Annotated in this window: 60 protein-coding genes (1 of these 60 cut by a window edge); 47 read left to right on the top strand and 13 right to left on the bottom strand. The window is 69.6% G+C overall.

Annotated features, from left to right (window positions below; genetic code table 11):
- Nucleotides 1–83: 83 nt before the first annotated feature.
- The 27 genes from rplP to truA all read left to right on the top strand — a co-directional run bounded on the left by rplP (nucleotide 84) and on the right by truA (nucleotide 14,999).
- Nucleotides 84–503 (top strand): 50S ribosomal protein L16, encoded by a 420-nt coding sequence (rplP, locus tag ABD120_RS14670; RefSeq protein WP_181615875.1) that lies wholly within the window; start codon nucleotides 84–86, stop codon nucleotides 501–503.
- Nucleotides 503–739, top strand: coding sequence for a 50S ribosomal protein L29 (gene rpmC / locus ABD120_RS14665; RefSeq protein WP_343950402.1), 237 nt, complete (start codon nucleotides 503–505; stop codon nucleotides 737–739). Before rplP ends, rpmC begins: the two co-directional genes overlap by 1 nt.
- Complete coding sequence (rpsQ, locus tag ABD120_RS14660; RefSeq protein WP_184958068.1) at nucleotides 732–1,013, top strand: 30S ribosomal protein S17; 282 nt, start codon at nucleotides 732–734, stop codon at nucleotides 1,011–1,013. The genes rpmC and rpsQ overlap by 8 nt, the downstream gene beginning before the upstream one ends.
- A gap of 202 nt (nucleotides 1,014–1,215) precedes the next feature.
- Entirely contained in the window at nucleotides 1,216–1,587 is a 372-nt protein-coding gene (gene rplN / locus ABD120_RS14655) for a 50S ribosomal protein L14 (protein ID WP_026214151.1), read from the top strand.
- A gap of 11 nt (nucleotides 1,588–1,598) precedes the next feature.
- Nucleotides 1,599–1,889 carry a 50S ribosomal protein L24 gene (gene rplX / locus ABD120_RS14650; RefSeq protein ID WP_343950421.1) on the top strand — a complete coding sequence of 97 codons (291 nt, stop codon included), beginning with the start codon at nucleotides 1,599–1,601 and terminating at the stop codon, nucleotides 1,887–1,889.
- Complete coding sequence (rplE, locus tag ABD120_RS14645) at nucleotides 1,889–2,464, top strand: 50S ribosomal protein L5 (RefSeq protein WP_343950401.1); 576 nt, start codon at nucleotides 1,889–1,891, stop codon at nucleotides 2,462–2,464. The genes rplX and rplE overlap by 1 nt, the downstream gene beginning before the upstream one ends.
- A 2-nt stretch (nucleotides 2,465–2,466) precedes the next feature.
- A complete protein-coding gene (locus tag ABD120_RS14640) occupies nucleotides 2,467–2,652 on the top strand; it encodes a type Z 30S ribosomal protein S14 (protein ID WP_343950400.1) in 186 nt (61 codons plus the stop codon).
- Between the two features lie 165 nt (nucleotides 2,653–2,817).
- Nucleotides 2,818–3,216, top strand: a complete 399-nt coding sequence (gene rpsH / locus ABD120_RS14635) for a 30S ribosomal protein S8 (protein ID WP_343950399.1) — start codon at nucleotides 2,818–2,820, stop codon at nucleotides 3,214–3,216.
- A 16-nt stretch (nucleotides 3,217–3,232) separates the two neighbouring features.
- Nucleotides 3,233–3,775: a 50S ribosomal protein L6 gene (gene rplF / locus ABD120_RS14630; protein WP_343950398.1), complete on the top strand. Its 543-nt coding sequence runs from the start codon at nucleotides 3,233–3,235 to the stop codon at nucleotides 3,773–3,775.
- A 2-nt stretch (nucleotides 3,776–3,777) separates the two neighbouring features.
- Nucleotides 3,778–4,161, top strand: a complete 384-nt coding sequence (gene rplR / locus ABD120_RS14625) for a 50S ribosomal protein L18 (RefSeq protein ID WP_343950397.1) — start codon at nucleotides 3,778–3,780, stop codon at nucleotides 4,159–4,161.
- Between the two features lie 52 nt (nucleotides 4,162–4,213).
- On the top strand, nucleotides 4,214–4,846 hold the full coding sequence (rpsE, locus tag ABD120_RS14620) for a 30S ribosomal protein S5 (RefSeq protein WP_343950396.1): 633 nt from the start codon (nucleotides 4,214–4,216) through the stop codon (nucleotides 4,844–4,846).
- Between the two features lie 2 nt (nucleotides 4,847–4,848).
- Complete coding sequence (rpmD, locus tag ABD120_RS14615; protein WP_080043226.1) at nucleotides 4,849–5,031, top strand: 50S ribosomal protein L30; 183 nt, start codon at nucleotides 4,849–4,851, stop codon at nucleotides 5,029–5,031.
- Nucleotides 5,032–5,033: 2 nt separating this feature from the next.
- The gene (gene rplO, locus ABD120_RS14610; RefSeq protein WP_343950395.1) at nucleotides 5,034–5,489 is read left to right on the top strand and encodes a 50S ribosomal protein L15; all 456 of its coding nucleotides are present in this window, start codon (nucleotides 5,034–5,036) and stop codon (nucleotides 5,487–5,489) included.
- A 171-nt stretch (nucleotides 5,490–5,660) separates the two neighbouring features.
- Nucleotides 5,661–6,971, top strand: coding sequence for a preprotein translocase subunit SecY (secY, locus tag ABD120_RS14605; RefSeq protein ID WP_343950394.1), 1,311 nt, complete (start codon nucleotides 5,661–5,663; stop codon nucleotides 6,969–6,971).
- Nucleotides 6,971–7,621, top strand: coding sequence for an adenylate kinase (locus tag ABD120_RS14600; protein ID WP_343950393.1), 651 nt, complete (start codon nucleotides 6,971–6,973; stop codon nucleotides 7,619–7,621). Before secY ends, ABD120_RS14600 begins: the two co-directional genes overlap by 1 nt.
- Before the next feature lie 107 nt (nucleotides 7,622–7,728).
- Complete coding sequence (map, locus tag ABD120_RS14595; protein ID WP_343950392.1) at nucleotides 7,729–8,535, top strand: type I methionyl aminopeptidase; 807 nt, start codon at nucleotides 7,729–7,731, stop codon at nucleotides 8,533–8,535.
- Between the two features lie 14 nt (nucleotides 8,536–8,549).
- Nucleotides 8,550–8,990, top strand: coding sequence for a DUF1707 SHOCT-like domain-containing protein (locus ABD120_RS14590; RefSeq protein WP_343950391.1), 441 nt, complete (start codon nucleotides 8,550–8,552; stop codon nucleotides 8,988–8,990).
- Nucleotides 8,991–9,106: 116 nt separating this feature from the next.
- Complete coding sequence (locus ABD120_RS14585; RefSeq protein WP_343950390.1) at nucleotides 9,107–9,517, top strand: hypothetical protein; 411 nt, start codon at nucleotides 9,107–9,109, stop codon at nucleotides 9,515–9,517.
- 304 nt (nucleotides 9,518–9,821) lie between these two features.
- Nucleotides 9,822–9,953 carry a hypothetical protein gene (locus ABD120_RS14580; RefSeq protein ID WP_343950389.1) on the top strand — a complete coding sequence of 44 codons (132 nt, stop codon included), beginning with the start codon at nucleotides 9,822–9,824 and terminating at the stop codon, nucleotides 9,951–9,953.
- A gap of 281 nt (nucleotides 9,954–10,234) precedes the next feature.
- Nucleotides 10,235–10,456, top strand: a complete 222-nt coding sequence (gene infA / locus ABD120_RS14575; protein WP_012887858.1) for a translation initiation factor IF-1 — start codon at nucleotides 10,235–10,237, stop codon at nucleotides 10,454–10,456.
- Nucleotides 10,457–10,480: 24 nt separating this feature from the next.
- Nucleotides 10,481–10,594, top strand: a complete 114-nt coding sequence (rpmJ, locus tag ABD120_RS14570; protein ID WP_003956441.1) for a 50S ribosomal protein L36 — start codon at nucleotides 10,481–10,483, stop codon at nucleotides 10,592–10,594.
- 196 nt (nucleotides 10,595–10,790) lie between these two features.
- Nucleotides 10,791–11,171, top strand: a complete 381-nt coding sequence (gene rpsM / locus ABD120_RS14565) for a 30S ribosomal protein S13 (RefSeq protein WP_343950388.1) — start codon at nucleotides 10,791–10,793, stop codon at nucleotides 11,169–11,171.
- Between the two features lie 45 nt (nucleotides 11,172–11,216).
- Nucleotides 11,217–11,621, top strand: coding sequence for a 30S ribosomal protein S11 (gene rpsK / locus ABD120_RS14560; protein WP_020542285.1), 405 nt, complete (start codon nucleotides 11,217–11,219; stop codon nucleotides 11,619–11,621).
- 20 nt (nucleotides 11,622–11,641) lie between these two features.
- A complete protein-coding gene (gene rpsD / locus ABD120_RS14555) occupies nucleotides 11,642–12,268 on the top strand; it encodes a 30S ribosomal protein S4 (RefSeq protein ID WP_343950387.1) in 627 nt (208 codons plus the stop codon).
- A gap of 104 nt (nucleotides 12,269–12,372) precedes the next feature.
- Nucleotides 12,373–13,389 (top strand): DNA-directed RNA polymerase subunit alpha, encoded by a 1,017-nt coding sequence (locus ABD120_RS14550; protein WP_343950386.1) that lies wholly within the window; start codon nucleotides 12,373–12,375, stop codon nucleotides 13,387–13,389.
- A gap of 131 nt (nucleotides 13,390–13,520) precedes the next feature.
- Nucleotides 13,521–14,066, top strand: coding sequence for a 50S ribosomal protein L17 (gene rplQ / locus ABD120_RS14545; RefSeq protein WP_343950385.1), 546 nt, complete (start codon nucleotides 13,521–13,523; stop codon nucleotides 14,064–14,066).
- A 72-nt stretch (nucleotides 14,067–14,138) separates the two neighbouring features.
- Complete coding sequence (gene truA, locus ABD120_RS14540; protein ID WP_343950384.1) at nucleotides 14,139–14,999, top strand: tRNA pseudouridine(38-40) synthase TruA; 861 nt, start codon at nucleotides 14,139–14,141, stop codon at nucleotides 14,997–14,999.
- Nucleotides 15,000–15,067: 68 nt separating this feature from the next.
- On the opposite strand, the gene ABD120_RS14535 is transcribed toward truA, so the two are convergent.
- The 3 genes from ABD120_RS14535 to ABD120_RS14525 form a co-directional block, all read right to left on the bottom strand.
- Nucleotides 15,068–17,467: a hypothetical protein gene (locus ABD120_RS14535; RefSeq protein WP_343950383.1), complete on the bottom strand. Its 2,400-nt coding sequence runs from the start codon at nucleotides 17,465–17,467 to the stop codon at nucleotides 15,068–15,070.
- A 69-nt stretch (nucleotides 17,468–17,536) separates the two neighbouring features.
- On the bottom strand, nucleotides 17,537–18,337 hold the full coding sequence (locus tag ABD120_RS14530) for a hypothetical protein (protein WP_343950382.1): 801 nt from the start codon (nucleotides 18,335–18,337) through the stop codon (nucleotides 17,537–17,539).
- Nucleotides 18,338–18,360: 23 nt separating this feature from the next.
- Nucleotides 18,361–19,128, bottom strand: coding sequence for a CAP domain-containing protein (locus ABD120_RS14525; protein ID WP_343950381.1), 768 nt, complete (start codon nucleotides 19,126–19,128; stop codon nucleotides 18,361–18,363).
- A 299-nt stretch (nucleotides 19,129–19,427) separates the two neighbouring features.
- On the opposite strand from ABD120_RS14525, the gene rplM reads away from it, so the two are divergent.
- From rplM to glmM, 3 genes are read left to right on the top strand one after another with little or no spacing between them, the layout of a single operon-like run.
- On the top strand, nucleotides 19,428–19,871 hold the full coding sequence (gene rplM / locus ABD120_RS14520; RefSeq protein ID WP_343950380.1) for a 50S ribosomal protein L13: 444 nt from the start codon (nucleotides 19,428–19,430) through the stop codon (nucleotides 19,869–19,871).
- 26 nt (nucleotides 19,872–19,897) lie between these two features.
- Nucleotides 19,898–20,419, top strand: a complete 522-nt coding sequence (gene rpsI / locus ABD120_RS14515) for a 30S ribosomal protein S9 (RefSeq protein WP_343950378.1) — start codon at nucleotides 19,898–19,900, stop codon at nucleotides 20,417–20,419.
- A gap of 1 nt (nucleotide 20,420) precedes the next feature.
- The gene (gene glmM, locus ABD120_RS14510; RefSeq protein ID WP_343950377.1) at nucleotides 20,421–21,770 is read left to right on the top strand and encodes a phosphoglucosamine mutase; all 1,350 of its coding nucleotides are present in this window, start codon (nucleotides 20,421–20,423) and stop codon (nucleotides 21,768–21,770) included.
- 34 nt (nucleotides 21,771–21,804) lie between these two features.
- Here the strand turns inward: glmM and ABD120_RS14505 are convergent, their stop codons facing one another.
- The 6 genes from ABD120_RS14505 to ABD120_RS14480 are packed head-to-tail and all read right to left on the bottom strand — an operon-like array spanning nucleotide 21,805 to nucleotide 29,257.
- Complete coding sequence (locus ABD120_RS14505; RefSeq protein ID WP_343950376.1) at nucleotides 21,805–24,894, bottom strand: NACHT domain-containing protein; 3,090 nt, start codon at nucleotides 24,892–24,894, stop codon at nucleotides 21,805–21,807.
- Nucleotides 24,895–24,907: 13 nt separating this feature from the next.
- Nucleotides 24,908–25,624: an ABC transporter permease gene (locus ABD120_RS14500; protein ID WP_343950375.1), complete on the bottom strand. Its 717-nt coding sequence runs from the start codon at nucleotides 25,622–25,624 to the stop codon at nucleotides 24,908–24,910.
- Nucleotides 25,624–26,538: an ABC transporter ATP-binding protein gene (locus ABD120_RS14495; RefSeq protein ID WP_343950374.1), complete on the bottom strand. Its 915-nt coding sequence runs from the start codon at nucleotides 26,536–26,538 to the stop codon at nucleotides 25,624–25,626. Before ABD120_RS14495 ends, ABD120_RS14500 begins: the two co-directional genes overlap by 1 nt.
- Nucleotides 26,535–27,389 carry an ABC transporter permease gene (locus ABD120_RS14490; protein ID WP_343950373.1) on the bottom strand — a complete coding sequence of 285 codons (855 nt, stop codon included), beginning with the start codon at nucleotides 27,387–27,389 and terminating at the stop codon, nucleotides 26,535–26,537. Before ABD120_RS14490 ends, ABD120_RS14495 begins: the two co-directional genes overlap by 4 nt.
- On the bottom strand, nucleotides 27,382–28,290 hold the full coding sequence (locus ABD120_RS14485) for an ABC transporter ATP-binding protein (RefSeq protein ID WP_343950372.1): 909 nt from the start codon (nucleotides 28,288–28,290) through the stop codon (nucleotides 27,382–27,384). The genes ABD120_RS14490 and ABD120_RS14485 overlap by 8 nt, the downstream gene beginning before the upstream one ends.
- Nucleotides 28,291–28,330: 40 nt before the next feature.
- Entirely contained in the window at nucleotides 28,331–29,257 is a 927-nt protein-coding gene (locus ABD120_RS14480; RefSeq protein WP_343950371.1) for a DUF389 domain-containing protein, read from the bottom strand.
- Nucleotides 29,258–29,320: 63 nt separating this feature from the next.
- Between ABD120_RS14480 and ABD120_RS14475 the strand changes: the two genes are divergently transcribed.
- Complete coding sequence (locus ABD120_RS14475; protein ID WP_343950370.1) at nucleotides 29,321–29,461, top strand: hypothetical protein; 141 nt, start codon at nucleotides 29,321–29,323, stop codon at nucleotides 29,459–29,461.
- Here ABD120_RS14475 and coaA read toward each other — a convergent pair.
- Nucleotides 29,433–30,335 carry a type I pantothenate kinase gene (coaA, locus tag ABD120_RS14470; protein WP_343950420.1) on the bottom strand — a complete coding sequence of 301 codons (903 nt, stop codon included), beginning with the start codon at nucleotides 30,333–30,335 and terminating at the stop codon, nucleotides 29,433–29,435. The two genes, ABD120_RS14475 and coaA, sit on opposite strands and share 29 nt — an antisense overlap.
- A gap of 571 nt (nucleotides 30,336–30,906) precedes the next feature.
- Here coaA and ABD120_RS14465 point away from each other — a divergent pair.
- The 14 genes from ABD120_RS14465 to ABD120_RS14400 all read left to right on the top strand — a co-directional run bounded on the left by ABD120_RS14465 (nucleotide 30,907) and on the right by ABD120_RS14400 (nucleotide 42,829).
- On the top strand, nucleotides 30,907–31,260 hold the full coding sequence (locus ABD120_RS14465) for a holo-ACP synthase (protein ID WP_343950369.1): 354 nt from the start codon (nucleotides 30,907–30,909) through the stop codon (nucleotides 31,258–31,260).
- Between the two features lie 103 nt (nucleotides 31,261–31,363).
- Nucleotides 31,364–32,803 (top strand): NAD(P)H-hydrate dehydratase, encoded by a 1,440-nt coding sequence (locus ABD120_RS14460; RefSeq protein ID WP_343950368.1) that lies wholly within the window; start codon nucleotides 31,364–31,366, stop codon nucleotides 32,801–32,803.
- 59 nt (nucleotides 32,804–32,862) lie between these two features.
- A complete protein-coding gene (gene alr / locus ABD120_RS14455; protein WP_343950367.1) occupies nucleotides 32,863–33,987 on the top strand; it encodes an alanine racemase in 1,125 nt (374 codons plus the stop codon).
- The gene (locus ABD120_RS14450) at nucleotides 33,984–35,033 is read left to right on the top strand and encodes an alpha/beta fold hydrolase (protein ID WP_343950366.1); all 1,050 of its coding nucleotides are present in this window, start codon (nucleotides 33,984–33,986) and stop codon (nucleotides 35,031–35,033) included. Before alr ends, ABD120_RS14450 begins: the two co-directional genes overlap by 4 nt.
- A complete protein-coding gene (gene tsaE, locus ABD120_RS14445; RefSeq protein WP_343950365.1) occupies nucleotides 35,033–35,494 on the top strand; it encodes a tRNA (adenosine(37)-N6)-threonylcarbamoyltransferase complex ATPase subunit type 1 TsaE in 462 nt (153 codons plus the stop codon). The genes ABD120_RS14450 and tsaE overlap by 1 nt, the downstream gene beginning before the upstream one ends.
- Before the next feature lie 208 nt (nucleotides 35,495–35,702).
- Nucleotides 35,703–36,305, top strand: coding sequence for a hypothetical protein (locus ABD120_RS14440; protein WP_343950364.1), 603 nt, complete (start codon nucleotides 35,703–35,705; stop codon nucleotides 36,303–36,305).
- 1 nt (nucleotide 36,306) lies between these two features.
- A complete protein-coding gene (locus ABD120_RS14435) occupies nucleotides 36,307–36,834 on the top strand; it encodes a class F sortase (RefSeq protein ID WP_343950363.1) in 528 nt (175 codons plus the stop codon).
- Nucleotides 36,818–37,744, top strand: a complete 927-nt coding sequence (locus ABD120_RS14430; protein WP_343950362.1) for an aminoglycoside phosphotransferase family protein — start codon at nucleotides 36,818–36,820, stop codon at nucleotides 37,742–37,744. The genes ABD120_RS14435 and ABD120_RS14430 overlap by 17 nt, the downstream gene beginning before the upstream one ends.
- Nucleotides 37,745–37,769: 25 nt before the next feature.
- Entirely contained in the window at nucleotides 37,770–38,411 is a 642-nt protein-coding gene (tsaB, locus tag ABD120_RS14425; protein WP_343950361.1) for a tRNA (adenosine(37)-N6)-threonylcarbamoyltransferase complex dimerization subunit type 1 TsaB, read from the top strand.
- An 11-nt stretch (nucleotides 38,412–38,422) separates the two neighbouring features.
- The gene (gene rimI, locus ABD120_RS14420) at nucleotides 38,423–38,854 is read left to right on the top strand and encodes a ribosomal protein S18-alanine N-acetyltransferase (RefSeq protein WP_343950419.1); all 432 of its coding nucleotides are present in this window, start codon (nucleotides 38,423–38,425) and stop codon (nucleotides 38,852–38,854) included.
- Nucleotides 38,847–39,884, top strand: a complete 1,038-nt coding sequence (gene tsaD / locus ABD120_RS14415) for a tRNA (adenosine(37)-N6)-threonylcarbamoyltransferase complex transferase subunit TsaD (RefSeq protein ID WP_343950360.1) — start codon at nucleotides 38,847–38,849, stop codon at nucleotides 39,882–39,884. The genes rimI and tsaD overlap by 8 nt, the downstream gene beginning before the upstream one ends.
- Before the next feature lie 83 nt (nucleotides 39,885–39,967).
- The gene (locus ABD120_RS14410) at nucleotides 39,968–41,134 is read left to right on the top strand and encodes an erythromycin esterase family protein (protein WP_343950359.1); all 1,167 of its coding nucleotides are present in this window, start codon (nucleotides 39,968–39,970) and stop codon (nucleotides 41,132–41,134) included.
- 76 nt (nucleotides 41,135–41,210) lie between these two features.
- On the top strand, nucleotides 41,211–41,570 hold the full coding sequence (locus ABD120_RS14405) for a hypothetical protein (protein ID WP_343950358.1): 360 nt from the start codon (nucleotides 41,211–41,213) through the stop codon (nucleotides 41,568–41,570).
- Nucleotides 41,516–42,829: an SUKH-4 family immunity protein gene (locus ABD120_RS14400; RefSeq protein WP_343950357.1), complete on the top strand. Its 1,314-nt coding sequence runs from the start codon at nucleotides 41,516–41,518 to the stop codon at nucleotides 42,827–42,829. Before ABD120_RS14405 ends, ABD120_RS14400 begins: the two co-directional genes overlap by 55 nt.
- 4 nt (nucleotides 42,830–42,833) lie before the next feature.
- On the opposite strand, the gene ABD120_RS14395 is transcribed toward ABD120_RS14400, so the two are convergent.
- Nucleotides 42,834–44,483, bottom strand: a complete 1,650-nt coding sequence (locus ABD120_RS14395; protein ID WP_343950356.1) for a hypothetical protein — start codon at nucleotides 44,481–44,483, stop codon at nucleotides 42,834–42,836.
- 173 nt (nucleotides 44,484–44,656) lie between these two features.
- The gene (locus ABD120_RS14390) at nucleotides 44,657–45,841 is read right to left on the bottom strand and encodes a class I SAM-dependent methyltransferase (protein WP_343950355.1); all 1,185 of its coding nucleotides are present in this window, start codon (nucleotides 45,839–45,841) and stop codon (nucleotides 44,657–44,659) included.
- A gap of 412 nt (nucleotides 45,842–46,253) precedes the next feature.
- Here ABD120_RS14390 and groES point away from each other — a divergent pair, with 412 nt between their 5' ends.
- The gene (gene groES, locus ABD120_RS14385) at nucleotides 46,254–46,565 is read left to right on the top strand and encodes a co-chaperone GroES (protein WP_043623565.1); all 312 of its coding nucleotides are present in this window, start codon (nucleotides 46,254–46,256) and stop codon (nucleotides 46,563–46,565) included.
- A gap of 73 nt (nucleotides 46,566–46,638) precedes the next feature.
- Nucleotides 46,639–48,258: a chaperonin GroEL gene (groL, locus tag ABD120_RS14380; RefSeq protein WP_343950354.1), complete on the top strand. Its 1,620-nt coding sequence runs from the start codon at nucleotides 46,639–46,641 to the stop codon at nucleotides 48,256–48,258.
- Between the two features lie 480 nt (nucleotides 48,259–48,738).
- On the opposite strand, the gene ABD120_RS14375 is transcribed toward groL, so the two are convergent.
- On the bottom strand, nucleotides 48,739–50,391 hold the 3' portion of the coding sequence (locus tag ABD120_RS14375; RefSeq protein WP_343950353.1) for a hypothetical protein. Its footprint extends 117 nt past the window's final position; 1,653 of the gene's 1,770 nt are visible here — the last part of the coding sequence; its start codon lies beyond the right edge, outside the window; it ends in the stop codon at nucleotides 48,739–48,741.

Genomic DNA, 50,391 nt, shown 5'->3' with positions numbered 1-50,391 from the left:
CGCGCCCCCCGCACCGAGGCGGCCTCCCAGGCCGCCCCCGAGACCGGCCCGGCTGCGCAGCCGGGTGCTGAAGGGAGCTGACCATGCTGATCCCGCGCAGGGTCAAGCACCGCAAGCAGCACCGGCCTGACCGCAGCGGAGCCGCCAAGGGCGGCACCAGGGTCGTGTTCGGCGAGTTCGGCATTCAGGCTGTTGAGCACTCTTACGTGACCAACCGCCAGATCGAGTCCGCACGTATCGCCATGACCCGTCACATCCGCCGTGGCGGCAAGGTGTGGATCAACATCTACCCCGACCGTCCGCTCACGAAGAAGCCGGCCGAGACCCGCATGGGTTCCGGTAAGGGTTCGCCGGAGTGGTGGATCGCGAACGTCAAGCCTGGTCGCGTGATGTTCGAGCTGTCGGGTGTCGCGGAGCCGGTGGCTCGCGAGGCGCTCAAGCGTGCGATCCACAAGCTTCCTATGAAGTGCAAGATCGTTAAGCGTGAAGTGGGTGAGGCGTGATGGCGAAGAGCCTGACCGCCGGCGAGCTGCGGGTGGAGGACCAGGACACCCTGGTCCAGAAGCTCAAGGAAGCCAAGGAGGAGCTGTTCAACCTCCGCTTCCAGTCAGCGACCGGTCAGTTGGAGAGCCACGGGCGGCTGCGCGCCGTCCGCCGCGAGATCGCCCGCATCTACACCGTGATGCGCGAGCGCGAGCTCGGCATCATCACGGTTGAGAAGGAGTCGAGCGATGGCTGAGACCGAGACCACTGAGACGACGCAGCGGACCTTCCGCAAGGTCCGCGAGGGCCTGGTCGTCAGCGACAAGATGGACAAGACCGTCGTCGTCGCCGTCGAGGACCGCGTCAAGCACCGTCTGTACGGCAAGGTCATCCGCCGTACGACCAAGTACAAGGCGCACGACGAGGCCAACGCCTGCGGCGTCGGCGACCGCGTGCTGCTGATGGAGACCCGCCCGCTGTCCGCGACCAAGCGGTGGCGCGTGGTGGAGATCCTCGAGAAGGCCAAGTAAGCTCCGGCTTTCTCGCGCGCACCGCGCCCCGTGGGGGCCGTTTCGGCGGCCCCCATGACGGCGTCCAAGGACGGGGGAGCGACTCGCTCCCGCGTCGCCTGCGGTACGGCCCCCGCGAGGGGGCTGTGGCCCTGGGAACAAGACAACGACAGGTTCCGCCAGGCTCATTCGATGAGAACCGGCGCGACTATCAGGAGTAACTGTGATCCAGCAGGAGTCGCGACTCAAGGTCGCCGACAACACGGGTGCCAAGGAGATTCTCTGCATCCGTGTTCTCGGTGGCTCGGGTCGCCGCTACGCCGGTATCGGTGACGTCATCGTCGCCACGGTGAAGGACGCCCTTCCCGGCAGCACCGGCGTCAAGAAGGGCGATGTGGTCAAGGCCGTCATCGTCCGCACGGTCAAGGAGCGCCGTCGTCCGGACGGCTCCTACATCCGCTTCGACGAGAACGCCGCCGTCATCATCAAGGACAGCGGCGACCCTCGCGGCACCCGTATCTTCGGTCCGGTCGGCCGCGAGCTGCGTGACAAGAAGTTCATGCGGATCATCTCGCTCGCTCCGGAGGTGCTGTGATGCCGAAGTCGCTGCATGTGAAGAAGGGTGACCTGGTCAAGGTCATCGCCGGTAAGGACAAGGGTGCCCAGGGTCGCGTGATCGCCGCACTCCCGCGCGAGGACCGCGTGGTGGTCGAGGGCGTCAACATGATCACCAAGCACGCCAAGGAGACCCACCAGGGCCCGCGTGGCGCCAAGCAGGGCGGCGTGCGGACCATGGAGGCCCCCATCCACGTGAGCAACGTGAAGAAGCTCAAGGAAGACAAGCCCGCTGAGAAGGCCGACGAGAAGAAGGCCGCTTCGGAGGGTGAGGACAGCTGATGACTGCCACGACCACCGAGACCGAGCGTCCGACGCCGCGCCTCAAGACGAAGTACCGCGAGGAGATCATCGCGAAGCTTCGCGATGAGTTCGGCATCGAGAACATCATGCTGGTGCCCGGCCTGACCAAGATCAAGGTCAACATGGGTGTCGGCGAGGCGGCTCGCGACTCCAAGCTCATCGAGGGCGCTGTCCGTGACCTCACGGTGATCACCGGTCAGAAGCCGGCCGTCGTCCGCGCCCGCAAGTCCATCGCGCAGTTCAAGCTGCGTGAGGGCATGCCGATCGGCGCGCACGTCACGCTGCGGGGCGACCGCATGTGGGAGTTCCTCGACAGGCTGCTGTCGCTGGCGCTGCCGCGTATCCGTGACTTCCGCGGTCTGTCGCCGAAGCAGTTCGACGGCAACGGCAACTACACCTTCGGTCTGACCGAGCAGGTCATGTTCCACGAGGTGGACCAGGACAAGGTCGACCGGCCGCGGGGCATGGACATCACGATCGTGACCACCGCGACGAACGACGACCATGGCCGGGCGCTGCTCAAGCTTCTCGGCTTCCCCTTCAAGGAGGCGTGATCATGGCGAAGAAGTCGCTGATCGCCAAGGCTGGGCGCAAGCAGAAGTTCGATGTCCGGTCCTACACCCGGTGCTCGCGCTGTGGCCGTCCCCGCGCCGTCTACAGGAAGTTCGGCCTGTGCCGCGTCTGCTTCCGTGAGATGGCGCACCGGGGCGAGCTGCCCGGCATCACCAAGTCCAGCTGGTAGGTACCCTGGGGGCGGCTCTGAGTCGCCCCCTAGCGGCGTGCCAGCCGTACATATTCAGAATTATCCATCTGGGTGCTCCGCCGGAGTACCCGTGACCGCGCCGAAGGTCCACCGGCAAAGCCTGGCTTGGCTGACTGGAAACCGCGGCGAGGAAGGCCGTTGGCCATGACGATGACCGACCCGATCGCAGACATGCTCACTCGTCTGCGCAACGCGAATTCGGCATACCACGACACCGTGTCGATGCCGTATTCCAAGATCAAGGCGCACATCGCCGAGATCCTCCAGCAGGAGGGTTACATCCAGTCCTGGTCCGTAGAGGACGCCAAGGTCGGGAAGAACCTCGTGGTGGAGCTCAAGTTCGGGCCGAGCCGTGAGCGTTCGCTCGCGGGGCTGCGCCGGGTGTCCAAGCCCGGGCTGCGTGTATATGCGAAGAAGGACAACCTGCCGCGTGTTCTGGGCGGGCTCGGCGTCGCGATCATCTCGACGTCGGCCGGTCTCATGACCGACAAGCAGGCCGGCAAGCGTGGCGTGGGCGGCGAAGTCCTCGCCTACGTCTGGTAGAGGGGAGGAACACAGCATGTCGCGAATCGGACGGCTGCCCATCCCTGTGCCCAGTGGCGTAGACATCACGATCACCGGCCAGGATGTGCAGGTCAAGGGCCCGAAGGGCACGCTTTCTCACCGGGTCGTCGAGCCCATCACCGTGGCTCGCGCCGAGGACGGCACCATCGCCGTCGCCCGGCCCAACGACGAGAACAAGGTGCGTGCGCTGCACGGCCTTTCTCGGACGCTCATCGCCAACATGGTGCAGGGCGTCACCCAGGGTTACTCGAAGACCCTGGAGATCGTCGGTGTCGGTTACCGCGTCGCGGCCAAGGGCCCGACGCAGCTGGAGTTCTCGCTGGGCTTCAGTCACCCCGTGATCGTCGACGCGCCCGAGGGCGTGACCTTCCGGGTCGAGAAGCCGACGATCTTCCACGTCGACGGCATCGACAAGCAGAAGGTCGGCGAGGTCGCCGCGAACATTCGCAAGTTGCGCAAGCCCGACCCGTACAAGGGCAAGGGCGTGCGTTACCAGGGCGAGCAAATCCGCCGCAAGGTCGGAAAGGCTGGTAAGTAGGCATGGCTGGCAAGACTGCGTTCAGCAAGCACACGGCTGCCCGCACCGTCTCGCGGGCCCGCCGTCACGGCCGCGTCCGCAAGAAGATCTTCGGTACGTCCGAGCGTCCGCGCCTGGTCGTCAACCGATCGACCCGCCACATGTTCGTCCAGATCGTGGACGACACCAAGGGTCACACCCTGGTCAGCGCCTCGACCATGGACGCCTCGCTGCGTTCGGCCGACGGCGACAAGACCGCGAAGGCCAAGAAGGTCGGCGAGCTCCTCGCTCAGCGGGCCAAGGCAGCCGGTATCACCGCCGTCGTCTTCGACCGTGGTGGCAACCGCTATGCGGGCCGTATCGCCGCTCTGGCGGACAGCGCCCGCGAGGGCGGGCTCGAGTTCTGATGAGGACCCGAGGATCGCAACTGATGGCAACAGCTGAGAAGAGGAACCACTGATGGCTGCAGCTCCGCGTCGCGGTGGCGGCACCGGTGGCGAGCGGCGGGACCGTCGTGACGATCGCCGCGGTGGCGCCGCCGACAAGGGCGTCTCGTACATCGAGCGCGTAGTGAAGATCAACCGAGTGGCCAAGGTCGTGAAGGGCGGTCGTCGCTTCAGCTTCACCGCCCTCGTCGTCGTCGGTGACGGCAACGGCCTGGTCGGCGTCGGCTACGGCAAGGCCAAGGAAGTGCCCGCGGCCATCGCCAAGGGCGTCGAAGAGGCCAAGAAGCACTTCTTCAAGGTCCCGAGGATCCAGGGCACCATCCCGCACACCGTGCAGGGTGAGGAGGCGGCCGGTGTCGTCTTCCTGCGTCCGGCCTCCGCCGGTACCGGCGTCATCGCCGGTGGCCCGGTGCGCGCGGTCCTGGAGTGCGCGGGTATCCACGACGTGCTGTCCAAGTCGCTCGGCTCGGACAACCCGATCAACATCGTGCACGCCACCGTGGCGGCTCTGAAGGGCCTGTCGCGGCCTGAGGAGATCGCCGCCCGCCGTGGCCTGCCGATCGAGGACGTCGCTCCCAAGGCGATGCTCAGGGCGCGAGCCGAGGGTCTCGCCGAGGCCGCAGCGGCGGCTAAGGCGGTGAGCTAGTCATGGCACGCCTGAAGATCACTCAGGTTCGCTCGAAGATCGGTGGCAAGCAGAACCAGCGCGACTCGCTGCGTTCGCTTGGCCTGAAGCGAATCGGCGACGTCGTCGTCAAGGAGGACCGTCCCGAGATCCGTGGGATGGTCTCCGTGGTGACGCACCTCGTCGAGGTGGAAGAGGTCGACTAGTCATGACTGACAAGGCTCCGCTGAAGATTCACGACCTGCGGCCCGCCCCGGGCGCCAACAAGTCGAAGATCCGCAAGGGTCGCGGCGAGGCGTCCAAGGGCAAGACCGCCGGTCGCGGCACCAAGGGCTCGCGGGCCCGTACGACGGTTCCCCTCGGTTTCGAGGGTGGCCAGGTGCCGCTGCAGCGTCGGCTGCCGAAGCTCAAGGGCTTCTCCAACGCGCTGTTCAAGACGACCTACCAGGTCGTCAACCTGGACCGGCTCGGCGAGCTGTTCCCCGAGGGTGGCGAGGTCACCGTCGAGGAACTGGTCGCCAGGGGTGCGGTCCGCAAGAACCAGCCGGTCAAGGTCCTCGGCACCGGTGAGATCTCCGTCGCGGTGAACGTGCAGGTGCACGCCTTCTCGAACGCCGCCAAGGAGAAGATCACTGCCGCCGGAGGCTCTGTCACCGCGCTGTAAGAGCGATTCGCGAGGCGTGGGGGCTTCTGACAATGGGCCCCCACGCCCGTAGTGCGTTAGAGTTCGCGAGACGGCAGGTTTCTGTCCGGCTCGACTTGACTTGAGACTTCAAATGGCAGATCCCCGCACCACCGCTAACTCGTACCGCCTCAATGGCGTGCTGGAGGGACCGTGCTGACCGCGTTTACCCGGGCGTTCCGGACGCCGGACCTGCGCAAGAAGTTGCTCTTCACGCTGGGCATCATTGCGCTGTTCCGACTCGGCTCGGTTCTTCCGACTCCGGGAGTTCACGTCCAGAATCTCGCGACCTGTCTGGATCAGGCGAGAGACAGCTCCGCCGGCAACATCTACGGAATGGTGCAGCTGTTCAGCGGCGGCGCCCTCCTGAAGTTGTCGGTGTTCGCTCTGGGCATCATGCCGTACATCACCGCGAGCATCATTCTGCAACTGCTCGTCGTGGTGATCCCACGACTGGAGGCCCTCAAGAAGGAGGGGCAGTCCGGCCAGGCGAAGATCACGCAGTACACGCGTTATCTGACCATCGGCCTGGCGGTTCTCCAGTCGACCGCCTTCATCGCGCTGGCCCGCACCGGCCAGCTGTTCCCGCAGTGCCAGCAGCAGATCCTGCTCGACCCGAACGACATCTTCGGGATCGTCACGATGGTCGTCATCATGACGGCGGGCACCTCGGTGATCATGTGGCTCGGTGAGCTCATCACCGACCGAGGTGTCGGCAACGGTATGTCGATCCTCATCTTCACCCAGGTCGTGGCGGTCTTCCCGTCCGAGCTGGCCAACATCTTCCAGGCGAACAAGTTCACCTTCGCGATCGTCATGGTCGTGGGTATCTTCATGATCGCCGCAGTCGTCTTCGTCGAGCAGGCACAGCGCCGCATCCCCGTGCAGTACGCCAAGCGGATGGTCGGGCGCCGGATGTACGGCGGCACTTCCACCTACATCCCGCTGAAGGTGAACCAGGCGGGCATCATCCCGGTCATCTTCGCGTCGTCCCTGCTCTACCTGCCGCAGCTGCTCACCTCGCTGTTCGCCACGGCTGAGAACCCCAACCCGTTCATCCAGTGGGTCTCGCAGAACCTCGCCACCGGCGACACGCCGATCTACATGGCGACGTTCTTCCTGCTGATCGTCTTCTTCACGTACTTCTATGTGTCGATCACGTTCAACCCCCCTGAGGTTGCCGACAACATGAAGAAGTACGGTGGGTTCATTCCGGGCATCCGTCCGGGCCGGCCGACGGCCGAATACCTGAACTTCGTGCTCACCCGGCTGACCGCGCCCGGCGCGCTGTATCTGGGTCTGATCTCCATGGTCCCGATCGTCGCGCTGGCGGTGGCCGGTGCGAGCCAGAACTTCCCGTTCGGAGGGACGAGCATTCTGATCATGGTGGGTGTCGGCCTGGACACGGTCAAGCAGATCGAGAGCCAGCTTCAGCAGCGTAACTACGAAGGCTTCCTGCGCTAGTGAGGCTCGTTCTGGTGGGGCCCCCTGGAGCGGGTAAGGGGACACAGGCCCAGTTCATCGCATCAAACCTGTCCATCCCGAAGATCTCGACAGGTGACATCTTCCGTGCCAACGTCTCGGGTGGCACGGATCTCGGCAAACTCGCCAAGTCCTACATGGATCGCGGCGACCTCGTGCCCGACGAGGTCACGATCGCCATGGTCCGCGACCGGTTGTCGGAGGGCGACGCGCAGGACGGTTTCCTGCTCGACGGCTTCCCGCGCAACGTGTCGCAGGCCGAGGTGCTGCGCAAGATGCTCGAAGAGTGGGATCTCGCGCTGGACCTCGTCCTGGAACTCGTGGTCGAAGACGACGAGGTGGTGCGCAGGCTCGCGGGCCGGCGCACCTGCAGCCAGTGCGGCCGCATCTGGCACGTCGAGTTCGACGACAAGAAGGACGACCTGTGCGACGCCTGCGGCGGCGCGCTGTTCCAGCGCGACGACGACAAGGAGGAGACCGTCCGGCACCGCCTGGAGGTCTACCAGGAGCAGACGGCGCCGCTGGTCGACTTCTACGCCAATGAGGGCATCCTGGTAGGGGTCGACGCGACCGGCCCCGTCGAGGAGATCACGCAGCGGGCGATGGAGGCGATTCGCCCCTATCTGGGATAACTGGCCGAATATGCGAGGTGGCGCGGGAATCCGTGCCACCTCGCGGCTATTGTGGGGGGAATTGACCTCCCGCGTCCGCCCGTTGAATCACCCTGGGGGGTGCCGAAGTGTTCAAGAAGAACCGGCAAGGAATCCAGATCAAGTCGCCCGAGCAGCTGCAGAAGATGCGGGAGGCGGGTCTGGTCGTCGGGCGTACGCTCGATCTGCTGAAGAGGTCGGCGGAGCCCGGCATGACGCCGCTGGACCTCGACGCGATCGCCGAGCAGGCGATCAGGTCCGAGGGGGCCGTGCCGTCGTTCAAGGGCTACCAGGGGTTCCCCGCGACGATCTGCGCGTCGGTCAACGACGAGGTCGTGCACGGGATCCCGAACGACGCCCGCAAGCTGCGCGAGGGCGACATCATCTCCATCGACTGCGGCGCGATCCTCGACGGCTGGCACGGCGACTCGGCCGTGACGATCGGGATCGGCGAGGTCGATCCGAAGCTCGCCGAGCTGATGCGGGTCACCGAGGAGTCCATGTGGCGGGGGATCGCGGCGCTGCGCGTCGGCGCGAACCTGTCGAACGTGGGGCACGCGGTCGAGAAGTACGTGAAGTCGCAGGGGCGTTACGGCATTCCGCAGGAGTACGGCGGGCACGGCATCGGCACCGAGATGCACATGGACCCGTGGGTCGCCAACCACGGCAAGCCCGGCAGGGGCCCGGTTCTCGAAGAGGGCATGTGCCTGGCCATCGAGCCGATGGTCAACCTGGGGACGCACCGTACGCGGGTGCTGGCCGACGAGTGGACCGTGGTGACGCTGGACGGCCGGGCCTCCGCGCACTTCGAGCACAGCGTCGCGGTGACACATAATGGACCTTGGGTGCTTACCGCCCTCGATGGGGGCGAAGAGCGCTTGGCACAGCTGACCTGACGCCGGGAGTGGGCATGGCACAGAGTCCCGAGATGCGCGCCTCAGACCGTGACCGCGACCGGGTCGCCGCCGTGCTCCGTGAGCACACGGCTGAGGGCCGGATCACGATGGAGGAGTTCAACGAGCGTCTTGAGGAGCTCTACAGGAGCAAGACGCACGGAGAACTCGCCAGGCTGACCGCCGATCTGCCGGACGTCGATCTGCGCGCCCGCGCGGCCGTACCCGCCACCGTGCAGCCCGCCGCCGCGCCTGCGGAGCGCGAGGCCATGCATTCGGGCATGCGGGCCGCCTGGGCCACCTGGGCCGGGGCCAGTTCCGTCAACTGGGTGATCTGGCTGATCATCAGCGCCACCTCCGACAGCTGGGTCTATCCGTGGCCGCTGTGGGTCATGGGGCCGTGGGGCGCGATCCTTCTGGTGAGCACCGTCGTGGGCGGCGGGCGGCGCAAGGCGTAGGCGTTGTGTGGAGAAATACCCGTTGTGGAGTTGTACGCGGAACGCGTGAGCGGTCGCTCCTAGCGTGAGCGGCGTCGGAACACCTCCGGCACCGATCTCGTAAGGGAGCGAAAGCGATGCGCAAGCTGCTCGTCACCACCGCACTCGCAGGTTCCGTCGCCGCCGGTCTCGCCGCCGCTCCGGCCGCGAACGCCGCGACAGCCACCGCCGAGACCCAGTCGTACGGACGGGCCTGGAGCAAGCTGTTCTCCAGTGACGGCAAGGCGTACACCAACGGGGTGGTGAAGCGGCGCGGCCACGGCGTGTGGCAGGTCACCTGGCGTGGCTACGACCGGCCCGGTGGCAAGAAGGGCTACGCCTGGTTCCGCTACTACAAGAACGGCCAGTGGAAGAGCCGGGTGGCCGCGTGGGACGGCGTCACCCCGCCGCGCACCTTCACCCTGCGCGGCATCAGCAAGCTCGTCACCTACACCTGCTGGGCGGGCAGCACCGCCAACTGCGGCAAGAGGCTCTGGCTCGTGAAGTAGACCCCCTCTGAAGCGGCCCGCCCGGTGAGTCTGTCACCCGGCGGGCCGCTTCAGTTTGTTGTCCGGGTCTTTACCGCTAGTGGTACTTGGCGGCATTCGGTCCGGGTACGTGATCTTTCAGATCAACCGTCGGATAGGGGGAACGATGGGGGCGGTCGTAGGGGTTGCGCTGGGTGTGTTGACAAGCGCCGCCTTCGCGACAGGTGGTGGGCTTGTACTGGCCTGTCCATCGCACTCGTCAGCGGTCCGGGTGGCAGTGAAGCCAGGCGGGCCGTCTCCCGGGATCTCGGGGACCGTGGGCCCGGTGGCCGGGGTCGAATGCGGTGTGTGGCCGGCGGGGGCGCTCGCCGTACTGGCTGTGGGCGTCGCGGGTGCCGCGGCGGTCACCGTACGGCGGCGCGCTCCCGGCGGCCCGGCCTCCGGCGGGGGAGTCTGAGACCCGTGTCCGCCCGGCGCCGCATGTCGGCGGCTGCCGGCGCCGGGCGGACACGAACCCGGCGCGACACGCGCGGAAGCTGCGGTAGACTCGGGCATGGTTGTGTCAGGACACTTGGCGCGCATTCGCGTTCTCAGTCCAGGTGTCGTACACTTCTTTGTCGGCTCACTCTGACTTTCACGCGTCGGCAGCCTTGCAGGTTGCCGCTCTCTACGAAGCGTGTGGTCGCGGCTGCAGTGGACCGAAACCTCAGACGACCGATCAGTGAAACGCGAGGGATCTTGGCCAAAAAAGACGGCGCCATCGAGATCGAGGGCACTGTGGTTGAGTCGCTCCCGAACGCCATGTTCCGGGTGCAACTCGACAACGGCCATAAGGTCCTGGCCCACATCAGCGGACGAATGCGGATGCACTACATCCGAATTCTTCCTGACGACCGGGTAGTCGTTGAACTGAGCCCCTACGACCTCAGTCGCGGGCGGATCGTCTACCGATACAAGTAAGACGTCTGAGGATCAAGAAGGACAATGAAGGTTAAGCCGAGCGTCAAGAAGATCTGCGACAAGTGCAAGGTGATTCGCCGGCACGGTCGTGTCATGGTGATCTGCGACAACCTGCGCCACAAGCAGCGCCAGGGCTAGTCGCGCAAAGGCTTCTCCGAGTCCGACACCCCTTCGTGGGTGGCGGGCTCGACGCATGAGAAGCCGATGAAGTAATCACGTGTTCCGCACCCGCGTCAGCGGGTCACCCTCGGTCGGAGGCCGAGGCCCTCACCCCGGGCATGGGGAGGGGCGCGGAGCGCTAGACCTCCGCCACAGCAAAGGAGAATGCCCGACCATGGCTCGCCTGGTTGGCGTCGACCTCCCCCGCGAAAAGCGGCTGGAGATCGCTCTCACCTACATTTTCGGAATCGGCCGCACCCGCGCCCTTGAGGTTCTCAAGGCCACCGGCGTCAGCGGCGACACTCGCGTGCACCAGCTCACCGACGCCGAGCTCGTCCCGATGCGTGACTACATCGAGGCGAACTTCAAGATCGAGGGTGACCTGCGCCGCGAGGTCCAGGCCGACATCCGCCGCAAGATCGAGATCGGTTGCTACCAGGGCATCCGTCACCGCAAGGGTCTTCCCGTCCACGGCCAGCGCACGCAGACCAACGCGCGCACCCGCAAGGGCAAGAAGAAGACCGTCGCCGGCAAGAAGAAGCCCGGTAAGAAGTAGTCCGCGCAGCCGCAGGACCGAAGACCTCAGGAGTAATGGCAAACAATGCCTCCTAAGAGCCGTCAGGGCGCACCGAAGAAGGTGCGTCGTAAGGAAAAGAAGAACGTCGCTCACGGGCACGCCCACATCAAGAGCACGTTCAACAACACGATCGTCTCCATCACCGACCCCAACGGGAACGTGATCTCCTGGGCCAGCGCCGGCCACGTGGGTTTCAAGGGCTCCCGTAAGTCCACCCCGTTCGCCGCCCAGATGGCCGCCGAGAACGCTGCCCGCCGCGCCATGGAGCACGGCATGCGCAAGGTCGACGTCTTCGTCAAGGGCCCCGGCTCCGGCCGTGAGACCGCGATCCGTTCGCTGCAGGCGACCGGGCTCGAGGTCGGCTCCATCCAGGACGTGACCCCGGTTCCGCACAACGGCTGCCGTCCGCCGAAGCGCCGCCGCGTCTGACACCCAGGAGATAGAGAGAAATGGCTCGTTACACGGGCGCGGACTGCAAGCTCTGCCGTCGCGAGAAGACCAAGCTCTTCCTCAAGGGCAGCAAGTGCGAGTCCGCCAAGTGCCCCATCGAGATCCGTCCTTACCCGCCGGGTGAGCACGGTCGCGGTCGGCCGAAGGACTCTGAGTACCAGCTTCAGCTCCGCGAGAAGCAGAAGACCCGCCGCATCTACGGCGTCCTCGAGAAGCAGTTCCGCAACTACTACGAGGAAGCCTCCCGCAAGACCGGCAAGTCCGGTGAGGTGCTGCTCCAGATCCTGGAGAGCCGCCTCGACAACGTCGTCTTCCGCGCCGGGTTCGCCCAGTCGCGCGACGCCGCCCGCCAGCAGGTGCGCCACGGCCACATCCTGGTGAACGGCAAGAAGGTCGACATCCCGTCGTACCGCGTGCGCGAGCACGACATCATCGAGGTCCGCGAGAACAAGCGCAGCCTGATGCCGTACGAGGTGGCCCGCGCCACCGCCGGCGAGCGCACCGTTCCCGCGTGGCTCGGCGTCGTGCCCGAGAAGCTCCGCGTCCTGGTTCACCAGCTGCCCATTCGTGGTCAGATCGACACCCAGGTCCAGGAGCAGCTCATCGTCGAGTACTACTCCAAGTAGTCACTCGCCTCTGGTCCGGGTACGGTTCCGCCGTACCCGGGCTAGGCTGTATCACAGAGCGGCGTCATATAGCGGTCGCCGCCCTATCCCAGGGGAGAACCCACATGCTGATCGCTCAGCGTCCGACTCTTCTCGAAGAGTCGATCGACGAGACCCGGTCCCGATTCGTCATCGAGCCGCTGGAGCCGGGCTTCGGCTACACCATCGGCAACGCGGTGCGCCGCACGCTGCTGTCGTCCATCCCGGGCGCGGCCGTCACCAGCATCCGCATCGAGGGCGTGCTCCACGAGTTCTCGACCGTCCCGGGCGTCAAGGAGGATGTCACCGACATCATCCTGAACCTCAAGGAACTGGTCGTCTCCTCCGAGCACGACGAGCCGGTCGTCATGTACCTCCGCAAGCAGGGCCCCGGCGACGTCACCGCCGCCGACATCGCGCCCCCGGCCGGTGTCGAGGTGCACAACCCCGACCTGCGCATCGCCACCCTCAACGGCAAGGCGAAGCTGGAGATGGAGCTGACCGTCGAGCGCGGTCGCGGCTACGTCTCGGCCGCGCAGAACAAGCAGCCGGGCCAGGAGATCGGCCGGATCCCGATCGACTCCATCTACTCCCCTGTCCTCAAGGTCACCTTCAAGGTCGAGGCGACCCGAGTCGAGCAGCGTACCGACTTCGACCGTCTGATCCTGGACGTCGAGACCAAGCCGGCCATGAAGCCCCGCGACGCCGTGGCCTCCGCCGGTAAGACGCTGGTCGAGCTGTTCGGCCTGGCCCGCGAGCTGAACGTCGAGGCCGAGGGCATCGACATCGGCCCGTCCCCGACCGACGCGGCCCTGGCCGCGGACCTCGCGCTGCCGATCGAGGAGCTGAACCTCACCGTTCGCTCCTACAACTGCCTCAAGCGCGAGGGCATCCACACTGTGGGCGAACTCGTCGCCCGCAGCGAGCAGGACCTGCTCGACATAAGGAACTTCGGCGCCAAGTCCATCGAAGAGGTCAAGCAGAAGCTGCACGAGATGACGCTGGCGCTCAAGGACTCCCCGCCCGGGTTCGACCCGAGCGCGGTGGCCGGTGCCGGCTACGACGACGACGACAGCGCGTACGTCGAGACCGAGCAGTACTGACCCTTTCGTCAACACGCGCCGAGCGTCCATGCGCTCGGCGCGCGTCCATGAACGGCCGCGTACCCTACGCGACCGGCCCGACCTCGGTACCTGGCACGGCCGGAGCGGGTTGACTCACAAGGAGAACCACAATGCCCAAGCCCACCAAGGGTGCTCGACTCGGCGGCAGCCCGGCCCACGAGCGGCTGATCCTGGCCAACCTGGCCACCGATCTGTTCCGCCACGGCCGCATCACCACCACGGTGACCAAGGCCAAGCGCGTCCGCCCGCTGGCGGAGCGCCTGATCACCAAGGCCAAGAAGGGCGACATCCACAACCGTCGCCAGGTGCTGACCGTCGTTCGCGACAAGGGCGTCGTCCACCACCTGTTCACCGACATCGCGGTGACCATGGCCGAGCGTCCCGGTGGCTACACCCGGATCACGAAGATCGGCAACCGTAAGGGCGACAACGCGCCCATGGCGGTCATCGAGCTCGTGACCGAGCCGCTCAACACCGTCAAGGTGTCGCAGGCCGCTCCGGCTGCCGCCGCTGCCGCTCCGGCCGCCGCCGAGGCTGCCGAGGAGGTCGTGGAGGCCGCTGAGGAGACCGCTCCCGAGGCCACCGCCGAGGCCGCTGCGCCCGCCGAGGGCGACGAGGCCGTCGAGGCCGGCGAGAAGAAGAAGGACGAGGCCTGATCCCAGGCCGGTCGATCGGGCCCGGACCCCTCACGGGGTGCGGGCCCGTTCCCTTTCACGGAGGATGACAGCGTGGTACGGCTCCGGCTCGACCTCGGTTACGACGGCACCGACTTCTCCGGGTGGGCGCGGCAGCCCGGGCTGCGTACCGTCCAGGGGTCGATCGAGGAGGCGCTCGGGCGGATTCTGCGGTTGCCCGAGGCACCGGGATTGACGGTCGCCGGGCGGACCGATGCCGGGGTGCACGCGCGGGGGCAGGTCGCGCACGTGGATCTGGACGGGGAGTCGCTGTCGGTACTGGATCCGCGTGGGCGGGAGGCGGTGCCGGGGGAGGGCGCGACGCCTGAGAGGCTCGCTGGGTTGGTCAGGAGGCTGGCCGGGCTCCTAGACCCAGATGTACGGATATTTCGTGTCTCCGTGGCTTCTGGGGGCTTTGACGCGCGGTTCTCGGCGCTCTCCCGCCGGTACGCCTACCGGGTGTGCGACGCGCCCGGCGGAGTCGACCCGCTGATGCGGCGGGAGGTCGTCTGGCACGCCCGGCCGCTGGACCTGGACGCCATGAACGCGGCCGCCGTACAACTGCTGGGGGAGCACGACTTCGCCGCCTTCTGCCGTAAGCGTGAGGGGGCGACGACGATCAGGGAGCTGCAGCGGCTCGACTGGGTGCGCGACGAGCACGGCATCCTGGTCGCCGCCGTGGTGGCCGACGCGTTCTGCCATTCGATGGTCCGGGCGCTGGTGGGTGCCTTGATGGCCGCCGGTGACGGGCGGCGGGAGGTGGACTGGCCGGGGCGGGTGCTGACGGCGGCCGTCCGCGACTCGGGGGTGCACGTCGCGCCCGCGCACGGGCTGTGCCTGGAGGAGGTCACCTACCCGGAGGCGTCCGAACTGGCCGCCCGCGCTGCCGCGACCCGTCGGGTGCGCAGTCTCTGAGAGCGCGCTGACGGGTCCCGTGGCCTTCGAGCGCTTGGGATCGTCGGGTCGGCGCTCGCCGACGCGGTTCAGTCGATGTTCAGGCGGCGTTCGAGGACCTTCGCGGTGTGGTCGCGGAAGCCGCCGCTGACCTTGCCCAGGCCGGTCTCCTGCGTCGTGGGGGTGTGGCCGTCGGCGTACGTGGCGTAGCTGAAGACGATGTAGCGGCCCCAGACGAGCCCGGCGGCGTACCCGCCCGCGATGTGCACCCGCTCGCCGCCCGTCCCCGACGCGGCCGGCAGGGCGCGGAACCACAGGTTGCGGCCGAGGTTCTTGGCCTCGTCGGCGGAGACCGCGGCGTCCTTGGTCGGCAGGACGGCGATACCCGTGGTGACGGCGTAGCGGCGCTTGCTGTCGACGTATGTCGCGCGCAGCACCCGATCGCACTTCTGTTCTTTCAACGCGTCGGCGAACGGGCCCGTGGCCGCCTTGGTGCAGGTCGCGGTCAGGTTGGTCTTGACGCGGGTGTACGTGGTGCCGCCGACCTCGATCTTCTTGTCGGTGAACGCCTCGGCGAGTGACAGGGCGCGGGGGTCGGTCGAGTCGGAGTCGAGCAGTGAGGTGTCGGACTCCTGAGGGGGAAGCGACGGCAGCGGCCCCGAACCGGTGTCAGGGGCCTTGGAGGCCACGGCGTCGGCGGGCGGGGAGGAGTTGATCGAACGGTAGGCGAAGAAGCCACCCGTCGCCACGCCGGCCAGCACCAGGGCACCGAGGGCCGCGACCAGCACCCGCTTGCCCTTGCCCGGGGCGTCCGGGGAGGATCCGGCGGGCTGGTCGGCGACCGGCACCGGCCGCTGGAACAGCGAGCCAGGACCCTCCTGGGGCTGGTACTGCGTGCCTCCTTCCGCGAGCGGAGGGAGGATCGGCGGCCTGCTCGGGCCGCCCGGGGGGAGAGATCGGCTCTGAGCCGGTACGCCTGGGGGGAGCGGGGCAGGGACGGTCGCTCCGGCGTCGGCAGGCGGCGCCTGGCCGTCCTGGGGCGTGGCTGCCGTCGGGTGGGAGCCGGGGGCGTCCGCGTTCACGGCGCCTGCGGGGTGCGGACCCGATGACTGGGGTTCCTTGGCCCCTGTCGGGGCCGCCGTCGGAGCTGTCGGGGCTTGCGGAGTGGGCGGCGCAGGGGTTCCCGGGGCCTGGGACGGTGGGCCTGCGGGCGTGGATCCCGGGGCTTGGGGGCCGTCGGGGTGCGGCGGCTGGGATCCGGGTGCGCCGGAGGAGATTCCCGGGGGTGCCTGCGTCGGGATCGGCGGCGAGCTCTCGGAGGGGGCGGGGGTGTCCTTGGCGGGAGGCAGGGTGATGGGCTCCCTGGGAGAAGGCAGGGTGGGCTTCGGGCCCCAGATCTCGGCGCTGAACGGCAGGTCGGGGATCCGCTCCTGCGCGCCACCGGCGGCAGGGCCACCGGCGTCGTCCGGGGACGGCTGCGGGCCGGGCGGGATGGCCTGCGGGCCTGCGGCCGGCGAGGTGTGCGGGTCTGACCCGGGCGGGGTGGCCTGAGCCCCGACTGCGGGGGAGGGGTGCGGGCCGGACGCGTGGGGCAGCGGCTGTGGGCCTGAAGCAGGAGATGTGGGGCCCTCGGTCGGTTGCGTCCGGGGGGTGTGGGGGTGCTGAGGGCTCGGCGCGTCCGGGTCGGAGCCGGGGATGGGCTCACCGGTGGCGGCGGGCCACGGAGGCATGACCGGGGTGTCGGGTGTCCACACCGGCATCCCGGCCGCCGCGGCGGTGAAGGTCTGCGGCGGATCCCAGGTGGGGGCGGGCGGCTCGGAGGGCGGCACGGTCATGCCGGTCGTGGGCGCGGAGGCGGGGTCCGGCGTGGGGTTCTGACGGGGGAAGCGCGCCGTGTCCGGTGGTACGGCAGCGGCGGGCGACGCCGTTCCCAGCGGCACGAAGGGTGCCGCGCTCGGAGGCAGGGGCGGCGCAGGGTTCTGCGGCGCCGGGCTGTGAGGCGCGAAACCCTGCGGTGACGGCGGCGCCGGGTCGTGTGGTGGGAAACCCTGCGGTGACGGCGGCGCCGGGTTGTGAGGCGCGGAGCTCTGGGGCGACGGTGGCGCGGGCTGCGCCGGGTTCGCGGTGTTCAGCGGTGTGGTGGCAGGGAGCACCGGCTGCACCGTGGTCAACGGTGTGGTCGGTGCCGCGTGTGGTGGCGCGGGTGTGGTCGGAGGCGGGGTGCCCGGGGCCTGGGGGGCACGGTCGCCGACGTCGGCGTACCAGTCGTACGGCCCGGCGTCGTCGTCGGCCACCTCCCACGGCTTGCCCGCAGGGTGCTCTCCGGAGGCCCCCGTCACAGCGCCCTCGCCGGGGCCGTCGAAGGGCGGCGGCGAGTAGGCGGGCCCGTCGCCGTACCTGTCCGAAGGCAGGCCGAAACTCGGCGGCGGGGTCGCCGGGCCGCTCTCGTCTCTACGCTCGTCCTCAGACCCAGCTTCCTGGCCACGCATAGCCGTGAGCCTAGCGAGACTCGCATGATCGACATGCCGGTATGGGCGATTCCCCGGCGCGTCCGCAGGTCAGCTGGGGTACCCGGACACCGAGCGGGCGTCGAGCGCCTTGAAGACCGTCAGCTTGGTGACGTCGTCGGCCGCCTGCGCGAGCTGCTTGCCGCTCTTCTTGTCCGGCGCCGACCCGTCGGACTTCTGGAACCACACCAGCACCGCGTAGTGGCCGTGGGTCCAGACCTCGGCCGCGCCGGAGCCCGAACCGAGCTTCTTGGTGACGGAGTCCTTGCCGGGCAGCGCCTTGAGGTACACCTCGCGCTTCTTGCCGCCGACCGCGGCGACCTTGGCGGCGTTGCGTGAGGTGGAGAGGTTGGCGATGCCGACCGTGCCCATGATCTTGCCGCTCTTGTCGCGGTAGCTGGCCCGGATCATCTGGCTGCACTTGGCGGCCTTGAGGGCCTTCACGAGTTTGTCGCCGACGACGCCGTCGCCGCACTTCTTGTCCTTCTTGGTGGCGGCGAGCGAGTATGTACGGCCGCCCTGCGTGATCGTCTTCTGGCCGAACAGTTCCTTGACCGTGAGCGGCTGGGGGTCGGTCTTGCGCGAGCCCGCGTAGCCGAACTCGCCGGGCGGCGCCGACGGCAGCGGCGCGGAGACGCGTCTGGGGGCGGACTGCGCCGTGGACGGCGAGTCCATGTTCCACATCACCACGAGCCCGCCTGCCAGCAGTCCGAGGATGGCGACGCCCCCGACCACGAAGATGATCGGGCCGCGGGCCCGAGAGCTCTCGTCATAGGGGCTCCACGTGGTCTTCTGCCGGGTGGGCTGCGCGTCGGGCTCGGACTCGGCGGGGCGTTTCTTGGGGAAACCCATGCCGCGAGATTACCGTGTGATGGTCATCGGTACCCGAAATCCTGTGTCCACCACAGGCCTGTCGGACCGGTGGCGACGCCGACGCCGATGGCGCGGATGGAGCAGTTGAGGATGTTCTGCCGGTGCGCGGGGTTGGCCATCCACCCGTCAACGGCCTCGTCGGCGGTGGAGTAGCCGCTGCCGATGTTCTCGGCGGCGCCCTGGCTGTAGCCGGCGCGCTCCATGCGGTCCCACGGCGAGGACCCGTCGGGGGAGTCGTGGTCGAGTTGCCCCGTGCGGGCCATCGACAGCGCGTGGGCGCGGGCCGAGCGGGTGAGCCTGCCGTCGACGCGCAGCGGGTCGCAGCCGCGTCCGGCGCGGGCCGCGTTGGTGAGGGTGACGACCCGCCCGGCCAGGTCGGGCGCGAGCCGTGTGTCGTCGCCGCCGAGTACCTGCGTGGGGTCGCCGGGGGGCTGCCCCATCACCTCGTTGTCGTTCGCGCGCGGCCTCGGCGACGGCGTGAGCGCCTTGGACGGGGCGCGGCCGAGCCGCGACGAGGGCGCCGAGGTTCCGGCCTCGCGGGGGATGCGCTGGGCCTGCGGCTGCTTCTTCTGCGTCGGTACGGCGGCGGCCGAGGTCGGCGGCGAGGTGTCGTTGAGGAAGATCTGCTCGCCGGACGGATGCGGATCGGTCAGCCGGCCGAGCAGGACCCCGGCGAAGACGGCCGCGCAAAGGCAGGCGAGCAGACCCAGATGGTTACGGCGCCGGATGCCGATCCGCTGGGTCCGCCGGGTGCGAGAACGCTGCCACATACCGCGGCCCACGATAAGGAGGGGCGACCTGCGTGAAGAAGGGGTCCCAGGGAACCGAAATAGAACCGTTCTGTGTCAGGTAGACTCTGCGCTGGTTACCCGTCACTCCTGGAGTTGAGGTAGCCTAGTCGCTTGTTGTGTGCATCCGGTCCATCGCGACCGATGCGCGGCGCGTCCGGCGTCATCTCCCGATCACGGTGGAGACGGAAGGTCCGGGCTGTCGTGCGCCCGCACCGACCGACAAAGAGCTGTCACCTCCGACAGCACCCGAAGACGCCGAGCAAGATAAGGCAACGACCGTGCGCACGTACTCACCGAAGCCCGCTGACGTCGAACGTCAGTGGTACGTCATCGACGCGACCGATGTCGTGCTGGGCCGGCTGGCCAGCCACGTCGCGATCCTGCTCCGCGGCAAGCACAAGCCGATTTTCGCCAACCACGTCGACACCGGCGACTTCGTCATCGTCATCAACGCTGACAAGGTGGCTCTGACCGGCAACAAGCTTGAGCAGAAGAAGGCGTACCGTCACTCGGGCTACCCGGGCGGTCTGCGTTCCGTGACCTACGGCGAGCTCATGGAGAAGCGTCCCGAGAGGGCGGTCGAGAAGGCCGTCAAGGGCATGCTCCCCAAGAACGCCCTCGGCCGGAAGATGGCCAAGAAGCTCAAGGTCTACGCGGGTACCGAGCACCCGCACCAGGCCCAGCAGCCTGTGCCGTTCGAGATCACCCAGATCGCCCAGTAGTAGTTCGAAAGAGTTAGAGGAGAACCGTGGCTGAGCCCACCGGTGTCGAGACGGTCGTCGAGGCCGAACTGGAGGAAGTCTCCAGCGAGGACTTCCCGTCCGAGTACACCACCGAATCCGCTGCCAGCGCCGACGCTCCCGTGCGCAAGCCCGTCACCACGGGCAACTCGTACGGCACCGGCCGCCGCAAGGAGGCGATCGCCCGCGTGCGCATCGTCCCCGGCACCGGCAAGTGGACGATCAACGGCCGTTCGCTGGACGTCTACTTCCCGAACAAGGTCCACCAGCAGATCGTCAACGAGCCCTTCGTGGTGCTCGGTGCCGAGGAGGCCTTCGACGTCATCGCCCGCATCGACGGCGGCGGCGTGACCGGCCAGGCCGGTGCGCTGCGCATGGGCCTGTCCCGCGCGCTGGCGATCCTGGACGTCGAGAACAACCGCCCGCCGCTGAAGAAGGCCGGCTTCCTCACCCGTGACGCCCGCGCCACGGAGCGGAAGAAGTACGGCCTCAAGAAGGCCCGCAAGGCTCCGCAGTACAGCAAGCGCTAAATTGGCGCGCCTTTTCGGCACCGACGGGGTACGTGGGGTCGCGGGTCGCGACCTCACGGCGGAACTCGCCATGGACCTGTCCGTGGCAGCCGCCCACGTCCTCGGCGATGCAGGCGCGTTCGCCGCGACGGGTCAGAAGAGGCCCGTCGCGGTCGTAGGCCGGGACCCCCGGGCTTCAGGAGAGTTCCTGGAGGCCGCAGTGGTCGCCGGCCTCGCGTCGTCCGGAGTGGATGTGCTGCGCCTCGGCGTGCTGCCCACCCCGGCCGTCGCCCACCTCACGGCCGCGCTCGGCGCCGACCTCGGCATCATGCTCTCGGCCTCGCACAACCCGGCGCCGGACAACGGCATCAAGTTCGTGGCCAGGGGCGGCTTCAAGCTGTCCGACGCGGTCGAGGACGAGATCGAGCGGCGGCTCGGCGAGGAGTGGAACCGGCCCGTCGGCTCGGCCGTCGGCCGGGTGCGCGACGCCTACGGCGAGGCCGACCGCTACATCTCCCATCTGCTGACGACCGTCGACGGCAGCCTCGACGGCCTGAACGTGGTCGTCGACTGCGCCCACGGCGCCGCGCACACGGTGGCGCCCGAGGCGCTGGTGCGCGCGGGCGCACGGGTGGAGGCCATCGGGGCGCGCCCCGACGGGCTCAACATCAACAACGGGTACGGCTCCACCCACCTGGACAAGCTCCAGCAGGTGGTCGTCTCACGCGGCGCCGATCTCGGCATCGCCTACGACGGCGACGCCGACCGCTGCCTGGCCGTCGACCACACCGGGCAGATCGTCGACGGCGACCGCATCATGGCGGTGCTGGCGGCCGACATGAAGGCACGCGGCGCGCTGTCCGGCGACACGGTGGTCGCGACCGTGATGTCGAACCTCGGGTTCAAGCTGGCGATGCGCGAGGCGGGAATCGGCGTGATCGAGACGTCGGTCGGTGACCGCTACGTGCTCGAACGCATGAAGGCCGACGGTTACAACCTGGGCGGTGAGCAGTCCGGGCACGTGATCATGCTCGATCACGCGACCACCGGTGACGGGCTGCTGACCTCGCTGCACCTGCTGTCGGTCGTGGCCAGGTCGGGCCGGTCGCTGCGGGAGCTGGCCGGTGTCATGACGCCGCTGCCGCAGGTTCTGATCAACGTCAAGGACGTCGACAAGGGCAAGGCCGCGGTCCCCGCACTGGTCGCCGCCGTCGGTGAGGCGGAGGCCGAACTCGGCGAGACCGGGCGGGTGCTGATCCGGCCCAGCGGGACCGAGCCGATGATCCGCGTCATGGTGGAGGCCGCGTCGGAGGAGCAGGCCACCCAGGTCGCGGACCGGCTGGCCGAGGTCGTGCGCACGTCCTGCGTGTAGAGAGTCTTCGGGTACGGGAAACCGTGCCCGAAGCTCACTCCACCCGCCCGTCGGGGTAGACGCGGACGCCGGCCTTCTTGCACACCTGACAGAGAGCGTCCCGCGCGAGGTCCTGGTCCCAAAGCGAGCCGGGGTCGTTGATGATTTTCACCAGTTCGTAAGCGGTTGCTTTGTCTTGCCCCACTGCTGACACCCGATTCAGGAGTGTCGAAATGGACACCGTAGCTGTGGCCGGCAAGGTGATCTCGCGTATCCGTCTGAGAATCTCGGCGGTGAGTGACGAGGGGACGACTTGGGCGATGCTGCGCACGAGGTTGTTGAAAGGGACAAGGTGGACGAAGGTCGGCAAGCCTTCGAGTAGGTTCACCAGGCGAAGTGTGATCTGCTCACCTGCTGTGGCCGCCAGGGCACTGACCAGAGTGTCGCATTCGTAGGACAGCAACGGTTCTCTTGGCGTGGGCGGCTTCACGGCCACCAGGTGGTCGAAGCGGGCCAGCAGGGTGGCGATGGCGTGCGGGTCCTCGGACCGGGCCAGTGCTGAGTAGACGTGGAAACGCGGGTCGAAGTACGGATCGATGTAGGCGAGCCGGTTGAGCGGATCGCGAGCCCTTGTCTCGATGGCGCCGTTCGACAGTCGCGCCAGCAGGAAGGCGACGCCTTCGTGATTGCCGTGAGCCGCAAGCGTGGCGGCGACGCCCAGGCGGACCATGGGATGGACCTGATGGTCTTCCATCACCTTGAGCAGGTCGGAGCCGGCGTCGATCGTTTTGAGGATCTCGGCGAGTCTCCAGCGGTTCGGCCAGGGAATCGTGGCGTCGTTCAGGAGCGTCAGAATGGGCGCCGCGAGGTCGTCAGTGCAGTTGGTGCGCAGTTCATAGGTGAATCGAGTCACGACTCGTGGGCTGAGCCGGTGGTCGGTGATTCCTGCGAGGACTCTGGTCGGCGCGCTGAGGGAGACGAGGGTCTCGGACAGGCGAAGGTCGAAGGCGTGAGAGTTGTGCGCAGCCAGCTCCCAGAGTTCCTCGATGTCGATCTCACCGAGCCTGACCAGCGCCGCTCTGGCGTCATGAAGGACGTCGTCGGCGTGGGTGTGCTCCAGTGCGAGATCGTGGACCTGCCAGAGGAGGGGAATGGCCGAGGCGAGACCTAGCGTGCCGGCGGCCTCGGCAAGACGCGCCAATGGGGCCACCCCGCCCTCGTGGGCGACGTTGGGCGCCAGTCGTTCCATCCACTCCATGATCAGTGGCGCGCTGGTCTCGTGAGTCAGATCGACGTCCTTGACTGCGGCGTTGAATTCCTTGACCGGAACTGGCTCGTCGCCGTCGGCGAACAGGCCGAGTGCCTCAGTAAGGACTTCGAGGCGATCGGGACCCAGTTCGTTCAGCCGTGATTCGATCGCGGCGAGTCCGCTGGTTCCCACCTCGGCGAACAGTTCTGTGACTTGCTCCGCCAGCGACTCCACCGGCGTGGTCAGCATCACCTCGCCCAGTTCCTCGACGATCCTGGCCCTTAGCCACGGCGCCTTGACGCGGGGGGTGCTGCCCAGGCAGCGGGCCGCCAGGAGCAGGTCACCGTGGAAGAGGTCGTCGTCTGCGGCGAGGGGGCCGGTCACCTCGGGGCTGTCCTGGGCGTGGCCCAGCAGGGCCAGGAGGAGTGGGGTGGCGTCGTGGAGGCGTCCGGCCAGGAGCAGGATGACCTCCTCCCACCACGGGTCGTGTCGCACCGCCGAGATCTCCGCGATGGCCGGGGCGCCGATGCGGGCGGCGACCTCGGCGGCGAAGTACTCCTGGATGGTCAGGTGCAGGAAACCGTACACCTCGTGGGCCTGCTCCTTGAGCAGGCCGTAATGTTCGACGATCTCGTCGAGGATGGCGGCGGACTCGCCCGGGTCTAGGTCGATCGAGGGCAGGAAGTCGGCGATCATCGCGAGCAGTTCGTCGCGGGGGAAGTAGGCGAGGCCCTGGCGCTGGAAGTGCCAGGCGATCTCCTCCAGCAGGTCGCGTTTGCGGTCGGCGGTGAAGCGCGGGAACCGTTTGATGTCGCGTTTGGCGTCCCACTCGGTGAGCAGTACCTCGATGGTGCGCGCGTAGAGCTTGGAGCGGCGCTCCGGCAGTTCGAGGTCGCTCTCGAAGACGATGGCGATGAGCGAGAGCAGCAGCGGGTTGGCACTCAGGGTGTGGATGCGGCTGCTGCGTCCCAGCGCGGCCGAGAGTTTGCGTGCTTTGTCGGGGTTGTCGGCGAACCAGTTCCGGATGAACGTCTCGATCTGGGAGTCGTCGAAGTCGAGCACCTCCAGGGTCCTGAAGGCGGGCAACTGGCCCCGCCATCCGGCCCTTCGGCAGGTGACGGCGATGCGGGCGTTCGGGTAGCGGGCGGCGAGGCGGTCCACCTCCTGGACGACCCGCCGGTAGGTGGCGTCGGCCTCGTCGGCGCTCTCGCCGCCGAGGACCTCGTCGAGGCCGTCGATGAGCAGGACGGCGGTTCCGGCGGCCAGCGCGTGGTCCACGAGCCCGTCGGCGTCCTGCTCGCCGTACCGTTCTTCCCAGCGCTGCCTGACGTGGTCGAGCAGCCCGCCCTCCGCGCGCACCAGCCTGCGCAGTTCGACGAAGACGGGCAGGATCTCGTCGGTCGCGGACTTGAAGCCGAGGTAGCGCAGCATCGTGGTCTTGCCGGCGCCGGGGTCGCCGAGGACCACGATGCGGCGGAAGCGCGCCAGCGCGTCCTCGGGGGTCAGGATCTCGGCCTGGTGCTCCTTCTTGCGGGCCCTGGTCAGGGTGATGAGGTCGTCGAGTTCGCGGCCGCGTAACTCCTGGAGCTCCTCGCGGTGCATGAAGCGCAGCGGCTGCTGGTCGTGGACGCGGAGCTGGACGTACAGGCTCTCGATGTTGAGCGGTTTGGGGCGGTTGAGCAGGGAGATGTGGCGCATGTCGTCGGTGAGCCGGTCCAGCAGGCCCACCCGGCGGCGGCCGAGCGTCTTCTCCTCGGTCCGGGTGAGCCGCACCGGGGGCTTGGGCTTGGGCGCCGCCGTGGCCGCCTGGTGGGTCCTGCGCCACTGGAAGAAGCCGAACCCGGTGGCCACGAGCGCGCCGAACAAGCCGATCAAGGCGACGACGATCTCCGTCATACGCAGGAGTGTGTCACTCGTCCCCGGTGAGTGAGAAGGAGCGCAGGCGCAGGCCCGTCCACACGACCGCGCCGACCGTGACGACCACCAGCGCGGGTACGGCGAAGCCCAGCGACACGTCCGCCTCGAAGAAGGGCGAGGTGGACACCTCGTCGGCGATGGCCTTGGCCCACTGCTGCACGGAGAAGTCGCGCGCCCCGGTGACGAACTGGCCGACGAGCCCCTCCCAGACCAGTGCGTAGATGACGCCGATGGTGACGGCGTGGCGGGTGAGGACGCCGAGCAGCAGGAAGATCGCCGCGTAGGCGATGCCGCCGAACAGGGTGCCGAGGGCGAAGCCGGGCGCGATGCCGTCCTCGTTGCGGAGCAGGAGCCAGCCCGCGACGTAGGTGGGGACGGTGGCGAACAGCACCATGAGCGAGGCGGCGACGAGGAACTTCGTCTGCGCGATCACCGGCCGGGAGATCGGCTTGGACATCAGGTGGATGATCGTGCCGTCGTCGATCTCGGGGGCGATGACGCCGGTGCCCGCGATGAGGCCGAGCAGCGGGAGCATGGTGCCGACGGCGAAGGTCTCCATCAGCAGGACCAGGGTGCGCTGGTCGGTGTTGCCGGTCAGGCGCAGCATGACGGCCAGTGCGATGAGCGCCAGCGGCAGCAGGAGGAGCAGCAGGATGCGGCGCCTGCCGAGAAGCGCCCGGTAGGTGATGCCGGCGACGACGGTGTTCACTAGGCGCTCCGGTTGATCAGGTAGGAGAAGACGCTCTCCAGGTCCTCGTCGGCGGGGGAGACCTGGTGCAGGTGGATGCCCTCGGCGCGGGCGACGCGGGGCAGCAGCCAGGTGAAGCGCCGGAACTCGAGCGCCTGGACCTCCAGTCCGTCCGGGCCGAGGCTGACGCCGCCGGAGGAGCCGTCGACGATGAGCGCGGCGGCCAGGCGCCGGTCGTCGCTGGAGCGGATGCGGAACAGGTGGGGGCGGTCGGTCATGAGCCGCCTGATCTGGCGGAAGTCGCCGGAGGCGGCGTGGCGGCCGGCGACGAGGACCTCGATGTGCTGGGCGACCCGTTCGACCTCTTCGAGGATGTGCGAGCTGAACAGGATCGTCTTGCCTTCGGCGCCCATCGTGCGGATGAGGTCCATGAGGTGCAGGCGCTGGCGGGGGTCCATGCCGTTGAAGGGCTCGTCGAGCAGGAGGACGCCGGGTTCGTGGACGAGTGCCGCGGCGACCTTGACGCGCTGGCGCATGCCTTTGGAGTACGTCTCGACGCGCCGGTCCTTGGGGCCGGTCATGTCGACGGTGGCCAGGGCGCGTTCGGCGGCCGCGGCGGGGTCGGGCAGGTTGTGGAGGCGGGCGGCCGACAGGACGAACTGCCAGCCGGTGAGGAATCCGTAGACGCCCTCCCGCTCCGGAACCAAACCGATATTTCGGTAGATGCGGTGGTTCTTCCAGATCCGCTGGCCGTCGAGGGTGACCGTACCGCCTGAGGGGGCCAGGAAGCCCGCCATCATGTGCAGCAGCGTGGACTTGCCCGCGCCGTTCGGGCCGAGCAGGCCCGTCACCCCCGGCCGGATCGTCATCGTGACGTCGTTGACCGCCACCACGTTGCCGTACCAGCGCGAGACCTGGGCGAGTTCGACGTTCACTGGGCGGCCGCCTTCCGGTAGCGGGCCGTGAGCACGCCGATCGCCAGGGCCAGCAGCGCCAGCACGATCAGGGCCGGGGCGGGGCCTGCGGGGTAGCCGCCCTCGGAGTTGGGCGTGGTGCCGAACAGCGACACCTGCAGGGCGTCCACGAGCCAGAAGGGGTTGAGCAGCCAGGCCCACCTGGCGGCCGCGTCCTCGCCCATGGACGTCAGCGTGGCGTAGACGATCGGCACGGCGGCCAGCGTGAGCAGGTAGACGGCCATCACCGAGGCCACGCCGAGGCCCCTGCGCGGCGTCAGCGAGGCCAGCGCCAGACCGAACGTCGACACCAGCAGCGCCAGCACCAGGGCCATCGCCATCGCGCCGAGATACTCCTCGGTGCTGGGCGGGCCGGGCAGGTCGATCAGCAGCTCGCCGACGTACATGATCGTGAGCGGCACCGCGACGATCGCGAAGACCGCCACCGTCATCGCGCTCACCTTGGCCGCGATGTACTCGGGCACGCTCACCGGCCGGGACAGGTACAGCGGAAGCACCCGGTGCCGGAGGTCGGGCGCCACGGCGGTGGGCGCCTGCGAGGCCAGGAAGATCGCGACGACCGCCTGCATGACGACCGCGAAGGAGCTGTAGGACATGGCGCGCTGCTGGATCAGCGCCATCATCGCGATCGACACCACGGCGGGCAGGACCATGATGGTGGCGAGCAGGAACGGCATGATCTTGCTGCGTGCCGGGCGGCCGAGTCCGAAGATCCCCCGCAGGCTGTGGACGGCCAGTGCGCGGGCGGAGTGGCCGCGCCCGAGCCGGGGCCCCTCGTAGTGGCGGTACCCGATGTCGTAGATCTCAGACACCGGCCTCCTCCTCCCTGAAGACGTCCTCGATGCGGTGGCGGGCCTGTTCGAGCCTGATCAGGCACAGGTCGAGGTCGACGGCGGCGTCGCGGATCGCGTCGAACGTCTGCGGCCCGGTGACTCCCACGAGCAGCGTACGGCCGTGCCGGCTGACCTTGAGGCCCGCTGCGAGCAGGCGCTCGGCCAGCGGCTCCGTGCCCTCCTCGACCTCGACGGTGACGCTCTGGGTGGCCTGCGTGAACTCCGTGATCGCCGACGAGCGCAGCAGCCGCCCGCCGTCGATCACGATCACGTGGTCGCAGACGCGTTCGAGCTCGCCGAGCAGGTGGCTGGTGACCAGCACGCTGATGCCGAACTCGGTGCCGATGCGGCGGATGAGATGGAGCATCTCGTCGCGTCCGCGCGGGTCGAGGCCGTTGGTGGGCTCGTCCAGGAAGATCAGCTTTGGGTCGTGGGCGAGCGCCTGCGCGAGCTTGACTCGCTGCTTCATACCGGTGGAGTAACCACCGATCGGCCGGTAGCGCTCCTCCGCCAGCCCCACGTGGCGCAGCACGTCGGCGGCCCGTTCCCGGGCGGCGGTTCGCGGCAGGCCGGACATGCGGGCCAGGTGGACGACGAACTCGGTGGCGGACACGTCGGGCGGCAGACACTCGTGCTCGGGCATGTAGCCGACGAGGCGCCGGATGCGCTCGCCCTGCGTGCCCACGTCGAGGTCGAGCACCCTGGCGGTGCCCGAGGACGGCGGGAGCAAACCGAGCATGATCTTGATCAGTGTCGACTTGCCCGCGCCGTTGGCCCCGACCAGGCCGGTGACTCCGGGTCCGACGCCGACCGTGAGGCTGTCGAGGGCCGTCACGGTGGGGAAGCGCTTGGTCAGCCCCTCGGTGGCGAGGATGTGCATGAGCGGGACACTACCGCCCGGTTTCGGGCCAGGTCGTCGTTCATGAGGAGGAAGAGCGTCCTACCTGAGGCCAGAGTTTGCGCTGGAGTACCAGGGTCGCGGTTCCCGCGACGACCATCCCGGCGATGTTCAGGGCGAGCTGGGCGACCGAGCCGGAGACCTCGCCCCAGTCGCGCAGCGCCAGCGCGACCGCCATGTAGCCGGCGGCGGGGACGGTGGTCACCGAGATGAAGACGCCGACCAGCGAGGCCGACTTGCCCGCCGTGATCGACAGCACGCCCGCCGCGCCCGCGAGCATCGCCACGAGGAACGACCAGCGGTCGGGCAGGACGATGAACCGCACCTCCTCGTTGATCTGGAGGTTCGCGATGGTGATCCAGTCGAGCCAGGCGGCGACCACCGCGCAGACGTAGGTGATCGCGATGGCGAAGGTGAAGCCCGTGATCAGGGTGCGCAGCGACTCGACGACCAGGCGGCCACGGTGGTGCATGAGGCCGAAGCAGATGGCGGCCACGGCGCCGAACTCGGGGCCGAGCACCATCGCGCCGACGATGAGGATGGGCGAGTTCTGCAGCACGCCGATGCCCGCCAGCAGGGTGGCGATGGTCAGGAAGGCCAGATAGGCCCAGGTGATCCGGCAGTCGTTGTAGACCTTGCGGGTGAGGTCCGCCCAGACGACGGCGTCGTCCGGTTCGCCCGGTGCCTCCTCGACCGCCTCCTCCGCGACGCGCGACAGCGCCAGGTCCACGTTCTCGACGGCGATCGAGCCCGCCTCCTCCAGCCACTTCAGGCGGCCGAGGACCTCGTTGGCGGCCTCGCGGGCCAGGTCGCAGAGAACCACGTCGCCCGCAGGCTGGCGGGCGGCGCCGGGCACCACGACGACGTTGGTGACGCCGGCGCAGAAGTCCAGCGCCGCGAGGACCTCGTCGGTCCTCGCGGACGGGGTGATCATTCGCAGGTGTAGCACGCGCCTATTGTCGGCTATCGGACATTGATGGTCTGTTGACAGGGCCGCGGCAGGCTGTGGTGTATGACGTACGACACCTGTCACTCGGACGGCGAGCACTGCTGGTTCTCCGACATCGACGACCAGGGCTGCCAGGGCCGGTTCGGGGCCTATGTGATGGAGGAGGCGGCCGTGGTCACGTCCGCCGCAGCCGTACCCGCCTGACGGAGTGGTCGGCGTCCTTCTGCAGGACGAGGTCGGCGCGGCCGCGGGTGGGGGCGATGTTCTCGACGAGGTTGCGCTCGTTGATGTCGCGCCAGACCTCGACGGCGAAGGCGGTGGCCTCCTCGTGCGACAGCTCGGCGATGTACTTGAAGTACGACTTGGGGTCTTCGAAGGCGGTGCGGCGGAGCTGGTGGAAGCGCTCGACGTACCAGGTGCGGACGTCCTCGACCTTGGCGTCGACGTAGATGGAGAAGTCGAAGTAGTCGTTGACGGCCAGGGCGGTGGGCGGGGCGGGCTGGAGGACGTTGAGCCCTTCGATGATCAAGATATCCGGATTTTTGATGATTTGCCGGGCGCCGGGGACTATGTCGTATTCGAGATGGCTGTAGATGGGGGCGGCCACCTCGGGGACGCCCGCCTTCACCTCCGCCACGAACCTGACCAGGGCACGGCGGTCGTAGCTCTCGGGGAAGCCCTTGCGATGCATGATGCCCCGGGACTCCAGGACCGCGTTCGGGTGGAGGAAGCTGTCGGTGGTGATCAGCTCGACGTGCGGGTGCTCGGGCCAGCGGGCCAGCAGGGTGTGCAGGAGGCGGGCGGTGGTGGACTTGCCGACGGCGACGCTGCCCGCGATGCCGAGAATGTAGGGGACGTGCTTCTCGGGGTGGCCGAGGAAGGCGCTCAGGACGCTGCTGCGCTGCTTGGAGCCGGTGTAGTGCAGGTTGAGGAGACGGGTGAGAGGGAGGTAGATGTCGGTGACCTCGGTCAGGTCGATGGGGTCCTCGACGCCACGGAGGCCTTCCAGCTCGTCTGCGGTGAGAGTCAAGGGCGTGTTCTTGCGGAGCTCGCTCCACTGCTCCCTGCTCAGTTCCACGTAGCCGTTGTTCACTCTTGGCAGCGTAGCGACGCGCCCCCCGTCGCCTTCCGTCAGGGGCTTTCTCCTTCTCTTCATGATGGCTCAGGCGGTCTCTTCGTTACGGCCCAGCCTGCGCCCCCGCCGCCCGCCGCCCCGCGCTGACGGCCTCTCCGTGCGCCACTCGCCCGCTCCCGGCTCCCCACCGCCACGCCGCACGGTCACCCCCACTCCCGCTCACCCCCTCCTCTCCACACGACACCTCAAGCTCCTCCTCGCGCGGGCGCGGCGAGTAGCCGCTCTTGCGCCGGTGCGGTGAGGAGCCCGGCGGCGGTGATCGGCGCAACCCCTACGGCGCCGCAGGGCGGGCGTGGAAGAAGGCCGACAGTGCGGCGTGGCGGCGAGAAGGCGGCGCGGCCGAATGGCGCGCGGAGAGGCCGTCAGCGCGCGGCGGTGGGCGGTGGGGGCGCAGGCTGGGCCGTAACGGAAAAGCAGGGTGAGTTGCGGCAGAGAGCAGGCCGGGACGGGACAGCTGATGGGGTTTGTGGGGCGGCGGGGAGAAAGCCGGGAAACGGGGGTCTAGCCTGGGAGGATGATATTGGGCGTGGGGGTGGACGTCGTCGACGTCGAGCGGTTTCGGGAGGCGCTGGAGCGCACGCCCGGCCTCAAGGCCAGGCTCTTCACCGACGAGGAGGCCGACGGGCGAGCCGTGCACTCACTGGCGGCCCGGTTCGCCGCCAAGGAGGCCGTCGCCAAGGCGCTCGGGGCGCCCAGCGGCCTGTCGCACCTCGACGCCGAGGTCCGCTGCGACGAGAACGGCCGGCCTGAACTCCGCATCACCGGCAAGGCCGCCGACTACGCCTACGGCCTCGGCGTCAAACGATGGCACGTCTCCCTCAGCCACGACGCCGGCCTGGCGATCGCCTACGTGATCGCGGAGGGTTAGATGCCGACCTCCTGCACCACCGACTCACGGAGGGCTGCATGCTGACCACCCGCACCGCCCGTACGGCCCGCACCGCCTGCACCGTCGGCTCGCGGAGGGCTGGATGCTGACCGCCTACACCGCCGACCAGGTGCGCGATGCCGAGCGGGAGCTGATGGCGCGCGTCCCCGAGGGGTCTCTCATGCAGATCGCGGCCACCGGCCTGGCCGCCGTGTGCGCGCGGCTGCTCCCCAGCGTGTACGGCGCCCGCGTCGCCCTCCTCGTCGGCAGCGGCGACAACGGCGGCGACGCCCTGTACGCGGGCGCCCGCCTGGCCGCGCGCGGAGCCAGGGTCGAGGCCGTCCTCGCAGGCTCCAGAACCCACGAGGCGGGCCTGGCGGCCCTGCTGGAGCACGGCGGCCGGATCGCCGACGAGAGCGCCCTCGACGCCGCGGACCTGATCGTCGACGGCCTGGTCGGCATCGGCGCGACGGGCGCGCTGCGCGAGCCGTACGCGGCGCTGGCCCGGCGGGCGGGCGAGGCGGACGCGCTCGTGGTGGCCGTGGACGTCCCGAGCGGCGTGGACGCCGGCACCGGCGAGGTCGCCGGCGCGGCCGTGCGCGCGCACGTCACGGTGACGATGGGCGCGTGCAAGACCGGCCTGCTCGTCGATCCGGGAGCCGGGTTCGCGGGTGCGCTGGAGTTCGTCGACATCGGCCTCGGCCCTCACCTGCCGGACGCCGACACTGGCGCCCTCACCGGCGCCGACGTGGCCGACCTGCTGCCGAGGCCGGTCGCCGAGTCGGACAAGTACCGCAGGGGCGTCGTCGGGATCGTCGCGGGCAGCGAGAGCTACACGGGCGCCGCGGTGCTGGCCGTCGGCGGTGCGCTGAGGGCGGGCGCGGGCATGGTCCGCTACGCGGGCACGTCGGCGCCGGTCGCCCAGGTGCGCGCCGCCTGGCCGGAGGCCGTCATCACCGAGCTGGACGGCCCCGACCTCGGCGGCGTGGGCCGCGTGCAGGCGTGGGTACTGGGGCCCGGCCTCGGCACCGGCGGGTTCGCCCGCGAGCTGGCCGCCCAGGTACTGGCGAGTGACGTCCCGGTGCTGGTGGACGCCGACGCGCTCACGCTCGCGGCGGGGGAGCGGGCGCTGCTGCGCCGTACCGCGCCGACGCTGATCACGCCGCACGCGGGCGAGCTGTCGCGGCTGATCGGGGTGCCCGGTGCGCGTATCGAGGCGGCCCGGCTGGAGCACGCCCGCAGGGCGGCGGCGGAGCTGGGCGTGACCGTGCTGCTCAAGGGCTCGACGACGGTGGTCGCCGAGGAGGACCGGCCGGTCAGGGTCAACAGGACGGGTACCCCGTGGCTGGCCACGGCGGGCACCGGCGACGTGCTGGCCGGGGTGGCGGGCGCGCTGCTGGCCCAGGGGCTGAGCTGCTACGACGCCGGCTCGTGCGCCGCCTACGTGCACGGCGTGGCCGGACGGCTGGCGGCGGACGGCGTCCCGCTCGTCACGACGGACGTGGTGGCGGCGATCCCCGAGGCCATCCGGTCTCTGGGCTGAAAGGGCTGGAACGGGCTGGAACCGGCTCGGGCACCCGGCTCAGCTGACAGACTGGAGAGATGACGTCTCCGGCCCAGGCCCGCATCGACCTCGCCGCGATCAGGCACAACATCGCCGTGCTCGCCGAGCACACGGGCGGTGTCCCCCTCATGGGCGCGGTCAAGGCGGACGCCTACGGCCACGGCCTGGTCCCGGTCTCGAAGGCGATCCTCGACGCGGGCGTGAGCCGCCTCGGCACCGCCACCCTGAGCGAGGGGCTGGCGCTGCGCGCGGCCGGCGTCACGGCCCCGGTGCTGTCATGGCTGCTGACCCCCGGCGAGGACTTCGCGCGGGCGCTGCGCGCCGACATCGAGCTGTCGGCGGCCGATCCCGGCCTCCTCGACGAGTTCGCCAAGGCCGCCCGCGAAACGGGTGTCACCGCCCGGGTGCACCTGGAGGCCGACACCGGCATGTCCAGGGGCGGGGCGCCGTCGGCCGCCTGGCCCGCACTCGTGTCCAGGGCGCTGGAGCTGCGCGCGGAGGGCGTGGTCGAGATCGTCGGCCTGTGGTCCCACTTCGCCTGCGCCGACATTCCCGGCCACCCGTCGATCGGGCTGCAGCTCGACGCCTTCGACGAGGCGCTGCGGCTGGCCGAGCGCGCGGGCGCGGCGGGCTCCCACGTGATCAGGCACCTCGCCAACTCGGCCGCGATCGTCACGCTGCCCAGGGCCCGCTACGACCTGGTGCGTCCGGGTCTGGCGATGTACGGGCTGAGCCCCATCCCCGAGCTCGGCGATTTCGGTCTGCGGCAGGCGATGACGCTGACCGCCCGGATCGCGCTGGCCAAGCGGGTTCCGGACAGCTCTGGAGTGTCCTATGGACACCTTTATGTCACAGATCGCGAGACGACGCTTGGTCTCGTCCCCCTCGGGTACGCCGACGGAATCCTCCGGCACGCGACGGGCCGGGTCGAGGTGCTGGCCGCCGGACGCCGCAGGGCCGTCGCGGGCCGGGTGTGCATGGACCAGTTCATGATCGACGTGGGCGACGACCCCCTCTCGGCCGGCGACGAGGTCATCCTGTTCGGGCCGGGTGAGAAGGGCGAGAGCACCCTGCAGGAGTGGGCCGACGGGCTCGGCACCATCACCCACGAGATCATCACGAAGATCGGCGCGCGGGTGCCCAGAGTGTACGAGGGGACATGACGACGACTACACGCCGCAAGGTCGGCATCGCCGGTGCGATCGTCGGCGCCGCCTCCGCAGGGGTCGCGGGGCTCGCCCTGGCCAAGCGGTACGCCGTCGGCCGCATCAGACTGCGCCCCGACCCCGAGGCCAGCGAGCCGTTCGGCGAACTGGGCGGCGCCGAGCACACCTTCACCACCTCCGACGGCGTCGACCTCCACGTACGGCTCGACGGCCCGCAGGACGCGCCGCTGACCGTCGTGCTGTGCCACGGCTACTGCCTCAACCTGGAGTCCTGGCACTACCAGTGGCGCGCACTGCGTGAGCACCACCGGCTCGTGCTGTGGGACCAGCGCTCCCACGGCCGCTCGCTGCGGGCCCCCGCCGACGACTGCACGATCGACCGGCTCGGCGACGACCTCGGCGAACTGCTGGACGCGTTCGTGCCCGGCCCGTGCGTGCTGGTCGGCCACTCCATGGGCGGCATGACGATCATGGCGCTCGCCGACCGTCGCCCCGAGCTGTTCGGCGAGCGGATCAAGGGCGTGTCGTTGCTGGCCACGAGCGCGGGCAAACTCGCCGAACTCACCCTCGGGCTGCCCGCGCTGTTCGCCAGGATGGTGCAGAAGGTCGCGCCGGGCACGGTGTCGATTCTCGGCAAGGGCGGCACACTGGTCGATCGCACCCGCCACGCGGGCAACGACATCGGCTTCCTCGTCACCCGTTTCTTCGGCTTCGGCGACTCCCGCAACGTCAGCCCCACCCTCGTCGACTTCGCCGAGTCGATGATCAGGGCCACGCCGACCGAGGTGTTCGCCAACTTCTACCCGGCGCTCATGAACCACGACAAGCTGTCGGCCCTCGACGTGCTCGACCCCGTGCCGACCGCGATCCTGGTGGGCGACAAAGACTGGCTCACCCCGCCGGAACACAGCAGGTCGATGGCGGAGGCGCTGCCGAAGGCGCAGTTCACCGAGGTGCCCGACACCTCGCACCTGATCCAGCTCGAACGGCCGGCCGTGGTCAACCGGGCGCTACGCGATCTGATCAAGCAGGTGGAGGGGTAGTGGAAAGGCTCGCGACGGCCGAGGAGATGCGCGCGTACGGGAGCCGGCTGGCCGCCCGGCTGCGTCCTGGCGATCTGGTCATCCTGTCCGGCCCGCTGGGCGCGGGCAAGACCACGCTGGTGCAGGGCATCGGCGAGGGGCTCAAGGTGCGCGGCCCGATCACCTCGCCCACGTTCGTCATCGCCCGCGTGCACCCGTCGCTGGGCGGCGGCCCGCCGCTGGTCCACGTCGACGCCTACCGCCTGGGCGGCGACCTGGAGGTCGACGACCTCGACCTGGACGCCTCGCTGGAGGAGTCCGTCACCGTGGTCGAGTGGGGCGAGGGCCTGGTCGAGGGCCTGGCGGAGGAGCGGCTGGAGATCCACATCGACCGCGAGGCGGGTGACGACGCCCGCGTGGTCACCCTGCGCGGAGTGGGCCGCCGGTGGGACGACACGCCGCCTGATCGCGTCGAAGAGTAAAACGCCGGAATCCGTCGGGCAACCCTGGCACCCTTGACGTGTATCGCTTTAGGCGTCAATCATGATCATTGGTCATGGCTTTCCCAGATTTCTGGGTATCAGGAGGGGTAGCGTCCGTCGTTTTCACGGATGCCACGGCATTAAGACGGCAAAGTGGGGTGCGGCGGTGCCTAGTGTCAGTCGAGTCGCGTGCGCGGGAGCCATCCTCATGATCGGCGTGGCCGGTTGTACGGCCGGCGCGTCCACCGACCCCACCACCTCACCGTCCGTGACCCAGACGGCCACCGGTTCGCCGGCCGCCAGCAGGCCGGACATCGAGGTCAACCTCAACCCCGACCGTGTCACCGCCGGGGAGACCTCGAAGGTATGGATCCTCGCCAACTGCCCGGTGCCGAGCGGCGGGCCGGCCCACACCGGCACGGCCGGCTCCAAGGCGTTCGTCTCCGGCGTCGCGCTCGACCCCGTGCCCGCGCCCACCCCGTCCGCCTCGCCGACCTCCACCGCCAAACCCGCCATCCCGTGGGTACGCGGCCGCGCCGAGGTGTCGGCCCGCGTCAAGCGCGGCACCTACACCGTCGAGGTCAAGTGCGAGGGCACCAACGACGTCGGCAGCGCCAAACTCCGCATCACCAAGGGCGAGGACGTGCCGGACGGCGTACCCACCAAGGCCCCCAAGGCAGGCGGCGGCGGCACGTTCGGGCAGGCCGCAGCCGAGGAGGATTCCTCCTTCCCGATCGTCCCCGCAGGCGCGCTGCTCGCCGTGGTGCTCGCCGGAGGCGTCGGGCTGGCGGTCAGACGGCGCAAGGGCTGAGATGGCGCGTACTGGACGGGTCGCGCTGGCGGGGGTGGCCACCGGTCTGGTGCTGGTCGTGTTCGGCAGGACGGCGGAGCAGTCGGCCGAGGCCGTCGTGCCCGAGAGCATCGGCATCCCGTCGATCGACGTGGACGCGCCGCTCATGGAACTCGGCGTCACCAAGGACGGCGAGGTCGAGTTACCGCCGTACGAGAAGCCCAAACTCGCGGGCTGGTTCAAGAACAGCGCCGTGCCGGGGGAGAAGGGCGCCTCCGTGATCATCGGGCACGTCGACACCAAGACCGCGCCCGCCGTCTTCTTCAAGCTCAGGCAACTGCGCAAGGGACAACGTGTCCGGGTCGAGCGCAGCGACGGCAAGGTCGTGGAGTACAAGGTCGACTCCGTCGAGCAGGTGCACAAGGACGACTTCCCGCTCAAACGCGTATACGTCGATGACGGGCTCAAACTCGTCACGTGCGGCGGGAAATTCGATTACGCCAAGGGCGAGTACGACGATAACGTCATCGTCTATGCCAGTAGAGCCTGAGGTCCCACCTGCGACGGGAGCCCGCGTCCCCTGGGAGGCGGTCCACCCGCCGGTCCGGGCCGCGATCGAGGACCGGCTCGGCGGGCGAATCGTCGAGGCCGTCACCCAGACCGGCGGATTCTCGCCTGCGGCGGCCGTACGCGTGCGGCTCGCCGACGGCGGGCGGGCCTTCGTCAAGGCCGTCGACTCGGCGACCAACAGTGAGTCCACGCGCATCTACCGCGACGAGATCAGGGCCGCCGCACTGCTCCCGGAATCGGTGCCCGCGCCCCGGCTGCTCGCCCACGTCGAACTCGACGGGTGGGTGGCGCTGGCCTTCGAGGACATCGAGGGCCGCCACCCCGTCCTGCCGTGGCGGCGCGACGAACTCGACCGTGTGCGCGACGTCCTGCGGCGCCTGGCCGCCGAGCACACCCCGGCGCCCGCCGGGCTGCCGCCGGTCAAGGACATCTTCGGCGCCGCCTTCCAGGGCTTTCGCCACCTCGCGGGCACCGGGCACGACGATCCCTGGGTGGTGCGCCACCTCGACAAGCTGGTCGCCCTGGAGAGCGAGTGGGGCGAGGCGGCGGCCGGTGACGCCCTCGTCCACGCCGACGTGCGCGCCGACAACATCCTGTTCGCCGGTGACCGCGTCCACCTGGTCGACTGGCCGTACGCCTGCACGGGCGCGCCCTGGTTCGACCTCGTCGGCCTGCTGCCGTCCGTCGCCATGCAGGGCGGGCCGGAGCCCCACGAACTGCTCGACACCCTGGACCCGGCCGTCACCAGCGTGGTCGCCGCCCTCGCCGGGTTCTTCGCGTGGCAGGGTGGCCTGCCCGCTCCGCCCGGTCTGCCCACGCTCCGGCCGTTCCAGCGTGCGCAGGGTGTGGTGGCGATGCGCTGGCTTCGCCATCGGACCGGATGGGCATGAGCGCGGGCCGGTAGGCTAGACCGTCGTGCTGGTCCTGGCTTTCGACACCGCGACACCCGCCGTCACCGCCGCTCTCCACGACGGCGACCGCGTGCTGGCCGAGTCGACCACGGTCGACGCCCGCCGCCACGGCGAACTGCTCGTCCCCACGATCCAACGGGTGCTGGCCGAGGCCCGCGTCACCCTGCGCGAGGTCACCACCGTCGTCGCGGGCACCGGTCCCGGCCCCTACACCGGGCTGCGCGTCGGGCTGATGACCGCGCAGGGGCTCGGCGCCTCGCTCGGCCTGCCCGACGTGTACGGCATCTGCACCCTCGACGCCGTCGCCTACGGCAGCGGCCGCACCACGCCCTTCCTGGTGGCCACCGACGCGCGGCGCAAGGAGGTCTTCTGGGCCCGTTACGCCGACCTGCGCACCCGCGTCGCCGGGCCGTTCGTGGACAAGCCCGCCGACGTGCCCGTCGAAGGGCTGCCGGTGGCCGGGCCCGACCTGTATCCGGACGTGCTCGGGGCGGCGGTGGCGCCGCCGTACCCGCTGGCCGGGTTTCTGGCCGCCCTGGCGGCCGAGCGGATCGCGGCGGGGACGCCGCTAGACGAGCCCCGCCCGATCTACCTGCGGCGGCCCGACGCGAGCGAGCCCAAGCCGCCCAAGAAGGTGACGGCGTGAGACTGCGCCGGATGACCGAGGCCGATCTGCCCGAGGTCATGGCGATCGAGCGGGCGACGTTCCCGCTCGACGCGTGGAGTGAGGGCATGATGCGCGGCGAACTCGGCGACCAGCCCCGTACCCGGCACTACGTCGTCGCCGTGGACGAGGGCGCGATCGTCGGCTACGCGGGGCTCGCCGCCGCGGGCGACCAGGCCGACGTGCAGACCATCGCCGTGCTCGCCGGCCACCAGAGCCGGGGCATCGGCGGCGCGATGCTCACCGAACTGCTCGGCGAGGCGCGCAGGCGCGGCGCCAGGGAGATCTTCCTGGAGGTGCGCGCGGACAACCCCCGCGCCAGGGCGGTGTACGAGAGGTTCGCGTTCGAGGAGATCGGCGTCCGCCGCCGCTACTACGACGACGGCACCGACGCGGTCATGATGAGAAGGAAGCTGGATGGCTGACAAGGACGAGCCCCTGGTCCTGGGCATCGAGACCTCGTGTGACGAGACCGGGGTCGGCATCGTGCGCGGGCACACACTGCTCGCCAACACGATCGCCTCCAGCATGCACGAGCACGCCAGATTCGGCGGCGTGGTGCCGGAGGTCGCCTCCCGAGCGCATCTTGAGGCCATGACGCCGGTTGTGGAGGGTGCGCTCACCGAGGCCGGGCTGACGTTCGGCGACATCGACGCCGTCGCCGTCACGGCGGGCCCCGGCCTGGCCGGTGCGCTGCTCGTCGGCGTCGCCGCCGCAAAGTCGTACGCCCTCGGCCTCGGCGTCCCCCTCTACGGCGTCAACCACCTGGCCGCCCACGTCGCGGTAGACCAGCTCGAACACGGCCCCCTGCCCAAGCCGTGCATCGCGATGCTGGTCTCCGGCGGTCACTCCTCCCTGCTCCTGGTGCCGGACGTGGCCCAGGACGTGATCTCCCTGGGCTCCACCGTCGACGACGCGGCCGGTGAGGCTTTCGACAAGGTCGCGCGCGTCCTCGGCCTGCCCTTCCCCGGTGGGCCGCACATCGACCGGGCCGCCCGCGAGGGCTCCGGCTCGGCCATCGCGTTCCCGCGTGGCAAGATGGACGACGGCACCCTCGACTTCTCCTTCTCGGGGCTGAAGACCGCCGTCGCCCGCTGGGTCGAGGCCCGCGAGTCGTCCGGGCAGTCGGTCCACGTCCCCGACGTGGCGGCCTCCTTCCAGGAGGCGGTGGTCGACGTGCTGACCCGCAAGGCGTTGCAGGCGTGCAAGAAGTACGACGTCAAGGACCTGCTGATCGGCGGCGGGGTGGCCGCCAACTCCCGGTTGCGCGCCCTGGCCCAGGAGCGTTGTGACCGGGCGGGGGTACGGCTGCGCGTGCCCAGGCCGGGGCTGTGCACCGACAACGGGGCCATGGTGGCGGCCCTGGGCTCCGACCTGGTGGCGGCGGGTGTCACGCCGTCCCCGCTGGACATCCCCGCGGACTCCTCGCTGCCGGTCACCACTGTCTACATGTGACCCTCGTTTGAGGGTTCTGGGCTGTATACGCGGATAAAGCGCGGAAAAGTGCCAATGGAGCGTTCAACGATAGCGTCGAAGGCATGGACATCGCCCAGGCCGTCACGGCCGACACCGTCATGAAACTGCTCCCGGGGCGGCCGAGAGTCCTCGCCCTGGGCGAGCCCACCCACGGCGAGGACCGCCTGCTCGACGTACGCAACGGGCTCTTCAGGCAACTCGTCGAGCGGGAGGGCTACCGGACCGTCGCGATCGAGAGCGACTGCCTCAGGGGCCTGATCGTGGACGACCACGTCACCACGGGCGCCGGAACCCTCGACAAGGTCATGGAACGCGGGTTCAGCCACGAGTTCGGCGCCTCCGCCGCCAACCGCGAACTCGTCCGCTGGATGCGCGCCCACAACGCCGACCGGCCTGCGGGCGAGCAGGTGCGGTTCGCCGGGTTCGACGGCCCGCTGGAGATCACCGGCGCCGAGAGCCCCAGACGGGCGCTGGCCGGGCTCCACGCCTACCTCGCCGCCCAGGCCGGACCGCTCCCCTGCGCCTGGGAGACCCTCGACCGGCTGCTCGGCGCCGACGAGCGATGGACCGAGCCCGCCGCGATGATGGAGCCGTCCCGGTCCTTCGGCCGCTCCGCCGAGGCCAGGGAACTGCGGCTGCTCGCCGACGAGCTGGTGGCGCTGCTCGACATGCGCACGCCGGGCGCCTCCCGGGAGGACTGGCACCGGGCCCGCCTGTACGGCCGCACCGCGGTCGGCCTGCTGCGCTACCACCACGGGATGGCCGACACCTCGCCGGGCCGCATGGCGTGGCTGCTGGGGATACGAGGGTCCATGATGGCCGCCAACCTTCTCGCTCTCGCCGAGCGCGGCCCGGTCCTGGGCTACGCGCACAACCGTCATCTCCAGCGGAATCCGAGCGAGCTGCGGCTGGGCGACGTGACGGCGGAGTGGTGCAGCGCGGGCGCGCTCGTCAGCGCCCGTCTGGGCGAGGAGTACGGCTTCGTGGCCACGGGCGTCGGCGCGATCCGGCACCGAGGCGTGGACGCCCCGCCGGCGGGCACCGTCGAAGGGTTCCTGTACACGCTTCCGGAGGAGTGCTTCGTCGCCGACGTCAACGGGCTGGCCGCAGCCCTCGGCGAGACGCCGCCCGCCGCCCGCGAGTCCGCCTGGTACGGCTACATCCCGCTGGACCTCGCCTATCTGGACACCAGCGACGGAATCCTGTTCCACCGGGACCTTCCGGAGTAGCGCGGGGTACGGTTCGGCTTCTTCGCCGTCGACTGAAGCAGGCGGCCTTCGGCCTCCGGCCGTTAGGGTCGCGGGCATGCGGTACCCGATCGACCTTCCCTCCCGGCTGCGGCCCGCCTACGACAGTCTGGCCCTCGACTGGCCGGACCTGCGGCTCTACCGGTTCGACAGCCTGCTGGCGAGGCTGGGCAACCTGGCGGAGGAGCAGCCGAGGGCCGGGCGGCTGCGTGCGGTCCTGACCGAGGTGGTGCCGACGCTGGGCAAGGTCCAGCAGGTCTTCTTCGACCAGTTGGAGGAGCTTCGCGAGGACCACGGGCGCGACGCCGGCCGCCTGCGCGCCCACACCGACCGGCCGTGCGTGGCGGACGCGCGGGAGAGGTCATGTTCCTCGACGCGCACGCGCACCGCCACGTCGGCCGCCTGGCCCAGGACCTGATCCACCCGGTGCTGGAGGACCCTCGGGCCTGCGTCCTGGTCGAGGTCCGCGACCCGGCCGAACTCGGCCTCGACATCCCGCACTACGTGCTCGACCTGGACGACCCGCGCTGCACCGACCGCGACGCCTTCGACGCCTGGTACGGCGAGCAGAGCGGCGGCCTGCCCGGCCCGTTCACCGCCGACCAGGTCTACCCCAACCTGGGGATGGCGGCCGTCGCCGCCCGTGCCCGAGGTGCCGACCCCGGCACCGGGCCGCTCGCCGAGCGGGTCGCCCGTGCGTGGACGGACGGCCTCACCCCGGCCGCCAGGGCCGCCGCCTCCGTGTTGTCCCTGGCCGTCGCCCCCGTCGGCCGGGCCGCCTGGTGGCTGCTGCACACCCGCCGGACCGTGGACCAGGACGGCTTCGAGACGGCGTCCCGAGGCGTGGACGAGGCCGCGGCCGCGCTGCCCACCGCCGGACCCGGACTGCCCGCGTACGCGATTCCCCTGCCGGAGCTGGCCGAGAGACTGGCCCCGCCCGCCGCCGAACGTCCGGGCGCGCACCGCGACCTGGCCGCCGTCGCCCGGAGCTGGCAGGAGATCACGGGTTTCGACGAGATCGCCTGGGACTACCTGCCGCTGGAGGAGCACCTGTATCTGGCGGGAGTCGAGGAGGTGGCGCCCGCCGCGCCGTACCGGCCGCCGGTGCGGGTGACGCGCGCGCTGCTGGAGGAGACGTTCGGCGCCGACGGGCTGGTACGGCTGCGCCCGGAACAGGTGCATCCCCGGATCACCCACGCTCCGACCCGCGACTTCCTCACCGACGTCGGCCTGCCCGCCAAGGGCCTGCACACTCCGTGGGCGGGACTGCGCTGCGTCGCGCCCGTCGCCGAGCAGTGGGAACAGGAGGACCTGCGGCGCCTCCGCGCCTGCCCTGAACTGCCGGAACCGGACTCGGTGTTCATGATCGACACCATGGACGACGACTGGCGCCTGCTGCTGGACGGTGCCACCGGGATCGTCCACGAGTTCCGGCTGCGACGCGGCCAGGTGCATCGGGCGCACCGGAGCATCGAGTCGTACGCCTACTGCGTCCACGCGGTGTGCCGCTGGGCGAATCCGGGTACCCATGACGATGCCGAGTGCTGGGTCGCCCTCAACCTGATGATCGAACTGTACGCCTACGAGCCGCTTCTCGTCGGCTCGGAAGACGATCGCTGCTGGCCGCTTGAGCTGGGTGCCCTGTACAACGGTTACACGGACCTCGGGGCCTTCTGAGCCGTCAGTCCTTGGCGCGGGTGGGACGCAGCAGGGCCTCGGCCAGGGCCAGCATGGTCTCCTCCAGGGCGCTCAGGCGCTTGGTGAGGTCGGTGGAGGCGGGTGCGACCACTTCGGTCACCGTCCGCGAGAGCTCCTCCTGGTCGGGGCGGGTCTGGATGGTCTCGGCCAGCTCGGCCGCCGCGGCCGTCAGCCGCTCTTCGAGGGAGTCGAAGCGCTTGGTCTGCTCGGTGGACTGCGAGTCGAGCAGTTCGCCGACCCGCTCGCCGATGCCGAGCGTGACGGGTAGCTGGCCGACGCGCTGGTTGACCGCCTCGACCCGGTCGTCAACGGCCTCCAGGTGCTCGCTCGCCCGCTCGGCGCGGACCACGAGCCCGCCGAGGTGGGCGTCGACGGCGTCGAAGCGGCCGACGAACTGCTCCTCGGTCTCGCCGAGACGGTCGTCGATGGACTCAAGTGTGGTGTCGAGGGTGTTGAAGCGGCCCTCGTTGCGGGTGGCGGCCTCGGCGAGGTGCTGACCGGTGACGCTGAGGCGCTCGTCGAGCGTGGTGAAGCGGCTGTCGATGCGCCCGCCCAGCGCGTCGAAGCGGTCGTCGTGGCGGTCGAGGTGGCCGTCGACGCCGACCAGGCGCTTGTCGAGGCCCGCGAGCTGGCCGTCGAGGGCCACGAGGCGCTTGTCGAAGGCGGCGAGCTGGCCGTCGACCGTGCCCATGTGCTTGTCGACGCCGGTGAGCTGGCCGTCGACGGTGCCGAGACGTTTGTCGATGCCGCCCAGGCGGCTGTCGACGCCGTCGAGGCGGGTGTCGATGTCGGCCAGGCACTCGTCGGCGGTCTCGATGCGGCCGTCGAGGCTGTTGAGGCGTGAGTCGATGGAGATGAGGCGGCCGTCGACGCGGTCGACCCGGCTGTCGACGCCGTCGAGTCGTCCGGTGACCCGCTGTTCGGACTCCTCGACCTTGGCGCTGACCTGCTCGACGGCGTTCTTGATCTCGCCGGTGGCGAGGGCGAGCCCCTGGGCGAGATCGACGACGCCGCCCTCGACGTGCTCGGCGCGGGCGGTCAGCTCGGAGATCGACTTGTCGAGGCGGGTGAACCGGCTGCCCGCGGCTTCCATGCTGGCGTTGAGCTGCCCGAGTTTGCCGGCGAACTCGTTGAGGCGGGTGGAGATGCCGTCGGCGCCGTCGAGGACCGACTGCAGCCGGTTGAGCGACTCCTCGACGCTCTCGCCCACGGTGGTCAGGTCGGCCCAGATGCTCGGTAGTTCGAGGACCGGCGAGACCCGCTGGTTGACGTTCTCGACGCGGGCGTCGACGGTGCTGATCCGTTCGCCGACGGTGTCGATGTGGTCGCGCACGGCCTCGACGTGCTGGGCCAGCCCCTCGGCCCACTGCGGCGGCATGGTGGAGATGGCGTCGATGCGGGTGCTGACGGCTTCGAGAGTGCCGCTGAGGCTGCCGAGTTCGCGCTCCCGGACCTCGCGCAGCAGCCACTCCATGCCTTCGAGCCGCTGGCGTATCTCGTCGAGCACGGCTCCTTGGGTGCGTTGCTCGTAGACGTGGTCCTGGGACGCACGTGCCAGCAAGTCACGCATCCTGTCGGCGATGGCGCTCTGCCCGCCATTCTGCAGAAGGGTGGTGTGGTTGGAATGATCCACCGAAAGCTCCTTCGCTCGCCGACGTGATGCCGCGATGCGGTGGGATTGGTCCGGTTTGCAATGACTGAAGGAGAACGCGGTTATCCGTTCAATGGGAAGTAGTACCGCGCGCCCACCTTAGCCTTTGGATCAAGGTCCGTCTGGGCTGTCGTAAAAAGATCCTGTTTTGTCATTCATGCAGGTAGGGGCCCCAGGCAGATCAGGATGAAAGGTTGATCCATCACCCGGGTGAGAATGATTACGGCTGATTTATCGCCTGAAAGTCGGAGATCTCGCCGCAAGCGGTCGATGTCCACTGCGGAGCCGCGCTTTTTAATGGTGACATTTCCTATTTCGTGGGCTCGGAGGGCGGCTCTCAGGCGTTTCAGCGAGAACGGCATCGCCTCGTGGACCTCGTACCGGGACGCCCACGGGGTGTCCACCGGATCGTCGCCGGCGATGTAGGCGATCATCGGGTCGGGCAGTCGGCCGTTCACCAGCTCGGCGACCTCGCCCACCAGATGAGCCCGGATGGCGGCGCCGTCGGGCTCGTAGACGTACCGGCCGAGGGGGCCGGTCGGCGCACTCACCCCCGACGGCGTCAGCGACAGGCCGGAGGGGAGCAGCGTCGCGCGGCGGCCGACGCGCCCTGGCGTCCACAGGGCGGCCTCCTTCACCTCGCCGCGGAACGACACCCACTCGGCCTCCGCGGCCTCCGGGATGTAGTCGTACGGGATGCCTGGGGCCACCTTCAGGCAGGAGCGGCGGGCGCGGGCGACGAGGTCCGTCACGACCGGCCACGGGGGCGAGTAGGCGCGCGGGTCGAACGTGCGGCCCCGCGCGGTGCGGCGGGCCGGGTCGGCGAACAGCACGTCGTACTCCTCGGGGGCGACGGCGGCCGCGTCGCCGACCGTGACGGTGACCAGGTGGTCGAGGCCGAGGGCCGCGACGTTGGCGCGGGCGACCTCGGCGGTCAGGGGGTCGAGCTCGACGGCGTCCACCCGGTGGCCGGCCCCGGCGAGCGCGACGGCGTCGCCGCCGATGCCGCAGCAGACGTCCACCACCTGCTGGGAGGGGCCCGCGCGTTCAGTGACCCGTTCGATGACACTGCGGGCCCGGTGGGCGGCGACCTCGGGGCGGGTGGCCTGCTCCAGGCCGTTGGGGGTGAAGTACATGCGGGCGGCGTCGTCGGCGAACTTGGCCCTGGCCCTGTCGCGCAGCGCCGCCTGGGTGAGGGCGGCGGAGGTGAGCGTGCTGTCGTAGGACCTGCGCAACCGGGTGACCGCCTTGACCGGGTCGCCGCCGACCAGCTCGGCGGCCTCCGCGAGGGCCTTCTGTCCGCGCGGGGTGAGCAACTCGTGAAAGGCGTCCAGGTCCACGCCACCGACGTTAGTGCAGACGGGGAGGAGGACACCCCGCCGTGGGCGCGGCCGGCGAGGGAGGCCGGCGAGGGAGGAAAGGCGGGGAGGGGCGGCGAGGTCGGGGCGAAAGGGGTATTGGGGCGCATAGAGTGCTGAGAGGGGCGGAAGCCCTGGCGGGGAGATGTCTGTCAGCTCTGGGCGAACCGGGGGCCTGGGCTGCGGCTCAGCGGGCATTTTCCGTGCAGGTGGGAGACAATGCGCGACGCAAAGCCCGCTCGTGTTGACTGTCAAGCCCCTCTTGCATATGTTTCCTGTTGGCACTCTCCCCTTGAGAGTGCCAACGTGCGACGAGGCAGGTCTGACACCCGCGACGGCAGGCCCCGCTGGTCGCCTCTTCTAGATCATCCAAATCTGAAGGGGAGGTCCGATCGTGACGACCGCCACCAAGGTTCCCGTTAAGCCGCTCGGCGACCGCATTGTGGTTCAGCCGCTTGAGGCCGAGCAGACCACCGCTTCCGGCCTGGTCATCCCTGACACCGCCAAGGAGAAGCCGCAGGAGGGCAAGGTCCTCGCGGTGGGCCCGGGCAACTGGGACGAGGACGGCGACAAGCGGATTCCGCTCGACGTCTCCGAGGGCGACATCGTCCTCTACAGCAAGTACGGCGGCACCGAGGTCAAGTACGGCGGCGAGGAGTACCTCGTGCTCTCCGCCCGCGACGTTCTCGCGATCATCGAGAAGTAAGCCGGTTGTGTCGGGCCCCGGGCGCTTTAGCGGCGGCCGGGGCTTTCGACACCAGGAGAGGACGGTCTGACCAATGGCGAAGATCCTTGAGTTCGACGAGGGCGCCCGTCGCGCGCTTGAGCGCGGCGTCAACGCTCTCGCGGACGCCGTGAAGGTAACCCTCGGCCCGCGTGGCCGCAACGTCGTCATCGACAAGAAGTTCGGTGCTCCGACGATCACGAACGACGGTGTCACCATCGCTCGTGAGATCGAGCTGGAAGAGCGCTACGAGAACCTCGGCGCCCAGCTCGCCAAGGAAGTGGCGACCAAGACCAACGACATCGCGGGCGACGGCACCACCACCGCGACCGTCCTGGCCCAGGCGATGGTCCGCGAGGGCCTGCGCAACGTCGCCGCCGGCGCCTCGCCGCTGTCGCTCAAGCGCGGCATCGACCGGGCCGCCAAGGCCGTCAGCGAGAAGCTGCTCGCCAGCGCCCGCGAGGTCGCCGACAAGAACGAGATCGCCCACGTCGCCACCAACTCGGCGCAGGACGCCAAGATCGGTGAGCTGATCGCCGAGGCGTTCGACAAGGTGGGCAAGGACGGTGTCCTCACCGTCGAAGAGTCCAACGCCATGGGCATGGAGCTTGAGTTCACCGAGGGCATGCAGTTCGACAAGGGCTACCTGTCGGCGTACATGGTGACCGACCCCGAGCGCATGGAGACCGTCCTTGAGGACGCGTACGTGCTGCTCACCCAGGGCAAGATCGCCTCCATCGCGGACTTCCTGCCGCTGCTGGAGAAGATCGCCCAGACCAAGAAGCCGCTGCTCGTGGTCGCCGAGGACGTCGAGGGCGAGGCCCTGGCCGTCCTGGTCACCAACAAGATCCGCGGCACCTTCACCTCCGTCGCCGTCAAGGCGCCGGGCTTCGGTGACCGCCGCAAGGCGATGCTCCAGGACATGGCCATCCTCACCGGCGGCCAGGTCGTCGCCGAGGAGGTCGGCCTCAAGCTGGAGCACGTCGGCCTTGAGGTGCTGGGCAGCGCCCGCCGCATCGTCGTCACCAAGGACGCCACGACCATCGTCGACGGCGCCGGCGACGCGCAGGCGATCGAGGACCGGGTCAAGGAGATCAAGCTCGCGATCGAGCAGTCCGACTCCGACTGGGACCGCGAGAAGCTGCAGGAGCGGCTGGCCAAGCTCGCCGGCGGTGTGTGCGTGCTGCGCGTCGGCGCCGCCACTGAGGTCGAGCTCAAGGAGAAGAAGCACCGCCTTGAGGACGCGATCTCCGCGACGCGCGCCGCGATCGAGGAGGGCATCGTCTCCGGCGGCGGCGTCGCCCTGGTCCACGTCGTCAAGGAGCTCGACGACCTCGGCCTGACCGGCGACGAGGCCACCGGAGCCGGCGTCGTGCGCCGCGCGCTGGTCGAGCCGGCCCGCTGGATCGCCGAGAACGCCGGCCTTGAGGGCTACGTGGTCACGCACCGCATCGCCGACCTGCCCGTCGGCCACGGCCTCAACGCGGCCACCGGCGAGTACGGCGACATGATCTCGTACGGCGTCATCGACCCGGTCAAGGTCACCCGTTCGGCTGTGCAGAACGCCGCGTCCATCGCCGGCATGCTGCTCACCACGGAGGTCCTGGTGGTCGACAAGCCCGAGGAGGAGGCTCCTGCGGGCGGCGGCGGCCACGGTCACGGCCACGGCCACTGACCCCTCCCGCTCACCTGGCTGACGAAANNNNTTTTGTCTGCCGTCAGTGCCGGGCCGCGATCCGGTACGCGCGGATCACGGTCTGCTCCACGGTGTTGCCCGAGGTGTCGGTGGCCTTGGCCCGCAGCGACACGAAGCCGTCCCCGGCCGGGTGCCGCAGCACGGCCGCCTCTGGCGCGCTCGGCGGTCACCACGAGGGGGAGGGCGTCGCCGCCGAGTTCGGCCAGCGCGCTCACGTCGAACAGGCGGGGGTCGAGGCGGCCCTGGCGTAAGAGGGGGAGGGCGTCGCTGGGGATGACGCGTAAGCGTCCGGCGTACTCGTCGGCGATGAAGGTGATCCCGCTGCGGCCGGCGCCGCGCTCGATGATCGTGTCGGGGCCGCCACCCGCCGCCGCGCGCCGGCGGCCTCCAGGAAGACGCTCCTCCCCGCACCCCGCCCCGCCGCGCCGCCCGGCCGAAGAACGTCGATCCGGCCCCGGGCTACGCGGCCGGTTCGTCGTCTCTGAAAGGTTCGGCCAGATCGTTGAGGGGAGGGGTGGCGTGGTCGGCGGCGTCGGTGACGTTCGGGAAGATCTCCAGGGTGCCCCAGCGGGTCGGCCAGGCGTAGCGGCGGTCCACTGACCAGGTGAGCTGGGTGTCCAGATCGGCCTCTCTGCCGGGAGGGGCGATCACGAGGCCGGGCTCGAAGGCGATCGCCCAGGTGTCTTCGTCGAGGGCGAACACGGGGTTGGGACTGATCTCCAGGTCGAGGTCGTCGCCGTCCTCGTGCAGCGGCTTCGGCCCGGACGGTGTCCGCCGGAACTGGAAGGCGCCGACCGTCTCGCCGGTCTCCGCCCTGACGAACCGCAGCCCCTGGATCACCTCGGAATCCTCGACGTCGTCCCCGTCCGAGGTGACGATGACGAGGGTGTCGTCCGCGCCCCACAGCAGTCCGGAGGCGTCCTCCGGGACGTCGATCACCCGTCGGCGCTCGGGGTGTTCGCCCAGGTGCCAGATCTCGACTGGGCCGTCGCCGGTCAGGCAGGCGGCGCGGTCGCCCGTCGGCGACCAGGCCCACGAGAAGAGGTCGGGGGTCATCCAGCCGGTCGGGCGGAGGGCCAGGGCCAGGTCGTCGTCGAGTCGGTCGTCGGCGCTGACGATGCTCACGCCGGGGCGGGCACCGAGGTCGCGTACGTTCGGGTGCGCTTTTTGGGGGCTCACGGCCGAGTGTGACCCCTTGGTGCCGGTGGGCGCGTCCGTCTCAGGGCTTCCGTCTGCCGGGGTCACGACTGCCAGGCGTCCGCCGGGGCCCCAGGCGAGCAGGGTGGCGTCAGGGTGGGCGGCGTGCGTCGCGAGTCGCCGTCCTGTCAGCGCGTCGGCGATCACCAGGCTGTCGTCCTGGTGGTAGGCGACGTACTTCTCGTCAGGGCTCCAGGAGGGCAACGGGTCGTCGGTGTCCGTCAGCCAGGCGATCCGGCCCGAGGCGACGTCGATGGAGCACGCCCATCCTTCCAGGGAGTAGCCGTAGACGCGCTCGCCGTCCTCGGACCACGTGGACCAGTCGAGGGTGAGCGGCTCTCTGGCGAGGATCTCGTCGGACAGCGTCTCGACCGACAGCAGCGCGCCCGGCTCCTCGCCGTCGTCCAGGGAGAAGATCCGGCCCCGCCGGTCCTCCTCGTCCCAGCCGCCCCACATCACCAGGCGCCGGCCGTCGGGGGCGAGGGCGAAGTGTGGCCGTGAGTCGCTCACGTGCACCTCGACGATCGGCTCGCCCTCCCAGTCGCCGGGGTCGCCGAACGGTTCCCAGATCCCGACCATGAACGTGTGGTGCACCACCGCGATCCGGGAGGCGTCGGCCGACCACTGGATCATGTGCCGGTCGATGTCCGGGCCGACGCCGGAGGGGACGCCCTCGATGACGTTGACGCAGCGGCCGGTCGCGACCTCCCAGATCTGCAGCACGCCGATCTCGTCGAACGGGAAATCGCCGGCCGTGCTTCCGACCGCCAGGTACCGGCCGCACGGGCTGAGGGCGTGTGCCAGCACCCGGCCCAGATGCGCGTCCGGATGTCTGAGCAGGGCGCCGTACGCCCTGATCCGTTCGGTCGCGTGGTGGTGTGCGTCGGTGATGCCGTGAGTCCGCTCCAGGGTCGC

The sequence above is a fragment of the Nonomuraea longicatena genome (assembly GCF_039525605.1).
GTDB lineage: Bacteria > Actinomycetota > Actinomycetes > Streptosporangiales > Streptosporangiaceae > Nonomuraea > Nonomuraea longicatena.
Note: the sequence above shows the minus strand (reverse complement) of the source record. Positions and strands in the feature narration are given on the sequence as shown.

Excerpts from the sequence above, each read along its gene's own strand:
- rplR (WP_343950397.1), top strand. The coding sequence starts at position 3,778 with ATGGCTGGCAAGACTGCGTTCAGCAAGCACACGGCTGCCCGCACCGTC.
- rpsM (WP_343950388.1), top strand. The coding sequence starts at position 10,791 with ATGGCTCGCCTGGTTGGCGTCGACCTCCCCCGCGAAAAGCGGCTGGAG.
- rimI (WP_343950419.1), top strand. The coding sequence starts at position 38,423 with ATGACCGAGGCCGATCTGCCCGAGGTCATGGCGATCGAGCGGGCGACG.
- ABD120_RS14585 (WP_343950390.1), top strand. The coding sequence starts at position 9,107 with ATGCGCAAGCTGCTCGTCACCACCGCACTCGCAGGTTCCGTCGCCGCC.
- rplO (WP_343950395.1), top strand. The coding sequence starts at position 5,034 with ATGACTGACAAGGCTCCGCTGAAGATTCACGACCTGCGGCCCGCCCCG.
- ABD120_RS14485 (WP_343950372.1), bottom strand. The coding sequence starts at position 28,290 with ATGCACATCCTCGCCACCGAGGGGCTGACCAAGCGCTTCCCCACCGTG.
- ABD120_RS14400 (WP_343950357.1), top strand. The coding sequence starts at position 41,516 with ATGTTCCTCGACGCGCACGCGCACCGCCACGTCGGCCGCCTGGCCCAG.
- rplQ (WP_343950385.1), top strand. The coding sequence starts at position 13,521 with ATGCCCAAGCCCACCAAGGGTGCTCGACTCGGCGGCAGCCCGGCCCAC.
- ABD120_RS14440 (WP_343950364.1), top strand. The coding sequence starts at position 35,703 with ATGATCGGCGTGGCCGGTTGTACGGCCGGCGCGTCCACCGACCCCACC.
- rpsK (WP_020542285.1), top strand. The coding sequence starts at position 11,217 with ATGCCTCCTAAGAGCCGTCAGGGCGCACCGAAGAAGGTGCGTCGTAAG.
- ABD120_RS14435 (WP_343950363.1), top strand. The coding sequence starts at position 36,307 with ATGGCGCGTACTGGACGGGTCGCGCTGGCGGGGGTGGCCACCGGTCTG.
- rpsH (WP_343950399.1), top strand. The coding sequence starts at position 2,818 with ATGACGATGACCGACCCGATCGCAGACATGCTCACTCGTCTGCGCAAC.
- rpsQ (WP_184958068.1), top strand. The coding sequence starts at position 732 with ATGGCTGAGACCGAGACCACTGAGACGACGCAGCGGACCTTCCGCAAG.
- rplE (WP_343950401.1), top strand. The coding sequence starts at position 1,889 with ATGACTGCCACGACCACCGAGACCGAGCGTCCGACGCCGCGCCTCAAG.
- rpsE (WP_343950396.1), top strand. The coding sequence starts at position 4,214 with ATGGCTGCAGCTCCGCGTCGCGGTGGCGGCACCGGTGGCGAGCGGCGG.
- ABD120_RS14505 (WP_343950376.1), bottom strand. The coding sequence starts at position 24,894 with ATGACGGAGATCGTCGTCGCCTTGATCGGCTTGTTCGGCGCGCTCGTG.
- ABD120_RS14640 (WP_343950400.1), top strand. The coding sequence starts at position 2,467 with ATGGCGAAGAAGTCGCTGATCGCCAAGGCTGGGCGCAAGCAGAAGTTC.
- ABD120_RS14465 (WP_343950369.1), top strand. The coding sequence starts at position 30,907 with ATGATATTGGGCGTGGGGGTGGACGTCGTCGACGTCGAGCGGTTTCGG.
- ABD120_RS14475 (WP_343950370.1), top strand. The coding sequence starts at position 29,321 with ATGACGTACGACACCTGTCACTCGGACGGCGAGCACTGCTGGTTCTCC.
- tsaD (WP_343950360.1), top strand. The coding sequence starts at position 38,847 with ATGGCTGACAAGGACGAGCCCCTGGTCCTGGGCATCGAGACCTCGTGT.
- ABD120_RS14525 (WP_343950381.1), bottom strand. The coding sequence starts at position 19,128 with ATGTGGCAGCGTTCTCGCACCCGGCGGACCCAGCGGATCGGCATCCGG.
- rplF (WP_343950398.1), top strand. The coding sequence starts at position 3,233 with ATGTCGCGAATCGGACGGCTGCCCATCCCTGTGCCCAGTGGCGTAGAC.
- rpmJ (WP_003956441.1), top strand. The coding sequence starts at position 10,481 with ATGAAGGTTAAGCCGAGCGTCAAGAAGATCTGCGACAAGTGCAAGGTG.
- rpmD (WP_080043226.1), top strand. The coding sequence starts at position 4,849 with ATGGCACGCCTGAAGATCACTCAGGTTCGCTCGAAGATCGGTGGCAAG.
- rpsD (WP_343950387.1), top strand. The coding sequence starts at position 11,642 with ATGGCTCGTTACACGGGCGCGGACTGCAAGCTCTGCCGTCGCGAGAAG.
- ABD120_RS14430 (WP_343950362.1), top strand. The coding sequence starts at position 36,818 with ATGCCAGTAGAGCCTGAGGTCCCACCTGCGACGGGAGCCCGCGTCCCC.
- ABD120_RS14550 (WP_343950386.1), top strand. The coding sequence starts at position 12,373 with ATGCTGATCGCTCAGCGTCCGACTCTTCTCGAAGAGTCGATCGACGAG.
- alr (WP_343950367.1), top strand. The coding sequence starts at position 32,863 with ATGACGTCTCCGGCCCAGGCCCGCATCGACCTCGCCGCGATCAGGCAC.
- ABD120_RS14530 (WP_343950382.1), bottom strand. The coding sequence starts at position 18,337 with ATGGGTTTCCCCAAGAAACGCCCCGCCGAGTCCGAGCCCGACGCGCAG.
- ABD120_RS14590 (WP_343950391.1), top strand. The coding sequence starts at position 8,550 with ATGGCACAGAGTCCCGAGATGCGCGCCTCAGACCGTGACCGCGACCGG.
- rpmC (WP_343950402.1), top strand. The coding sequence starts at position 503 with ATGGCGAAGAGCCTGACCGCCGGCGAGCTGCGGGTGGAGGACCAGGAC.
- rplP (WP_181615875.1), top strand. The coding sequence starts at position 84 with ATGCTGATCCCGCGCAGGGTCAAGCACCGCAAGCAGCACCGGCCTGAC.
- ABD120_RS14460 (WP_343950368.1), top strand. The coding sequence starts at position 31,364 with ATGCTGACCGCCTACACCGCCGACCAGGTGCGCGATGCCGAGCGGGAG.
- ABD120_RS14535 (WP_343950383.1), bottom strand. The coding sequence starts at position 17,467 with ATGCGTGGCCAGGAAGCTGGGTCTGAGGACGAGCGTAGAGACGAGAGC.
- ABD120_RS14410 (WP_343950359.1), top strand. The coding sequence starts at position 39,968 with ATGGACATCGCCCAGGCCGTCACGGCCGACACCGTCATGAAACTGCTC.
- ABD120_RS14450 (WP_343950366.1), top strand. The coding sequence starts at position 33,984 with ATGACGACGACTACACGCCGCAAGGTCGGCATCGCCGGTGCGATCGTC.
- ABD120_RS14405 (WP_343950358.1), top strand. The coding sequence starts at position 41,211 with ATGCGGTACCCGATCGACCTTCCCTCCCGGCTGCGGCCCGCCTACGAC.
- groL (WP_343950354.1), top strand. The coding sequence starts at position 46,639 with ATGGCGAAGATCCTTGAGTTCGACGAGGGCGCCCGTCGCGCGCTTGAG.